The sequence below is a fragment of the Bacillus sp. JZ109 genome, from assembly GCF_053903135.1.
This window is the reverse complement of sequence record NZ_CP096388.1, coordinates 2,121,680-2,179,350: the sequence shown is the minus strand read 5'-3', so window position 1 is coordinate 2,179,350 and position 57,671 is coordinate 2,121,680. Positions and strand designations below refer to the sequence as shown.

Here is a 57,671-nt window from a genome sequence, read left to right as displayed (position 1 = left end):
TGGCTAGAATCAGCATGATAAACGTAAGAAAAGATAGATGATCCATGACAAGCCTCCAAGAAAAAGGATGATGTTATCATTCCCTAGTGTCATCGATCCATTCTTTGATACAAAAAGAAGCAGACAGAGAATGCCTCTGTCCGCGAATCTGTTCTATTGTTTGTGCGGGATTGCTTTATTTGAAGTGATCTTTTCTAAAATGTCAAGGATGATGTCAGCATTCTTTTCAGCATATGTTCCTTCCAGCATGTCTTTATGAGCGCCAAAACCCGTGTACTCGCTGTAGTTTCCACAGGCGCCTTCCCATTTCGTTAAGCCTGTATTCTCGCTGGTTTCGATTTGAATTCCAGCTTCGATGAAATGAATGCTTGCTTTGATGTGCCCTTCATTCAGCAATTGTGCCCAATATTCTTGATAGTTTCTTTTTTTCTTCATCACCTTTTCTCTGACTGCTTCAGGCAGATATGCTGCAGATTCGTCATTCCCGGTATCAATAGGCAAAGGCTGTTCTTTTAGATAAGCGTCCACGATAATGAAGTCGCTGACTTCTAATCCTTTGCGCTCCATAGCTTGTGCCACTTCAAAAGCCAGGTTTCCGCCTGCAGAGTAGCCTAATAAAACGTATGGGCCCTCAGGCTGTATGTTCGTCATGCAATTAACATATTGTTCAATACGGGTGTCTTGTTCAATAAAGTGAAACCCGTATACGGCTGCCTTCTCATTCAGCAATAAAGCAAGGTCTTTGAAATAAATGCCAAATCCAGATATCGGCGGGAAGCAGAAAAGATTTTGCGCGCCGTGCTGGTTCAGTTTGATCACATGCTGTTCATCTGCCGCTCTCAGCTGTTTAGAATAAAGTTTTTCGGCAAGCTGAGCGATTGTCGGATGTTCGAATAAGAAATCAATCGGTATGTCAATGTTCTGCTGATGTTTTAGTGTATGTATGACTTGCAGTGCTTTTAGTGAATGTCCGCCAATAGCAAAGAAGTCATCATCAATACTGATTGTGTTAACACCGAGGACTTGCTTCCAAATGTTCGCTAATTCTTCTTCGACCAAGTTTCTTGGCAATATGATGTTCTGTCGTTTGGCAGGCTTATTTTCTGGAATAGGCAGCGCGCTGCGGTCTATTTTTCCGTTTCCGGTAAGCGGCATCCGCTCCACACGCACCCAGTGCTGCGGGATCATATAGTCTGGAAGCACACGCGCCAAATCGGCGCGAAAATCCGTATCTGTTTTTTTGTGATCACCGACGTAATGAGTGTACAGCTGCGCCTCTCCATCTTTTTCTCTCAATGTCACTGCTGCTTCTTGAACGCCTTCCATTTCTAACAGGCGCGCTTCTATTTCCGCAGGCTCAATTCGTTTTCCGCGGATTTTCATTTGCCTGTCAATTCTGCTGATGTATTCTAAGTTTCCATCAGGCAGCCAGCGCGCCAAATCACCGGTACGGTATATTCTTTCTCCAGGCAAGAAAGGATGAGGAGAAAACACAGCATTTGTCAGGTCATCTTTGTTCAAATAGCCTTTAGCGACCCCATCACCGCCAACACAAAGCTCGCCGGGAACGCCTATTGGCAAAAGACGTCCTTTTGTATCTAAGATGTAAGCGGTGCTATTGCTGATTGGTTTTCCAATCGGAATCGGCCCCGCATAGTCTCTCTTCATTTCAAAAAAGGTTGAAAAAGTCGTGTTTTCCGTAGGCCCGTAAATATTATGAAGCGCGAGATCTGGACAGGCGTGCCTGACAGCATTCATCAGGGCAGGAGAGAGTGCTTCTCCTCCGACATATAACGTATGGAGTCCGCGAAACATGTCAGCTCGTACCTGTGCCAGCTGATTAAAAAGAGCCGTCGTTAAAAATAGCACTGTGATGCCATTTTCAAGCAAATACGCTCCAAACCGATCAGGTGTCAGCATTGTCGATTTATCAATGATATGAAGGCTTGCGCCATTTAAAAGCGCCCCGAACATTTCAAAGGTGACGGCGTCAAAGCTGATAGATCCAGTCATAATAAACCCGTCATCACCGGACGCAGACGTGTAATTGCTGTTGCTGATAAGGGACACGACATTGCGATTCGTGATCATGACCCCTTTCGGCCGGCCTGTTGATCCTGAGGTATACATGATATATGCAAGATCATCTGGACTGGAGATGGTGTTAATAGGAAAATGGTTCTCTCCCATCAATGCCTGCGCATCTGCAATCATACATGTTCCTGAGAACGCAGCATTTTGCTCCAGCCCCTTTTGAACAATCAGCATTTTTGCTTGCGTTTCCTCAAGCATAAAGCTGACTCGTTCAGGCGGAAGCTCCTTATCAAGCGGGAGGTATGCTCCCCCTGCTTTTAATACGGCGAGCACACTGATCATGAATTCGGGAGAATGTGCAGCCAATATTCCGGCTGTCTCGTTTTTCCGAAATCCCTTTTGAATTAACTCTCTGGCGAGCGCATTAGAGCGTTTATCAAGCTCTTTATACGAAATAGACATATTGCCATACACAAGTGCGGTATGGTCTGGCGTCTTTTCTGCTTGTTTGCGAAATAAATCGATAATTGTATGATTCTTTGGATACTCCGTTTTTGTATTGTTGAACTGTGTGACAATCTGCTCTTTTTCTGTTGCATCAAGAAAAGAAAAATCAGCAATTGGCATATGAGGGTGCTGTGCAGCTGTGCTAAGCGCTTGCGTAAATTGCCTCTTGATACAGCTGATCCAGGCAGCATCGTAAACGAATGCATTATAGCTGAACTTGACGACAAGCTCTTCGCCGGGAGCAACGACAAGATTAAAGTTATATCCTGATTGCTCGGATACTTGAACTTGATCGATTTGCAGCGGTGAATCGGTTTGATCAGCGGAATCGGCGATTTTCTGCTGTAACGGATAGTTTTCAAAGACGATAATGTGATCAATCAGTTCCTGTTTTAATGCGGTGTTTGCCTGAATATCAAATAAAGGCTGGCAGGTAAACGGCTCAGCTTCCAGCATTTCTTTCTGGCATCGTATGAGCAGTTCTTGAAACGTTTCGTCTTGATGTGTTTTAATTCGAATCGGTATGGTATTGATAAACAACCCTATCATTTGCTCCACGCCCGGGATTTCTGACGGTCTTCCTGATACAACTGCGCCAAACACAACGTCGTCTGTGCGGTTATATTGCTGCAGCATCACACCCCAGACCGCCTGAATTAGGGTAGCGAGCGTGACGCCGTGTTGTTTTGCAGTCTCTTTCAGCTTGTCTGTCAGTGGTTTATTTAATGAAAATATCAAATCTTCACGGTGATAACCTTCTTTTGTTTCTTTATCAGACACACGAGGCAGAGGTGATGGAGTGCTGTAGTTTTTTAAATAGGTATCCCAGTAGGCTGCTGCTTTTTCTTTGTCTCGGTTTGTCAGCCAGGAAATATAGGTGCTGTACGGACGGACAGGGTCTAATGAAAGCGGTTTTCCTGCATGAATTGATTGATAAATTTGCATAAATTCCTGCATAACAATACCTAGGCACCATCCGTCCATTAAAATATGATGGTGACTCCAGATACAGACATGCTCATCTTTAGCTGTTTTGAATAGAGAAATCCGCATCAGCATGTCTTTTTGCAGATCAAAGCCTTTTTGCTTGTCCTTCTCCTTAAAGCGTTCAATATACTCATTCTGGTCGTTTGTTGGCAGATGAGAAATGTCTTGTCTGTACAAATGGAATTCACGTTCTGTCATCACGACTTGCCGAGGTCCCGACAAATGCGGGACGTGCGGCAAAAACACAGTTCTGAAAATATCATGGCGGTCGATAATGGCTTGAATGCTGCGCTGAAACCATTCATAGCTGAGGCTTCCTTTAATGGTGAAGAGCGACTGCTCAACGTATGCCCCCTCCTCTTTACGGAGGAAGGAATGAAACAGCATTCCCTCCTGCATATGACTCAGAGGATAAATGTTCTTGATTTTTTTGATGTTATCCATAGTGTCTGCACCTTTCTTCACGGTTTCATTAGTGAAAACTGAGCATATCAGCAATCTCTTGCAGGGCGTCCTCGGTTAGTTCTTGATCATCATAATCGCTGATCGTCTTTTCTGTTTCTCTTTTGTTCTGGCAGTGTTCGATCAGCTGTAATAAAAATTGACGGCATGTTTCGCTAAGCTGTTCGATGGTTTTGCGCTGAAAGCGGGCATTGTCATAAGTCATATTGACAGTCAATTTTCCTTCTGCAGCGATTGCGCTGATATCCAGCGACTGTTCACGGTTCCATGTTGTGCTGATATCACCTCCGGCACCAAGCGGAGAGAATGAGAAGGCGTCCTCCTCAGGTACTTCAGCTGAGCGGCCGCTTTCAAATTGACCAAGATAATTAAAGCTGATTTCTGGTGCACCTGTGAAATTGATGTCTTTTTTGCCAGGCGGCGTCAAATATTTGATGACACCGTAGCCGAATCCTTTGTCAGGTACACGTCTCAGTGTATCTTTTGTTGTTTTTAGCACATGAACCATGTATTCTTCCGAATCTAGCAAGTCTGCGTTCAATTTAACCAATAACGGATAAATGGCGGTAAACCATCCAACCGTCCGGCTCACATCTATTCCTTCTAATACATCCTCTCGCCCGTGGCCCTCTAATGATAGTTTGAAGGCGGATTGATTGGTCCAATGGCGCAGCGCAAGAATGACAGAAGCGAGCAGCATGTCCTGCGTATCAGTGTTATATGCGCTGTTGGCGTCTTTTAAGAGTGCTGCTGTCTCTTTCTCGTTTAAGGTAAACGAAATCGTGGACCGTTGTCCCTCGTCTGCTCTAGTGCCATCGATGTGATCAAAAGGCAATGCCTCTGTTTGATACTCTTCGGCTTCGCGCCAATACTTGAGCTGTTTCATTAGCTGCTGGCTTTCAGCGTAGTCAGAGAGCTTTTTCGTATACGCTTTAAATGAGCTTGTTTTAGGAGGCAGCTGAATCTCTTCCCCGCCTGCAGCTTGGCGATACCCTAAAGCCAAATCTTCAAGCAGAACCCGCCATGAGATGCCGTCAACGACGAGGTGATGAGCCGATAAAAATAAGAAATCACCGTCAATTGTGTGGAAAAGACCGGCTTGCAGCAGCGGACCATTCTTCAAATCCATTTTCTGCTGAATATCAAGTACATGACGTTTGATAATAGGCTCATACGTGCTATTTCCATCAGTGCCGTCCGGAGCTGATAAATCAATCATCTGAAGGCCGTACAACGCGTCGTCCGAATGACTGAGCGGCCGATTATATTGATCCCACTTTCCTTGTTCATTCTGTGTAAACACCATTCGCAGCGCATCATGATGACACGTTATTGCTTTTAACGTTTTGCGCAGTGCGTCTTCTTGTACAGAGGTGCTTCGATACAGCATTACGGACTGATTAAAATGGTGTTTTTCTTTTATATCTTGAGAAAGAAACCATTTTTGAACAGGCGACCATTGTACGTCTCCCTCAACCGGAGCTTGGCTGGAACTTGTATCTGAATCACGGATATAAGCTGCCAATTCTTGAATGGTCGGATGGCTAAACAAATCTTTCACTGCCATTTGCTTGCCTATCCGGTGAAGCCGCGCAGATACCTGTAACGCTTTGATTGAATCTCCGCCAAGTTCAAAGAACGAATCAGCTGTTCCGATCTTTTCTGCCCCCAGTACTTCTTTCCATATATCTGCCAGTATTTGTTCCATTTTGCTGGCTGGCGGGAGGAATGGACGTTCACCTTCGTGGTTGTATACAGGTTTTGGAAGTGCTCCGCGATCCAGCTTGCCGTTTGGTGACAATGGAAGTGAGTCCAGTTTTTCAATAAACGCAGGGTGCATAAACACCGGCAGCTTGTTTTGTAATTCTGAGCGTACAGCATTTGTGCTCAACTCTGGTTTTGCCACCACATAAGCACTTAATTCGGTTTGTCCTGACGCTGTTACATGAGCAACTACTGCGGCGTCTTTTACACCATTTATACACCGGATGACCGATTCAATTTCTTTCGTTTCTACACGGTATCCTCTGATTTTGACTTGATCATCGATTCTTCCGAGATATTCGAGTGTACCGTCGGCCATCCATCTGGCGGCGTCTCCTGTTCGGTACATTCGTGTTTCGGGTTTAAGTGGATTCTGCGTGAATGCTCTCTCTGTCAGTTCTGGAAGATTGACGTACCCTCTTGCAAGCCCTGTTCCTGCTATACAAAGCTCTCCCGCAACACCGATTGGCTGAAGCTGATGATTGCTATTTAAAATCAGCACTTGAGTCCCGTCAATCGGCTGGCCGATGCTTACGTATGCCTGCTTTTCCATATGTCTCATGACGGTAGTCGCCACGCTGTTTTCTGTCGGTCCATATTCGTTGGCGAGTTCGGTATGCGGACATATAGCTAAGCTGCGGTCGATCAATTCGCGGTCAGCCGCTTCTCCCGCCAGTGTGACGACTCTAAGCGTCTTTACATCTTCCGGCTGCACTACGTCCAAAAGCGCTCGATATAAAACAGGCACAATAATCATATGTGTAATCCGTTGACGAGACAGCTGATGCTTAATGGCCAGAATATCCTTCGCTTCCTCTTCATGAAGCAAAACGGCTTTTGCACCTGACAAAAGCGGTGTAAACATACTAGTTATAAAGCCGTCAAATGAGAAAGAAAAGAGCTGCAGAATGGTATCTGTCTCGTTGAATGCATAAGCGTTTCGCCGCCACTGAAGAGTGTTGGCAATACCTTTATGCTCGACCATTACCCCTTTTGGACGGCCCGTCGTTCCAGAGGTATAAATGATATAAGCCAAATGATGGGCAGACGACATTTGCGGCAGCGGCGATTTGTCGTCTGCCTCTACACTTTCTATCGTTAAGATCTCTCCTTCAAAGTCAGCAAGTGCTTCCCGATCCTCTTCATTTATTGTCATCAGCAGTTTCGTTCCGCTGTCGCTAAGGATATAGCGTTTCCGTTCTGTCGGGTATTCAGGATCGATGGGAACGTAACAGCCTCCGGCTTTCCACACACCAAGTATGGATGCTATCATACTGAACGAACGATGCATCATGATGCCTACTGGTGTGTCCGGCTTAACACCTCGGCTGCGCAATGCACGTGCGATTCCATTGGACCACTCGTCAAGCTCCTCATAAGTGAGTGTTTTGTCTCCGCTGACAAGTGCAGAAGCTTTTGGTGTTCGTGCAGCTTGCTGCTCAAACAGTTGACTGATTGTTTGAACTCCGTATTGATTCGCTTGCCCGGTGTTAAACTCATTAAGCAGCTGGTGCCGCTCTTCTTGGGTCAGGATGTCGATATGGTTGAGTGTCACCTCCGGGTTTTTGCCGATGATGCTAAGTACATTTGTTAAATGCGATGCCCAGCGTTCAATGGTGGTTTTCTCGAACAATGCGGTTGAATATTCAAAAAGGAAATGAATGTTTCCGTCGCCTTCAGATGCCTGTAGTGTCAAATCAAATTTAGAAACGAGATGAGAAACTTGTGCCGGCTTCATTTGCAAATCATGAAGATGCAATGGCTCGTAATCATTATTTTGAACAACTAACATCGCATCAAACACTGGATTCCGGCTCATATCTCGTGTCAATTCAAGCTTATCGACAAGCTCTTCGAACGGGTAATCTTGGTGCTCAAAGGCTTCCAATGCTGTCTCACGCACTTCCTGCAAATACTGTACGAATGGCTTCCCGCCCTCCGGGCGCGTCCGAAGCGCCAGCGTGTTCACAAACATGCCGAGTATCGGCTCAAGATCCTTGTGCGGCCGGCCGGCAATTGGCGAGCCGACGATGATATCTTCCTGTCCGCTTAAGCGTGACAAGAACGCGGTGTAAGCCGCAAGGAGCACCATGTACAGTGTGCTTCCGTTTTCTCGTGCCAGCTTGTGAAGGCCTGATGCAACCTCTTGATCCAGCGTAAATGAGACCTTGTCACCCGCGAAGCTTCGTACAGGCGGGCGGGCATGATCAGCCGGAAGATCCAGCACAGGCAGCTCGCCCTCGAGCTGCTTCAGCCAGTACGCCTCCTGCGTTGTGTACGCGTCTCCTGTTTTGAATCCTTCTTGCCATACGGCATAATCTTTATATTGAATGCGCAGCGCCGGAAGCTTCCGATTATTGTACAGCTCGCCGAATTCCCGAATCAGAATGTTGACGGAAACACCGTCTGAAATGATGTGATGCATATCCACCAGCAACAGGTGCCGCTCATCTGATACCTTTACGATTTGGGCACGGAACAGCGGCGCTTGGCTGAGATCAAACGGTTTGATAAAGGCGGCTGCGGCCTCCTGTTCGGTTCGTTCGCCGAGAACTGTAGTCTGTAACGTAAACGGCACCTCGTCATGGATGCGCTGCACCGGATCGCCTCCTGCGTCCTGTTCGAAGGAGGTACGAAGCGACTCGTGGCGCTTGATCAGCTCTTTGAAAGCTCTGTCCATCCTTTCAGGGTTGAGCTTCCCTTCGAGCTCTAACACAGCCGGCATATTGTAGCCTGTCCCTCCGTCCTCCAGCTGCTGAAGGACATAAATCCGTTTTTGGGCAGAGGAAACCGGATAGGTTTCCTGTTTTTCAGCGGGCTTAATCGCTTCATATGGACTGTCCGTTCCTTCACGGATAACGGTAGCCAGTCCTTCTACCGTCGGATGGCCAAACACATCTTTTAGCGGCACCTGTACATCGAATTCTTTGGCAATCCGTGAGACAAGCGCCGTTGCTTTTAAGGAATGTCCGCCGCGGTCAAAAAAGTTGTCGTGAATCCCGACAGGGCCATTTTTCAGCACGTCCTCCCACAGCTGAGAAAGCTTCATCTCAGTCACGTTTCTCGGCGCTGTGTAGGTCTCCGCATCTGCCGCTCCGCCAGGAGCTGGCAGGGCGTTTCGGTCGAGCTTTCCGCTTGGCGTAACAGGCCACTGTTCCATCTCTATCATATAGGCTGGGATCATGTAGCCCGGCAACAGTCTCTCAAGCTGCGCTCGGACTTCGTTTCTTTGGAGCCCTTCTACATAAGCGCATAATTCCGGCTCGCCGCTGTCTGTCCGTACGGTAACGGCCGCCTCTCTTACATCTTCTATACTTCTTAGTGCCGCTTCAATTTCTCCCGGCTCAATCCGGTAGCCGCGGATTTTCACCTGATCATCCAACCGTCCCAGGAATTCAACATTCCCGTCAGGGAGCCAGCGCGCCACATCCCCTGTTTTGTACATGCGTTCACCCGGGTAAAACGGATCCTCAAGAAAACGCTCCTCCGTTAATGACGGCCGATTCAAATAGCCTCTGGCAACACCGGCTCCGGCAATGTATAGTTCGCCGATACATCCGGCAGGCAGCATCCGCTGCTTTTGATTGAGGATATACAATCTGACATGATGAACAGGTTTTCCAATTGGAATACGTTCAAGTTTTTCATGCAGCGGACAATCAAAGAATGAAGCTTCTACAGTTGCCTCCGTTGGTCCGTAGGAATTGGTTAAAGCAACATTTGGAAGCAACTCGCAAAATCGGGAGACGAGATGGGTTCCCAGCTGCTCTCCCCCGGAAAACACCCGCTTGAGTCCCTTTGTTTTAATCGGTACAGGGCGATATTTTATATGTTCTAAAAATACATGAAGCATTGAAGGCACAAAATGCATAGCTGTGATCTTTTGTTCTTCTATAGCCTGCGCGATCACTTCAGGTTCTTTTTCGCCTCCCTGAGGAAGCAGATAAACAGAAGCACCGGCATAAGACCACCAAAACAGCTCCCATATTGAAGCATCGAATGAATAGGATGTTTTGTGCATAATCATGTCTGAATGCTTTAGCTGATAGCGGGACTGTAGGGAATTCAAAAAATTCACCGCTGATCGATGTTCAATTTCAACACCCTTAGGCATCCCGGTAGAGCCGGATGTATAGATGACATAGGCTAAAGATTGCGGGAGAACGTTCACATTCGGATTGGACAAACGATGTGCCAGTCCGCTATTTGTCTGATTGAGATAGACAATCTCTCCTGTAAATGCCGGAATATGAAGGCTGGCAGACTGAAGCAGGAGAATGTTTGTACCGCTGTCCTCCAGCAGAAAGCTGATTCGTTCTTCCGGATAATCCGGGTCGATGGGCAGATAAGCGCCGCCAGCTTTAAGAATGCCATAAATGCCAAGCAGCATTTCAGGTGAACGCTTTCCTATAATGGCAACAGTCGTTTCGGGTTTTACCCCCCGTCCGATCAGCTCCCAGGCGATACGGTTAGCCTGTTCGTTCAATTCTTTATAGGTCATCACTCCATTTTCGAAGATAACGGCCGCCTGATCAGGCGTTTTTGCTGCCTGCTGTTCGAGTGCATAGTGGAGCGTTTGATTCATTGAATAGTCCGTCTCCTCAAACAGATGGCATGATTCAATGAAATCTCGCTCTTCTTCTTTTGTTAAGATTGGAATATTGTCCAATTCTGTTTCAGGACTGGCAGCTGTATGTTCCACAAGCGTGGTGAAAAGGCTGGCCCACCTTTGGATGGTTTCTTTCTCAAACAAAGCTGTACTGTATTCAAACTGACAGAAAAGCTCGGAATCATGTTCTGTAACGTATAGGGAAATATCAAATTTTGATATTGGGTGCACCAAGTCGTTCCACTGAAGCTGTACATCATTCATTTTTAGCTTTTGCTGTTCCATATTCTGAAGGACTAGCGTTGTGTCAAACAAAGGATTCCGGCTCATTTCCCGCTGCACACCGAGTTTGTCCACAAGCTCTTCAAACGGGTAATCCTGATGCTCATACGCTTCTAGTGCCGTCTGTCTGACTTCTTTCAGAAATTCCTCAAACGTCTTATTACCCGCCGGGCGTGTGCGGAGAGCCAGTGTATTGACGAACATCCCAAGAACAGCTTCAAGGTCGGCATGGGGCCGTCCGGCGATAGGTGAACCAATCACGATATCATCCTGACCGCTTAACCGAGACAAAAAGGCTGAATACAAAGCGAGAAGCGTCATATAAAGCGTGCTTCTGTTTTTATGGGCGAGCCGCTTTATGCGGGCCGTGATCTCTTTGTCCAATTGAAAGGTTACTTTTCCGCCTATGAATTGCCGTTCTGCCGGACGTCGTTTATCTGTTGGAAGCTCCAGTATAGGAAGATCCCCGCTAAACTGCTGCTGCCAGTAAGTCTCCTGCTTTTGGTACGAGTCTCCCTTTTTAAATTTCTGCTGCCATACGGCGTAATCTTTATATTGGATCCGCAATGGCTTAAGCTGCCGGTTTGCATAAAGATCGGTAAATTCTCGGATTAGGAGCTGAACGGATACGCCATCTGAAATGATATGGTGCATATCCACCAGCAATACATGCTTCTCGTTTGACACTTCTATAAGGCCTGCTCTAAATAATGGCGCCTGGCTGAGATCAAAGGGACGGACAAATCCCTCGATAGTGGTCTCTTTACTTAACGTAAACGGCACTTCGGTGTGGATACGCTGAACTGGCTCGTCATCAGCTCCGGATACAAAGGAAGTTCGAAGCGGCTCATGCCGGCTGATCAGTTCTTTACATACAGCAGACAGTTTGGCGACATCCAGTGCACCTTCCAGTTCTAAGACCGCAGGCATGTTATAGGCGACACCCTCATCAAGCTGTTGAAGCACATAGATTCGTTTTTGGGCCGAAGATACAGGATATGTATCCCTTTTTTCTGCTGGTTCAATTGCTGCATACGGATTTTGTTCTGCCTCTCGAATGATTAAAGCTAATCCTTCAACAGTCGGATGAGCAAAGATGTCCTTAAGTGAAACTTGCACATGGAATTCCTTTGCGATCCGTGACATAAGCACTGTTGCTTTTAACGAGTGGCCGCCATTGTCAAAAAAGTTGTCTTGGATGCCTATATGCCCATTCTTTAGCACATCTTCAAATAGTTGCGAAAGCTTTGCCTCTATCAGATTTCGAGGGGCAGTATATGGGTTTCCGCTGATTGAAGCATCTGGCTCCGGAAGTGCTGCGCGATCTACTTTTCCGTTTGGGGTAAGAGGTATGCTGTCAACCCATACCCATTTCGCCGGAATCATGTATTCTGGGAGCTCACTAGCCATATAACTGCGTAAATCTATTGCATTCAGCTTTTGTACACTGCAATAGTAAGCGCATAATTCATGTTCACCGTTTTGATTTTGCCAGATGAGAATGGCAGCCTCACTAATGTCCGGATGATTCATTAGCGTGACTTCGATTTCTTGCGGCTCAATTCGATAACCTCTGATTTTCACTTGATTGTCTGCTCGTCCGATATATTCGATGTTGCCGTCTTCAAGCCGTCTGGCCAAATCACCTGTCCGGTACATAATCACACCAGACCTGAATGGGTCGGATGAAAATTTGTCGCTTGTCAGTTTATCGTGATTGACATATCCTCTGGCAACACTTGCGCCGGAAATATAGAGTTCGCCTGGTACGCCGCATGGCTGAAGCTGTTTTTGATGATTCAAAATATATAGATCAGTACAGCCTATCGGTTTACCGATTGGCGGAAGCTCAGGAATAGGGTCTCCAGGATGAATGGTATACGTAGATACCACATGAGTTTCTGAAGGTCCGTAATGATTGTGCAGGTGTATGCCGCGTTCACGCAACACATTTTGGAAAAGGTCTGAAATCATTAATTGTTCCCCGGCTGCGATCAGGTGTTTGACGCCATCAGGAAACGAGTTCGCAAGTTCTCGCTCGCTGAAAATCATTTTGATAAAAGCAGTTGGGAGAAACACAATATTCGTCTGATGCTTGTTTATAAATGTAAACAGCTGAGGCACATCTCTTTTTATGTCTTCTGGAACGATGTGGAGTGTGCCGCCTTTCAGAAGCGCAGAAAATATTTCTTGATAGCAGACGTCGAAGGAAGGTGTCGCAAATTGCAGAACATCTGCTTCAAAGTCAATGCCGGAGTGAGTATATTCGAATTTCAGCAAGTTAGCCATGTTTCGATGCTCAAATTGAACACCCTTTGGTTTACCTGTTGTGCCTGATGTATAAATCATATACAGCAGATCGTCAGCATCGTTGACTGACTTTATGTTACTGCCGTCTACTTTGCTTTCGATTTCTTCTGGATGAGTGATAATGTAATTGTCTTCTAACGATGAGGAAAGATGCGCTTGTGAAACAACATGCGAACAGCCGCAATCATGCAGAATATAACGGATTCTGTCAGCCGGGTAATGCGGATCAACGGGAACAATGGCGCCGCCTGCCTTTAAGATTCCAAGAACGCCGCTGATAAACGCCGCAGAGCGATCCATCATAATCGCAACGGGTTCCTGTCTCACAACGCCTTTCATTCGTAAATGCCGTGCCAATCTGTTAGCCGCTTTATTCAGTTCTCTGTATGTTAATGAGTAGGCTTGATCAATTACAGCATGAGCATCTGGTGTCTTTTCCGCTTGCTTTTCAAACATGGCATGGATGGTTTCGTAAACTGGTGTTCGATCTGTGATTTCTCCAATCAGCTGCCGCTTTTCAGTATCTGTCGTGATATCGATTTCTTCAGGTGGAAGATTCGGATTATTTAAGATTTGTGATACAGCATTCAGAAGATGCTCTTTGACAGAGAGCACAAAAGACCGATCGTGCTGCTCCGCATCATAGTTCATTTTGATATGAATTTCTTCCCCTGGCGCCACCATAAGATAAAAGCTGTAGTTGGTTTCATCTGCGACAGTGAAATTATGAATCTGAAAAAGATCAGTAGCATGTTCCTGTTTGTTCAGCATTTGAATCTCTTGCTGCACCGGATAGTTTTCAAATACGAGAATATGATCAATCAGCCCTTGCTTAACAGCTGAGCGGGATTGAATCTCATATAAAGGGTGGTAGCTGTACGCTTCAGCGGCAAGACGGTCTTTTTGCATATCTTTTATAAGTTGAAGAAATGGCGTTTTTGCCCCCTGCACCCGAACCGGCATCGTATTAATGAAAAGACCTACCATATGTTCAATGCCTTCGATTTCTGCGGGTCTTCCTGAAATAACAGAACCGAATACGGCGTCATCGTTATTATTATATTTTTGCAGCAGAATGCCCCAAATAGTATGAAAAATCGTACTGAGTGTCACTTCTTCTCTTGCAGCAAGCTCTGAAAGTCTGCTGCTTTCTTCCTTAGAGAATGAAAATGTAACGTGTTCCTGCCTGCTTCTTCCCTTTGTTTTTTTCTTCTGCTTCGGAAGCACGGTTTGCTGTTCGTGGCCGGAAAGATAATGGTCCCAATAAGAAACCGCCTGCTCTTTGTCTTGCTCCATCAGCCATTTGATATACTTTCCGTATGGCTGGACCGGCTCCAATGTTATAGGGGATGCATTTACATAAGATGCGTAAATATGCAGAAACTCCTTTAGCACAATGCTGAGGCACCAACCGTCCATCATGATATGATGAAAGGTCCAAATGCAGGAGTACTGGCTCTCTCCTGTTTGAATAAGAGCGATGCGCATGAGCACATCCTTTTGCAAATGAAACCCCCGGTCCCGGTCCTTTTCTTTCCATTGCTCGATAAACTGTGATTGCTCCGCCTCGTTTAAATGAGTAATGTTTTCTTCCAGGACGATGACATTTCGTTCTCTCAGAACAACCTGCTGGGGGGAGGAAACATTTTGGCTGATAAAAATCGTTCTGAAAATATCATGTCTTTCTACAAGAGCGTTGATGCTGTTTTGAAAAAACTGCGGGTTGACTTTTCCTTCTATTGTAAAAGAAGCTTGCTCAACATATGCCTGTGAATCTTTTTGCAGGAGGGAATGGAAAAGCATCCCTTCCTGCATGTAAGACAGCGGATAAATATCCTGAATTGAATTCGCTTTTGTCATGTTCATGTCTCCTGTCACGATTTTCTACAATTCTTCCACCAAGCTGGATATGCTGTCCAAGTCCTCTGCCGTTAATGATTGACTGCTGAAATCGCTCAGTGTCTTTTCAGCTTTCTGTTGACCGGCGCAGTGTTTCATAATGTCCAGCAAAAAGTGTTCAATCCTGTTAATAAGCTGCTCCATTGTGTTTCTATGAAAGCGGGCTGGCGGATAACTAAGATTGAAATGGAGCTTTTTGTCTGCTGCCATTGCACTCATCTCAATGATTTGCTCACGCTTCCATGTATGAGTGATATCCTTTCCGCTTCCAAGGCTTGATGGACGGAAGGTGTCCTGTCTTTCGATGTCGTTGAACTGGCCCAAATAGTTAAAGCTGATTTCAGGTGTTTTTGAAAACGTAATGCTTTTATTTTCAGGATGTGTAAGGTATTTCAGCATACCGTAACCTACCCCTTTGTTTGGTATCCGGCCCAGTGTATCTTTAACGGTTTTTACTGCGGTTCCGAGCTCATCCCTATGATTTTCAAAGCTTATGAGGGCCGGGTACATGGATGTAAACCAGCCGACCGTCCTGCTGATATCTAACTCTGGCAGAATGTGTTCTCTCCCGTGTCCTTCCATAGCGATACGGAGCTTGCTTCCGCCTGTCCATTCACAAATCGCCAAGGATGCTGCGGTTAACAGAATATCTTGTGTATCTGTGCCATAGGCGTAATTGACGTTTTGCAGCAAGACGGCGGTGTCTGCTTCAGTCAGTGAAAAGCTTAATGAGTCCCTTTTGCTGGAGTCGATGTTCACATGATGCGGTATTTCATATGGCAGTTCTGCGGCTTGCTGTTCTTCTACACTTCGCCAATACGCCTCTTCGCGAATCAGCTTACTGCTTTGGGCATATTCCTGTATGCGTCTTGCGTATTCCTGGTAGGAATCCGTTTTAGGTGGAAGCTGGATCGTCTGGCCTGCAGCAGCTTGTTGATATCCGGCTGACAAATCCTCCAGCAAAATCCGCCATGAGACACCATCAACGACAAGGTGATGGATCGCAAGGAACAAGTAATCTCCGGTCAGTGTTTTAAACAAAGCGGCGTGCAACAATGGTCCTTCCTGCAAATTGATGCTTTGCTGAAGATCTGCAACTTCTTGTTTGATTTTCGTCTCCCAGCCGCTTTCTGACTGTGAAAGATCAGAGATTCTTAAGCTGTATAGCTGTGACTCATGAATGCCTTGGTTGATTTGAATCCATCGCCTATCATCGTTGCGATAAACCATCCGAAGCGCATCATGATGCTCCGCCAGTTTTTTCAAGGCTGGTCTAATGGCGTTTTCAGACAAACGTCCAGAATGGAATAGCATGACAGACTGATTGAAATGGTGTCTTTCTTCAATATCTTGTGAAAAAAACCATTGCTGAACAGGCGTCCAAGGAACGTCACCCTGAACGGGTCCTTGCTCTATGATTCTCTCTGACTTACGGATAAATGGTGATAAGTCCTTTATCTTTGGATGACGGAATAAATCACTTACCTGCAAGCTTAGTCCATAGCGCCCAAGGCGTGCAGAAACTTGAAGGGCTTTGATTGAATCTCCACCCAATTCAAAAAACGAATCCTCTATTCCGATCCTCTGGATGTCGAGAACTTCCTGCCAGATCAACACAAGTTGGTCTTCAAGGTCATTTCGAGGTGGAGCGTACGTTTGTTTAGATGTGAAATTTGGTTCAGGAAGTGCTTTTCGGTTCAATTTGCCGTTTGATGTGAGCGGGAGAGTCTCCATTTCAATAATGTACGCCGGGATCATATAGTTTGGCAGCGAACGCGCGAGAAGTGAACGTACTTGTTCAGCATTCGTGCCTGCTTTTACGCTGATATAGCCAAACAGCTCTTTGCTCCCGGTCTGGGCTGTACGTGCTAACACTGCGGCTTCTTTGACCCCGTCTATTTGACGAAGTGCTGATTCGATTTCACCCAGCTCCACCCGATAGCCTCTGACTTTTACTTGATCATCAATACGCCCAACGTACTCAATTGTGCCATCAGGAAGCCAGCGCGCCAGATCACCTGTGCGATACAGTCGATCGCCAGATGCAAATGGATGTGGGACAAATTTCTCTTTCGTTAGATCAGGACGGCCCAAATATCCTCTGGCGACGCCATCTCCGCCGACACAAAGTTCACCGACAGCTCCGACCGGCTGCAGCACTCCCCATTGATTTAAGATAAAAGCGGTGGAATTACCAACCGGCCGCCCGATCGGAATGGAAAGTTCATATGTTTTTTGAATGTGAAGGCATGTCGAAAAAGTTGTATTTTCGGTAGGGCCATATCCATTCCATATCGATACTTCAGGGCAGACATTTCTGATTCGATTGACGTGGCTCGGCGACAAAGCTTCTCCGCCAATAATCAAATGTTTCAGCTGTGAAAATGTTTGTTCATTTTGCTCTGTCAAATGATTGAATAGAGAAGATGTCAGCCAAATCGTTGTGATTCCTTGATGTTCTATGTACCTCTTAAGCTGATGGGAATCGAGAAATGTTTGTTGATCGGACAGATGCAAAGCGGCACCATTTAGCAGCGGTCCGAAAATTTCAAATGACCCAACGTCGAAACCGATTGATGATGTCATCAGAAGGCGGTCTTCAGGTGTAAATGTAATATAATTGCTGTTTTTAACAAGACGAATTACACTTCGCTGCTCAATCATGACACCCTTTGGTTTACCGGTTGATCCAGAGGTATAAATGATATATGCGAGTGAATGTGGCCCTGCTGAAGAATCAACGTTCTTCGTTTTTCCTTGCTTTTGAATATCTTCGATTATGATTTGTTCACATTCAATGTCTAATAGTTGTTTTTCTGTTTTTTCAGATTGAAGGAGTAATGCCGCCCCGCTGTCTGACAGCATATAAGCTATTCGTTCAACAGGCAGATCAGAAGCAATAGGCAGATAGGCTCCCCCGGCTTTCAGAATGCCCAGCATTCCTGCAATGAGTTCTGGTGTTCTGCCTGTCAACAAGGCTACAACACTATCAGGCCCTACGCCCTTAATCTGTAGAACTGAGGCAATTTGATTTGCCCAGCTGTTCAGGTCCTCGTAAGTAAATACTTGGGTGTCGCTGACAATTGCGACAGCATTAGGCGTTTGTTCAGCCTGCATTTCAAAGAGTCTGCTGATGGTTTCATTTCTTGGATAATTTATTTTTGTACGATTGAGCTCGTGGATAAGGTAATGGGTCTCATCCTCATTCAGGATATTTATTGTTCCGAGAGCGGCTTTGTTGTCTTTGATGATGGAGAGTAACATATTGATGAAGTATTGAAGCCACTTTTCTATCGTTTTTTTCTTATATAAGTCAGTACTAAACTCCATTTGGAACGTCAGCAAACCGTGGGGCTGTTCCTGGGCATATAGGGTTAAATCAAATTTGGACGTTTGATGCCCATTGTTTGCTGCAGGTTTGAGACAAAGTTCATCCAGCTCCAACGATTCCTGATCCATGTTTTGAAGAACAAACATTACGTCAAACAGCGGATTTCTGCTCATATCCCGTGTCAATTCAAGCTTATCAACAAGCTCTTCGAACGGGTAATCCTGGTGCTCAAAGGCTTCCAATGCTGTCTCACGCACTTCCTGCAAATACTGTACGAATGGCTTCCCGCCCTCCGGGCGTGTCCGAAGCGCCAGCGTGTTCACAAACATGCCGAGTATCGGCTCAAGATCCTTGTGCGGCCGGCCGGCAATTGGCGAGCCGACGATGATATCTTCCTGTCCGCTTAAGCGTGACAAGAACACGGTGTAAGCTGCAAGGAGCACCATGTACAGTGTGCTTCCGTTTTCTCGTGCCAGCTTGTAAAGGCCTGATGCAACCTCTTGATCCAGCGTAAATGAGACCTTGTCACCAGCGAAGCTTCGCACCGGCGGGCGGGCATGATCAGCCGGAAGATCCAGCACAGGCAGCTCGCCCTCGAGCTGCTTCAGCCAGTACGCCTCTTGCGTTTTGTACGCGTCTCCTGTTTTGAATCCTTCTTGCCATACGGCATAATCTTTATATTGAATGCGCAGTGCCGGAAGCTTCCGATTATTGTACAGCTCGCCGAATTCCCGAATCAGAATGTTGACGGAAACACCGTCTGAAATGATGTGATGTATATCCACCAGCAACAGGTGCCGCTCATCTGATACCTTTACGATTTGGGCACGGAACAGCGGCGCTTGGCTGAGATCAAACGGTTTGATAAATGCGGCTGCGGCCTCCTGTTCGGTTCGTGCGCCGAGAACTGTAGTCTGTAACGTAAACGGCGCCTCGTCATGGATGCGCTGCACCGGATCGCCTCCTGCGTCCTGTTCGAAGGAGGTCCGAAGCGACTCGTGGCGCTTGATCAGCTCTTTGAAAGCTCTGTCCATCCTTTCAGGGTTGAGCTTCCCTTCGAGCTCTAACACAGCCGGCATATTGTAGCCTGTCCCTCCGTCCTCCAGCTGCTGAAGGACATAAATCCGTTTTTGGGCAGAGGAAACCGGATAGGTTTCCTGTTTTTCAGCGGGCTTAATCGCTTCATATGGACTGTCCGTTCCTTCACGGATAACGGTAGCCAGTCCTTCTACCGTCGGATGGGCAAACACATCTTTTAGCGGCACCTGTACATCGAATTCTTTGGTGATCCGTGAGACAAGCGCTGTTGCTTTTAAGGAATGTCCCCCGCGGTCAAAAAAGTTGTCGTGAATCCCGACAGGGCCATTTTTCAGCACGTCCTCCCACAGCTGAGAAAGCTTCATCTCAGTCACGTTTCTCGGCGCTGTGTAGGTCTCCGCATCTGCCGCTCCGTCAGGAGCTGGCAGGGCGTTTCGGTCGAGCTTTCCGCTTGGCGTAACCGGCCACTGTTCCATCTCTATCATATAGGCTGGGACCATGTAGCCCGGCAACAGTCTCTCAAGCTGTGCCCGCACTTCGTTTCTTTGGAGCCCTTCTACATAAGCGCATAATTCCGGCTCGCCGCTGTCTGTCCGTACGGTAACGGCCGCCTCCCTTACGCCTTCTATGCTTCTTAGTGCCGCTTCAATCTCTCCCGGCTCAATCCGGTAGCCGCGGATTTTCACCTGATCATCCGTGCGCCCGAGGAATTCAATATTCCCGTCAGGGAGCCAGCGCGCCACATCCCCGGTTTTGTACATGCGTTCACCCGGGTAAAACGGGTCCTTAAGAAAACGCTCCTCCGTTAATGCCGGCCGATTCAAATAACCTCTGGCAACACCCGCTCCGGCAATGTACAGTTCGCCGGCGACACCAGAAGGCTGTACGGCTAAATGTGGATCTAAAACATACAAACGCGCACCGGGTACGGGCTTCCCGATCGGAATCCGCAAGCGGTCCCTGTCCCGTTCTGGGTCCAACACGTAAAATGCCGCGTCTACCGTTGCTTCTGTCGGCCCGTAACCATGGATTAATGATACCTGTGGCAAGATAGAAGCAAAACGGGCTGCCGTACGCGGCGCAAGCGGTTCACCTCCGGCGAATACACGCTTTAGGTTTGTCCCGTCACCGAGCGCTAACATTTCCGCTTGATCTAGAAAGCTGTTCAGCATAGCCGGAATAAAATGAGCCGTTGTCACGTTTTCCTGATGAATGGCTTTTACGATCAATGCCGGATCTTTCTCCCAGCCGGGCGGAAGCAGATAAGCCGAAGCGCCGGAAAGCGACCACCAAAACAGCTGCCAGACAGACGCATCAAAGGAAAAAGAGGTTTTCACCATGACAATGTCATCTTCCGAAAGCGGAAACTGGTGCTGCATGCCGGTCAGAAAAGAAACAGCCTGACGGTGCTCAACGGCCACTCCTTTCGGCTGACCGGTAGAGCCCGATGTATAGATGACATAGGCGAGAGAACCGCCGTCAGCAGGAGTAAACAGATGGTTTTCTGCTTTTTCGCTCGCAAGAGATGTCATGTCCACTTCAAGCGTCTCTCCGGAAAAGTTCGGTACGGAGCATCCCGGCTGCGTCAGCAAGAGCGATGCCCCGCTGTCTTTCAGCATGTAGCTCAGCCGCTCCTTTGGATACGCAGGATCAAGCGGCAAATACGCCCCGCCGGCCTTCAAGACAGCAAGGACAGCGATCAGCATGTCAGGTGAGCGTTCAGACAGGATACCGACGATACTTTCGTTTGAGACGCCGCGTGCCGCAAGGTGCGCAGCCAGCCGGCTGGCGTACATATCAAGCTCAGCGTATGTCAGCGAACCGCCTGAAAAGCGAATCGCTGGCCGCTCCGGTGTGACTGCCGCCTGTCGTTCAAACAGCCCATGCAAGGTTGGGGCTTCAGGTGAAACAGATACTGTCCTGTTATTTTGAGAAACGATTTTCCGTGTTTTGTCCTCATCTAGCAATGTCATCTTTGACACAGGAAGAGATGGATCAGAGATGACGTCAGAGATCATGTGCTGTAAATAATCTTTTATTTCGGACATCATATTTGGTTGATAAGTGCCTGTATGAAAATGAATCCGAACGTACAAAGTACGCCCTGGGATCACTTTGACACTGCATCTATAATTAGTTACCTCTTCCATCTCAAAATCTTTCACGGAGAAATCAAATGATCCAGCTTGATTCAGCTCTTCAATCTCTTGTTGAGTAGGTGTATTTTCAAAGACGATAATATGATCAATCAGCTCTTGTTTAAGAGCGCTCTGCGCCTGAATGTCATATAAAGGGAAGTAACTATACGCTTCTGCTTCAGTCATGTCCTTTTGCATTCCGCTGACTAGGTCAGAAAAAGACAGAAAATCACTTTGGACTCGAATAGGAATGGTATTGATAAAAAGTCCGACCATGTTTTCCACATCTTTTAGCTCAGAAGGTCTGCCTGATATAACTGATCCGAATACAGCATCGTCGCGACGATTGAACTTTTGGAGCATGATTCCCCATAAAGCTTGGAAAACAGTGTTAAGTGTCGCACCACATGCTGCAGCGATTTTCTGTAATTCGGAGGTTTCTTTTTCAGGAATGGTAAACGTGATCTGCTGTAATGTCCCATCCGACATTTGATCTGTTCTTTTAGGCAGAGGTGAAGCTTTTTCGAAATGCTGAAGCCTCTTTTTCCAATACTCAGCTGCTTCTTCCCGGTCTTGCTGCATCAGCCATTTAATATACGTCCCGTACGGCTGTACGGGAGGCAAATCAGGAAACTGCCCTTTTCCAAGCGCTTGATAAATATGGAGAAAGTCTTTAATGACGATGCCTAAACACCAGCCATCCATTAAAATATGATGGTGGCTCCAGATACAGACATAATGATCAGGCGCCCATTTTAAAATAGATATTCTCATCAGTACATCCGTTTGGAGATCAAAGCCTTTTGATTTGTCCTGTTCTTTGAATGCCTCTGTACAATGTTCTTTATCTTTTTCATTGAGATGAGAAATATCTTCAACATGAACATGGCAATGACGTTGCTTGAGCACGACTTGACGAGGTTTGGCTACATTTTTATAGATGAATGCTGTTCGAAAGATATCGTACCTGTCAAAAACAGCATCCATACTTTTCTGGAAACGCTCCAAGTCAAGCTGTCCATTGATCGTAAAAGAAGCCTGTTCAAAATAAGCTCTCGACTGCTCATCATACAATGAGTGAAAAAGCATCCCTTCCTGCATAAATGACAAAGGGTATATATCCTGTATTTCAGGTTGCTGCGGCATCAGTGAATCTCCTCTCCTATAGTTTGTTGACGGCTCCCATGATCTCACTCAATTCATCAAGCGTTAAGTCTTCATCAGTGAAATCAGATGCGCTCCACTCTCGGTTTTCTTTGCCGGTACAATGCTCAATGATGTTTTCCAGAGTCTGTTTAAAATGCCTGGAAAATGTTTGGATTGTTTTTTCCTCAAATTGAACCCTGTTATAGATGATGTGCATGTTCAGGCACCCCGAAGAAACGGCGCCGCTGATATCCAGTGCATAAGGACGCTCCCAGTTCGGGCTGATCTCATTTCCTGGCTTGATGTCAGACACCTCAAAGGCATTTGATTGAATATCCTGATCAAACTGGCCTAAATAATTAAAGCTGATTTCTGGGCTGTTTTTCTGAGAGCCCCATCTTTTGCTGATATATTTCAGCACGCCGTAGCCCGCGCCTTTATGCGGTATACGGTGCAGCATATCTTTTGTCTGTTTAATAAGGTGGCCCAGCCGCTCTTCTTTGTCCTTATGATCGGAATCTCTCATATCAAGCCACACAGGATAAATAGAGGTGAACCAGCCAACAGTTCTGCTAATATCGATGTCCTCAAGATATGATTCCCTTCCGTGGCCCTCCATGCTGATTTTAAATTGGTTATTTCCCGTCCATTTCTGCAAAGCAAGACCTAAAGCTGTCAGAAGGATATCATTCATCTCCGTACTGTAAGCTTTATGTGCAGCCGTTAGTAGTAATTCTGTGTGATGGCGAGATAGCTCAAAATCAATCACTTCTGTATCTTTGAATGTGTTAGATGCTGCGTCATTGTCTTTTGGAATAGGCTGGATGTGACGGCTCTCGCACTCATCCCAGTACGCTGCTTCGCGCTGCACCTGGCGGCTTTTAGAGTAGTCAACTATTCTTTGTGAATACGTTAAATATGAATCTGTTTTTTGCGGCAGTTTAATAGATTCTCCTGAGACTGCCTGTTTGTAAGCAGCTGAAAAATCCTCGAACAAAATGCGCCAGGAAACCGCATCAACAACTAAGTGATGAATCGTCAGAAATAAATGGTCACCATTCTCGGTTCTAAACAATCCAGCGTGAAGTAAGGGGCCGGTTTCCAAACGAATATGTTCTTGCATCCGGCTGGCTGCTTCCTCAATCGTGTACCGTGCTTCTGTTAGGCTATCCTTTACATCAAACAGTTCAAGTGCATATAGCTCCTCATCTGAAAGATCTATCCCTCTGTTTATCTGCACCTGCCTGCCATCTTCATGCCGGCATACGATTCTCAGTGCATCATGATGAGTCACAAGGCTTTTTAGTACTTTTCTAAGCGCAGCCTCATCAAATCGTTCAGCCCGGTAGATCATAACGGACTGGTTAAAATGATGGCTTTCCAGAGATTGCGAGAAAAACCACTGCTGGATAGGTGTCCAAGTAATCTCGCCTTCGACCGGGCCTTGGTCAATGGCGCGTACGTCTTTTCGAACCCGGGCGGACAGTTCACCAAGAGTCTGATGTTCAAACATCTCACGTACTGTCGTTTCAAATCCGCGCTGCTTCAGTCTGGCACAAACCTGCAGCGCTTTAATAGAGTCTCCGCCAAGCTCAAAGAAATTGGCGCTTACACCCAGCTCATCTACATTAAGAAGCTCCTCCCAAATTTCAGCCATCACCGTTTCAATCTCATTTCTAGGACTGATATCATCAGCTGTATAAGCGTGTTTTTCAGGCTCTGGCAGGGCTTTCTGATCGAGCTTTCCATTAACAGTCACCGGGATGCTGTCAATTTGTATCATACGGGCAGGCAGCATAAAGTCAGGTAAGGCGTTTTTTAGGTAAGTTCGGATGTCTGATATATTCGCAGCCTGTTGATCTTTTATCACCATATATGCATATATAGCTGTTTGCCCTTGCTCGTCTGCTCTGGTAATGACAGCCGCCTCTTTAATCATTGGATACTGAAGAAGTGCCGCTTGGATTTCGCCTAACTCAATACGGTGCCCTCTGACTTTCACCTGCTCATCAATGCGGCCTAAGTATTCCAGCTCGCCATTTGACAGGCGCTTAGCAAGATCTCCTGTTCGGTATAATCTGTCTCCCGGAAGATAAGGATTGGATACAAAACGGTCAGCGGTCAGCTCATCTCTGTTGAGATATCCCCGTGCCACACCTTCGCCGCCTATATACAGCTCCCCTGGAACTCCGATCGGCTGCAGATTCATATGAGCATCCATCACATAAGCCTGCAGAGTTGAAAGCGGCCGTCCGATATTGCTTTTATTTTTTGCAATGTCTGCTGCGGACAATTTTTTGAATGTTACATGGACCGTTGTTTCTGTAATACCGTACATATTAATCAAATCAATATGAGGATATTTTTTATTCCAGCTTTGAAGCAATCCGGGCTGTAAGGCTTCGCCGCCAAAAATCACATAGCGGATGCTTAAATGATCTGTATGATTTTGATCTTCAAGCATCAAGCCGTAAAAAGCAGTCGGGGTCTGATTGAGTACAGTTACGCGCTCTTTTTTTAACAATAAACGGAATGCATGGGGGTCACGGGCTGTTTCTTTAGAGACCACGACTAATGTACCTCCGTTCAATAGTGCACCGAACATCTCCCATACAGAGAAATCAAAGCAATAAGAATGAAATAACGTCCAGACGTCTTCATGGTTAAATTCAAAAGGCAGGTTTTGATGCTTCAAGAGACTGATCACATTGCGGTGCTCGACAATGACGCCCTTTGGCTGGCCAGTCGTTCCAGATGTGTATATCACGTATGCGGGCTGATCCGTTACTATTTCTTGAATGTTTACATCAGCCGGAATTGAGTCGTTTTCACATTCATCGATATACAAAATATGCCCGGTGTAGTCTGCAGGTTTGTTTTGACCGCGCTCTGTCAGCAGCCGTTTTGCTCCGCTGTCATTGAGCATAAAGCTAATACGCTCCTTGGGATATTCAGGATCAATCGGCAAATAGGCCCCTCCAGCTTTTAAAATCGATAAAATGCCAATGATCATATCAGGTGACCGATCGAGCATCAGACCGACGATATCCCCAGTTCTCACCCCTTGTTTGATCAGCATAGCAGCTGCCCGCTCGGCTTTTTCATTCAGGTCTCGATACGTAAGCTGAGAATGGCCGCACACTACTGCGATATGCTCCGGATATTTAGCGGCTTGCTTTTCAAATAAGCTTACTATGTTTTCATTTCTCGGATAAGCCGCATACTGTCCCATTTTTTCAAGGAGCAACCTACGCTCTGCAGCAGGAAGCAATTGCATGTCCGAAATTCTCATCTCGGTATCCGCCGTTACCCCTTTCACCAATTCAATAAAATAGGATGCCCACTGCGTAATGGTTTCTTCTTCAAAAAGAGCAGTGCTGTATTCAAAACGGCAGCGTATTCCACTCGGATGCTCCTCAGCGTGTAATGTTAAATCGAATTTAGATATATCATGTTTAGGAGTGACAGACGAAATCGACAGACCAGGCACTTCGAACCGGAAATCTTCACTGCTTTGAAGCACAAGCATCGCATCGAACAGCGGGTTGCGATTTACCTCTCGATTTGTATCGAGCTTATCTGCCAGCTCCTCAAAAGGATAATCCTGATGCTCGTAAGCGGTCAGAGCCAGGTGGCGAATGTCCTGCAAATAGGAGCTGAACGTTTTGTGGCCCTCGGGCTTGCTGCGCATCGCCAATGTATTGACGAACATCCCGATGACGCGCTCCAGATCAGCGTGCGGTCTTCCGGCAGCAGGCGAACCGACAACAATATCCTCTTGCCCGCTTAGCTTAGATAACAAAATAGAATAGACAGCCAGAAGAATCATATACAATGTTGTTCCCGTTTCAGCCATTAAACGGTGCAGTTCATCAGCCGTGTCTTTATCAATGTTGACTTCAATTGTTCCACCGCTGAAATCAGGGAGACGCGGCCTTGTTTTATCAAGCGGTAATTCTAGTGTAGGAAGACTCCCGCCAAGCTGACCAAGCCAGTAGGCCTCCTGTTTTTTGTATAGCTCTTTCGGGTGCTTCTCTTGCTGCCAAACAGCAAAATCCTTATAATGCAGGTTTAAAGCTGGCAACTCTTTTCCGCAATATAAGTCAGTAAATTCTTGGACAAGAGTGCTCATCGAGACACCGTCGGCAATAATATGGTGCATATCGAGCAGCAAAAAGCCGCGGTGATTGCCGATTGTAATGACACATGCTCTAAAAAGCGGACCGGATGATAGATCAAACGGTTTGATAAAGGTCTCGATTGCAGACTCAAGCATTTGTTCTGATTCCATTTCAAGCTCTTTTAGATCAAAAGCTATCTCTGGATAAATGATCTGCACAGGCTCGTCTCTGTCAAGCACAAAAACAGTCCGTAATGCTTCATGCCGATTCACAAGTTCTGTGAGAACGCTTCTCAACCGCTGGCGATTCAGATTTCCGCGTAATTCAAGTACAGCTGGCATGTTATAACCTGTGCTGGCATCTGCCAGCTGATGAAGAGCATATAATCGTTTTTGCGAGAAAGACAGCGGATAGACATCTCTTTGATCCGCAGGTTCAATCTGTGTAAAAGCGTGTTCTTTTAAGCTCATCAATTTGACCGCCATGCTTTCAACCGTCGGATAAGAAAACACCTCACTGAGCGGCAGCTCGACATTAAGCTTTTTATGTATTCTTGATACCAGTGCGGCCGCTTTTAAGGACTGTCCGCCTAACTGAAAGAAATCATCACGAATGCCGATGTGCTGTTTATTCAGCACATCTTCCCAAATATGTGCGAGATCAGCTTCGATTAAGGTTCGGGGCGCCATATATGTGACACTCGTATTGTTTTCTGGTTCAGGAAGCGCAAACCTGTCAAGCTTGCCGCTGGATGTTAATGGCATCCGGCTGATGTTGATAATACTTGCTGGGATCATATAGGACGGCAATGTCCCGGCAAGATGCTGATACAAATCTGGGAGGCTGTTTCCCTTTTCTGGAACGATATAAGCAACAAGCTCCTTTTCCTCAGCAGAAACATCACGGGCCAGTACCGCGGCTTCCTTTACCCCCGGTGCTTGTCGAAGAACTGTTTCAATCTCTCTCAGTTCAATACGGTAACCCCTAATTTTTACTTGATCATCAAAACGTCCAATATATTCAATCGTTCCATCAGGCAAAAAGCGGCCTGCATCACCTGTTCGGTATAAACGCTCTCCTTCAAGGAATGGATGATCAGAGAATGCTTTCTGTGTCAGCTCTTGCTGTTTGTAGTATCCTCTCGCAAGACCCGCGCCGGAAATACACAGTTCACCTGAAGCGCCGATCGGCTGCATTTGATTTCCGTGCAAAACAAATACTTTTGTGTTTCTGATCGGGTGTCCAATCGTGATCCTCTCTTTTTCATTCAGATGCCGCAATATTGTTGTTGCCACACTGTTTTCTGTGGGCCCGTATTCATTTGCCAGTTCTGCAGAAGGACAAATCATTTGACTCAACTCAAGCAGATCAGGCGTGACCGCTTCACCCGCAAATGTCACAATACGAAGACTTTTTGCATCGTCAGCAGTCATCACTTCCAATAACACCCTGTACAGGGAAGGAACAATGATCATGTGGCTGACCTTATAACGGGCTATTTTTCGCTTAAGGGCCAGCACATCCTTCGCTTCGTCATCTGTTGTCAGCAGTACGCACGCACCGGATAAAAGCGGGGTAAATAAGCTCGTTACACAGCCGTCAAACACGTACGAAAACAAATGGAGGGATATATCCTGTTCGGTCATGCCATACTCTTCCCGTCTCCATTGCAATGTATTGGCAATACCGTGATGATCAACTAAAACCCCTTTAGGGCGCCCCGTCGTTCCCGACGTATAGATCAAGTAGGCTAGATCACCTGGCGGCATATTTGGAGCTTCTGTTTGGTAACTTTCTGTATGTTCTATCGTTATCGTATTTCCTTCATAGGACGGAGGGATCAAAGAAATAAGGTCTTCTTCTATCAGCAATTGAGCCGCTTGACTGTCCTTCAGCAGGAAAGAAAGACGTTCTGCTGGAAAATGTGGATCAAGCGGCATATAAGCGCCGCCTGCTTTCCAAATCCCAAGCAGAGCTGCAGGCATTTCCATTGACCGGCCCATCATTACAGCAACGATATCTCCAGATCCAACGCCTTTTTCTATCAGGGCGTGCGCAATCTGATTGGCTCTTATATTTAATTGGCGATAGGTCCAGCAATCGTCTCCCATTTTTAATGCTGCCGCTTCAGGTGTTTTGCGGGCTTGTTCCTCGAACAATTGGGGTATCGTTTTGTTCACATAAGGACGCTCAGTTTCGTTAAACGATTGGATAACCTGTTGCTCCTCCGGCGGCACGATATTGATGTCACTGACGGCAACATCGGGATTTGTCAAAATGCAATCCAGTGCTTGCTTTAGATGCCCCTGAATCCTCAGCATCTCCTCCCGCTCGTAAACGTCTGCGTTGTAGCTGAATTTGATATAAAATGATTCTCCCGGAACGATAACGATATTAAAGTCGTAATTGGTTTGTTCCGACATTGAAATGTCACTCAGCTTCAGAGCGCCTTCGTCATTTTCACTCTCCACGCTTAATGCCTGATGAAGCTGTACAGGGTAATTTTCAAAAACAAAAATATGATCGATCAACCCTTGCTTCAATGGACTATGGTTTTGAATTTCATAAAGCGGATAATACCCATGCTGTTCAGATGATAAAATATCCTCCTGCACGGCTTTGACCAGCGAAGAAAACGTTATGCCTTCCGCAGATCGGATTCGCACTGGAACAGTATTGATAAACAAGCCGACCATTGATTCAATCCCGTCAATCGCTGACGGGCGTCCCGAAATGACGGAGCCAAAAACGGCATCATCTGCAGCATTATATCGATGGAGCAGCACGCCCCAAATACTCATAAACAGCGTGTTTAATGTCACTCCCCAGTTTTGGGCAGCCTCTGTCAGTTTCTCAACCATATCCGGCGCTAATGAAAAGCTGACCTGGGCGGCTTTATAATCCCCCTCTGCCGTGCGGCGCCTTATTCGGGGAATAGAAGCAGTATTGCCGTACTCCTTCAAATATTCGCTCCAGTAGGCAGCAGTCTCTTCTTGATCTTGTTCTCCGAGCCATTCAATATAACGGCTGTACGGCACCGTGCTGCCAAGCTGTACAGGTGAGTTATTTTTGAGCGAATCATACATGCTGAAAAACTCTTTAAGAATAATGCCGAGACACCACCCATCCATGATGATATGGTGATGTGTCCAGACACATGTATATTGGCTGTCTCCTCTATCAAAAAGGGCAAGACGCATTAAAGGATCTTTTTGCAAATCAAATCCTTTTTCCCGATCCTTAGTCATAAAAGCATCAATCAGCGCCTGCTGTTCTTGATCAGCCAGGCGAGAAATATCTTCTCTATATACTGTCAATTCCCGGTTTGATAAGACTACCTGCTGCGGACCTGTAAGATCTGGTACTTCTTTAATGAAAATCGTTCTGAAAATATCATATCTAGAAACAAGAAGGTTTAAGCTCTTTTGAAACGAGTCGACGCATAGATTCCCTGTGATCGTAAACGAGGTCTGTTCGATATATGCTTTCGAGCTGAAATCCATTAATGAATGAAACAGCATTCCTTCCTGCATGTGCGATAACGGATAAATATCTTGAATTTGTGCCGATTGTGCCATCAATTCCACACACCTTTTCAAAAGTTAAAGATCTTTCACGAGATCTTCGATGCTAGATAATGCAGACAACGTTAATTCCTTATTGCTGAAATCGCTCAATGTTTTTTCGCGTGCTTTTTTCTGCGAACAATGCTCAATCGTCTCGATAAGATGCCTGTGAAAACGATCCATAAAGCACTCAATTGAGTGTTTGCTGAACACCTGGGTGTATACCGCTTTTACTTGAAGCCGTCCGTCCGTAATGAGAGCGTTGATGTCCAGCTCATACTCTCGTTCTCTCTCACCCGCTATTTCGTAACGGGGCTGGTAATATGATAATTCAAACGTATCAGCTTCCTTCTCTTCGCTAAATTGACCGAGATAATTAAAGCTGACCTCAGGCTCTTTATGCCGCAGTTCTCCTATGTGTGTTAACAATCCGTATCCAGTTCCTTTGTTCGGTACTCTTCTCAGCATATCTTTTGTCGTCTTAATTCGGTATGCGAGCTGATCCTCGAAAGGCTCGGGAATACCCATGTCTAGCAGAATAGGATAAATGGAAGTAAACCATCCAACTGTCCTTGAAATATCAATGTTTGGCACATGCCCTTCTCTGCCGTGTCCCTCAGTGCTGATCACGACTTGGTCATGCCCAGTCCATTCATAAAGCGCCATTCCTAAAGCTGTAAGCAAAAGTTCGTTGGCATCAGTACCATAGGCTTGCTGGGTTTCAAACAGCAATTTTTCAGTCCAGTCCCCGGATAGTACAAACGCTGCTGCGTCGCTGTTCTTTTGGAGTCTGTCCGGCACATTTTCTATGTCCTTAGGAAGAAAAGCAGTGTGAGCGTCTAAAATCGTTTGCCAATACGGTTTCTCTGAAAGCAATTGTTTACTTTCAGCTATTTGGGTAAGACCATCGGCGTAGGATAAATAAGAATCCGTTTTTGGCGGTAATTGGATTTCTTTCTTTTCTAAAGCCTGTTGATATGCTGCAGCTAAATCTTCAAGCAGAATTCTCCAAGAAACGCCATCTATCACAAGATGATGAAGTGCAATCAGCAAATGATCCCCTTCTGCCGTTTTAAACAAACCTGCTTGCAGCAAAGGCCCTTTTTCTACATTCATTTTGCTTTGAATGACGGTTTCCTCAGCGGCAAGTTTTTCATCAAGATGAGCCCTTTCCAGCGATGCTTTTGTCCAATCTGAAATATAAAGGCCAAACAGTTCATGATCCTTGTGATTGATTCCACGATTAAACTGAATGACATGGCCGTTTTGGTCACGTTGGAAAATCATGCGAATGGCATCATGATGCTCGGTTATTTTACGCAGCGCTAGATGAAGCGCGTTAGCATTGAATCCTTTTTTACTGAAAAGCATGACGGACTGGTTGTAATGATAGTGAAAAGCATGTACCTGTCCGAAAAATCTTCGCTGAATCGGGGTGAGTTCAGCTTCACCTTCCGCAGGTCCCTGGTCCGCTTGAGATGCCAATGGTGTGATATGTCCGCATAGTTCCTGAATCGTTGAATAACGGAATAAGTCGCGTATTGTCATGCTCCAGCCTTCAGCTGCCAGACGTGCTGCCACTTGTAATGCTTTAATTGAGTCTCCGCCAAGCTCAAAAAAGGAATCGTGAATGCCGACTCGTGACATGCTCAGTACATCTTCCCATATATACGCCAACGTTTTTTGCATGTCGTTAACTGGTGCGGTATATGGACGCGATAACACATTATTTGGAGCCGGCAAGGCATTTCTGTCCAGCTTTCCGTTTAGGGTTAGCGGCATGTTTTCTAAAGGAATCAGATGTGCAGGAATCATATACGCTGGCAGCTCCTTTGTTAAAGCAGCACGGAGAGCATTCGCATTGACGTCTGAAGGCACAATATATGCTGCCAAACCAGCCTGTCCATTCTTATCATGCTGAACGGCAACAGCAGCTTCTCTGACAAGCCCCGTTTGAAGCAGAACACTTTCAATTTCTTCTGTTTCAATTCTGTATCCATTTATCTTCACTTGATAATCCATTCGGCCAAGAAGCCGGATCGTTCCGTTTGGAAGCCAGCATGCTCGATCACCGGTTCTGTACAGCCTTTCTCCAGAGACAAATGGATTTTCTGTAAATTTCATTTGCGTTAAGTCAGGTTTATGATGATAGCCTTTCGCAACACCTGCCCCGCCGATGCACAGCTCGCCGGCAACGCCGATCGGCTGAATTTGATCAGTCTGGCTGAGTACGTACATGCGTACATTCGGCAGCGGGCTGCCGATTGGTACGTTATCGCCCGTACACTCTCCACTCATACTTGTTTCATAAAAGCTCGAATCAATGGTTGCCTCTGTGACACCATAGCTATTGATGATGCGCATGCTTTGACCAAAGCGGTCTGTCAATGTTTTGAAATCTTGAGCTTTCACCATGTCGGAACCAAGAATCAGTATGTCTAAGTCAGGGAGCTTGAACTGGTTACGGTATACATACTCCATCACCGGGATAATGAGAGCCGGTGTCGACTCCATCACCGTAATTCTCTGAGAGTTCATGATCTTATATATTTCAGCAGGTTCCAGCCGTGTTTCATCTGGGCAAACGATTAGAGTCCCGCCGTTGGACAATGTTCTCGCCAAATCTCCTGAGAAGACATCGAATGAAAAGCTCGCGATTTGAAGCAGTCTGACAGGCTTCCGATCCAGTTCATAAATTTGACGCCAAGCAAGAGCAGCATGAGTAAAGTTCTGATGGGTGACAATAACACCTTTAGGCGCACCCGTCGTTCCTGACGTATAAATGATATATACCGCCTCTTCAGGAGCAGGAGATAAGTTAAGGTTGCAATTACTTTCTTCATAAGAGCTTTCATCGTCAAGGCAGATATGAGACATCTCAGATTCAGGCGAGTTCGAAATCAAATGCTTCAATTCCTGCTGTGAAAGTAGAATATCTGCTCCGCTATCACGAAGAATATATTCAATACGGGCTTTTGGATAATGTGAATCGATTGGGATATACACTCCGCCAGCTTTCATCACTGCCAGCACTCCAACAATTGCATCAATGGACCGCTTGGCTAAAACAGCCACAGTTGGCTTCGGTCCTTTTCTGTTTTGCAATGTTCGTGCCAGACGATTGGCTCTTTCATTTAGAAGGCGATAGCTAATCTCTGTTTCGTTATCAATAACAGCTATATGTTCTGGAATTTCTTCAGCTTTCGCTTCAAATATGCGATGAAAAGGAATATCTTTTTGAGCAAATTCAACTTGAGTTTTGTTAAATTCAAAGACTATTTTTTGTTTTTCTTTATCACTAAGTATGTTTATTTGTGCAAGGCTTGTTTCAGGAGTTGAAAGTGCCTCATGCAGAAATTCGATAAAATGATCAGCCCAGCGTTCAATCGTAGCTTTCAGGAATACTTCTGTACTAAATTCCATTTCGCAGCAAATAGATCCACTTATTTCCGTAGCTATTAATGTGATATCAAATAAGGAAATGTGATGTGCGAAATTGGCAGGCCGGACTTTTATTTCTCTCAGATCTATGTCTTGTTTTTCCACATTTTGAAGGATAAACATCGCATCAAACACTGGGTTCCGGCTCATATCCCGTGTCAATTCAAGCTTATCAACAAGCTCTTCGAACGGGTAATCCTGGTGCTCAAAGGCTTCCAATGCTGTCTCACGCACTTCCTGCAAATACTGTACGAATGGCTTCCCGCCCTCCGGGCGTGTCCGAAGCGCCAGCGTGTTCACAAACATGCCGAGTATCGGCTCAAGATCCTTGTGCGGACGGCCGGCAATTGGCGAGCCGACGATGATATCCTCCTGTCCGCTTAAGCGTGACAAGAACGCGGTGTAAGCTGCAAGGAGCACCATGTACAGTGTGCTTCCGTTTTCTCGTGCCAGCTTGTGAAGGCCTGATGCAACCTCTTGATCCAGCGTAAATGAGACCTTGTCACCAGCGAAGCTTCGCACCGGCGGGCGGGCATGATCAGCCGGAAGATCCAGCACAGGCAGCTCGCCCTCGAGCTGCTTCAGCCAGTACGCCTCTTGCGTTTTGTACGCGTCTCCTGTTTTGAATCCTTCTTGCCATACGGCATAATCTTTATATTGAATGCGCAGTGCCGGAAGCTTCCGATTATTGTACAGCTCGCCGAATTCCCGAATCAGAATGTTGACGGAAACACCGTCTGAAATGATGTGATGCATATCCACCAGCAACAGGTGCCGCTCATCTGATACCTTTACGATTTGGGCACGGAACAGCGGCGCTTGGCTGAGATCAAACGGTTTGATAAAGGCGGCTGCGGCCTCCTGTTCGGTTCGTGCGCCGAGAACTGTAGTCTGTAACGTAAACGGCGCCTCGTCATGGATGCGCTGCACCGGATCGCCTCCTGCGTCCTGTTCGAAGGAGGTACGAAGCGACTCGTGGCGCTTGATCAGCTCTTTGAAAGCTCTGTCCATCCTTTCAGGGTTGAGCTTCCCTTCGAGCTCTAACACAGCCGGCATATTGTAGCCTGTCCCTCCGTCCTCCAGCTGCTGAAGGACATAAATCCGCTTTTGGGCAGAGGAAACCGGATAGGTTTCCTGTTTTTCAGTGGGCTTAATCGCTTCATATGGACTGTCCGTTCCTTCACGGATAACGGTAGCCAGTCCTTCTACCGTCGGATGGGCAAACACATCTTTTAGCGGCACCTGTACATCGAATTCTTTGGCGATCCGTGAGACAAGCGCTGTTGCTTTTAAGGAATGCCCCCCGCGGTCAAAAAAGTTGTCGTGAATCCCGACAGGGCCATTTTTCAGCACGTCCTCCCACAGCTGAGAAAGCTTCATCTCAGTCACGTTTCTCGGCGCCGTGTAGGTCTCCGCATCTGCCGCTCCGCCAGGAGCTGGCAGGGCGTTTCGGTCGAGCTTTCCGCTTGGTGTAACCGGCCACTGTTCCATTTCTATCATATAGGCTGGGACCATGTAGCCCGGCAACAGGCTCTCAAGCTGCGCTCGGACTTCGTTTCTTTGGAGCCCTTCTACATAAGCGCATAATTCCGGCTCGCCGCTGTCTGTCCGTACGGTAACGGCCGCCTCTCTTACACCTTCTATACTTCTTAGTGCCGCTTCAATTTCTCCCGGTTCAATCCGGTAGCCGCGAATTTTCACCTGATCATCCAACCGTCCCAGGAATTCAATATTCCCGTCAGGGAGCCAGCGCGCCACATCTCCTGTTTTGTACATGCGTTCACCCGGGTAAAACGGGTCTTCTAGAAAACGCTCCTCCGTTAATGCCGGCCGATTCAAATAACCTCTGGCAACACCCGCTCCGGCAATGTATAGTTCGCCGGCGACACCGGAAGGCTGTACGGCTAAATGCGGATCTAAAACATACAAACGCGCACCAGGTACGGGCTTCCCAATCGGAATCCTCAAACGGTCTCTGTCCCGTTCTGGATCCAATACGTAAAATGCCGCGTCTACCGTTGCTTCTGTCGGCCCGTAGCCATGGATTAATGATACCTGCGGCAATACAGAAGCAAAACGGGCTGCCGTACGCGGCGCAAGCGGTTCACCTCCGGCGAATACACGCTTTAGGTTTGTCCCGTCACCAAGCGCTAACATTTCTGCTTGATCCAGAAAGCTATTCAGCATAGCCGGAATAAAATGAGCCGTTGTCACTTTTTCCTGAGTAATGGCTTTTACGATCAATGCGGAGTCTTTTTCCCAGCCGGGCGGAAGCAGATACGCCGAAGCACCGGAAAGAGCCCACCAAAACAGCTGCCACACAGACGCATCAAAGGAAAAAGAGGTTTTCACCATGACAATGTCATCTTCTGAAAGCGGAAACTGGTGCTGCATGCCGGTCAGAAAGGAAACAGCCTGACGGTGCTCAACGGCCACTCCTTTCGGCTGCCCGGTAGAGCCCGATGTATAGATGACATAGGCGAGAGAACCGCCGTCAGCAGGAGTAAACAGATGGTTTTCTGCTTTTTCGCTCGCAAGAGATGTCATGTCCACTTCAAGCGTCTCTCCGGAAAAGTTCGGTGCGGAGCATCCCGGCTGTGTCAGCAAGAGCGATGCCCCGCTGTCTTTCAGCATGTAGCTCAGCCGCTCCTTTGGATACGCAGGATCAAGCGGCAAATACGCCCCTCCGGCCTTCAATACAGCAAGGACAGCGATCAGCATGTCAGGTGAGCGTTCAGACAGGACACCGACGATACTTTCGTTTGTGACGCCGCGTGCCGCAAGGTGCGCAGCCAGCCGGCTGGCGTACATATCAAGCTCAGCGTATGTCAGCGAACCGCCTGAAAAGCGAATGGCCAGCCGCTCCGGTGTGAAAGCTGCCTGTCGCTCAAACAGCCCATGCAGGGTGAAAGCTTTAGGCGAAACAGCTTCCGTCTTGTTAAACTCATACAACAATTTTTGCTTTTCTCTTGTATTCGTCATATCTAATTCTCTTATAAAGCTGTGCGGATGTTGAAGGGCGTTTTCCAGTATGGTAAGCAGATGAGATTGTATTCGTTTAATACCCTCAAGAGAAAACAAGGTATTTTGATAGTCGAAATTTAATTGAATGGTTCCATTGTCTATCCGTTCTTGTATTTGAACTGAAAGCTCGTTCGCGGTGTATCCGCTGAAATAAAGCGCTGTTTCATAGTCAAAATCATCTGCATTATGCCACTGAAGTGGCTGATACTGCATAGATATACCGATAAGGTTGTGTAAATCCTTCTGTTCATTTCTTAATTCATTTACAAGCAAATTATAAGGAAACCGTTGATGACGCATAACAGAAAGCTGTTCCCTGCCTATTGTGCGGACAAAGGAAAGAAAATCTGTGTCAGGATCAACCGTTATTCTGATTGGAAGAGAACTAACGAACATGCCGAGCATTTCTTTTTCAGCCTTTGACCCTCTGTTGCCATAGTAGGTGCCAATGGCAAGATCTTTTTTAGAAGTGATTCGGCTAATGCATATGTAAAATGAAGCCATAAATAAGGAAATGATATTGATCTTGTGTTCTTCGCAGAAGTTTCGAATCGTTTGCTCTAGATCAGGTGAAAGAATGATGGTGTCTCTGGATGCAGATGTGCTCTGTTTTTGTAAGGACGTCTGGTCGGCTAACGAGTGGTATTCCAACGGGTGCTCAAAGGTTTGTGTCCAAAATAAACGGTCCTTTGCAAACCGCGGAGATTGTAGATATTGACTCTCTTTTTCGATGTAACTCAAGTAAGAAGGTTCCGGCTGATCAGGTAAAGGATCTTTCTTTTTCATTTTTTGATAAAGATCTATAATTTGATTTCCCATCACATTTAAAGAGATTCCATCCATTATGATATGATGGAATTTCGCAAATAGCCAAACTTCATGAGAGTCAATTCTAAGGAGGTAAAATTGATAAAGAGGCGAGTTGAACAGTTTAAATGGAATGCTCGCTTGATCCTGAATCCATTGCTCTATTTCTATCATTTCAACATTTGAAAAATCAATTATTCTAAGTGGATAATATTTATATTCAGTAAGGTGCAATCGCGGCTCAAGCTCTTCTCCTTCTAACAGCTGAAATCTAATGGCGTCGTTGCGGGAGATGGAATGATTCAGCGCTCCCTCGAGAGTATGAAGCTCAATATTGCCTTTGAATTTCACACAGGCTGTGAGATTGCAAATGCTGGTATCTGGCTCCAGCAGTTCAGTAAACCACACTCTCCTTTGGGCATGGGTTAAAGAATAAGTATGTTCGCTCAACGGATTCCCTCCAGTTCTCATAATAAGAGGATAAGAAAAAGTAGAAAAAAGCAGAAAAATGTCAATAAAAGAAATTATATGACTATATAATCCATATATGCACTATATTAACGGATATTTTTTAAAGTACAATAAAAAACATTAAATTTTTATAACATTTTTTTGAATATAGTATTATTTCTTTATTTTTCGTTTCTTTTTTTATCAAATTTCCGGATATAAAGTGATAAAAGTATTGTTTTACATAAGGTCTTATACACTACTTTTTAATCGGACTAATTTTCTTTTGTGCATCATTCTTCTAATTGTTGGAAGGTTCGACAAAGCGTTATTACAGACATAAAAAAACCTGTTTTCTCTTGGAAAACAGGTCTGCCGCTATTATTGATTTGCCAAAATGACAGCGATTTGATCCTCAATATCTTTTCCATCCTCTTCATCAATCAATCCATTTAGAAGAATAGAGAAAACAAGTTTTTTTCCGCTCTTTGTTTCTGCGTACCCCGATAGAGAGCTTACCGTACTGAGCGATCCGGTTTTTGCTCTTACTTTTCCTTGTGCAGGAGTGTCTTTCATGCGGTTTCTCAGCGTTCCGCCCACCATTCTGTCAGGATTGCCCGCAACAGGTAAAGAATTTAGATAAGCCGAGAACCAACTCTGATCCTGAATGTCATATAACAGCTGTGAAAGTTGATCTGAGGATACAGCATCAATATGTGAGATTCCTGATCCGTCTCTTAAGACGAGTGATTTAGAATCAACACCAAATTCCGGAAGCGTACTGTTTAACACTTCGAGCCCCTTTTCCCAGCTCCCTTCTCCTTTTTTCACTTTCCCCATCTCTTTTACGAGCACTTCGGCATGTCCGTTATTACTTAATTTCATGAACGGCACAAAAAGTTTCGATAAAGGCATTGAGCGATGAGAGAGCAGCACATCTGAAGAACTAGGTGCTTCACCCGTCTTGATGTTCCCTTTCACAGTAATTCCTTGTTTTTTTAGTGACTGCTTAAATAAATCTAAGGCATATCCGGCAGGCTCCCAGACAGAAATCCATTCCTTTGTCTTGTTTGCGTCAACCGGTACGCTCCCTTCAATTGTAATCGTGTTTGTTCCATGCTCTCTTTCGATTGTGAGGTCTTTCTCTGAACCGGCAGCAGTCGTTTCAGCACCGTTCTTTATCGTTATATAATCGGTTTTCGGAGAGACAGACACGGCAGGCTCTTCCCCTTCTTTTTGATTTGGGGTGACCTCAACAATCACAGTGCCTGCATCATAGTCTTCATTCGGAGACGCTGTTAGAGCGGAGATTGGCGCGCCATAATATGTGTATTCATCGCTCCAAGGCATATCAGGTGATAATCGCATGTCATCATGCCACGTATCATCACCGATCAGATTGCCTTTAATTACTTTTACGCCGGAATGTTTCAATTTCTCAGCCATTTTGTCAAAATCAGATGGTAAAAGTGTCGGATCGCCTTTCCCTTTCAAATAAAGGTTACCATTCAGCTTTTTCCCTTTCAGTGTTCCATCCGTCCGGACCTCGGTTGTAAAAGAATAGTTCTCGCCAAGGACAGAAAGTGCCGCGGCCGCTGTCAAAAGCTTTAGAGAAGAGGCAGGCCTCATTCGGGTGTCTCCTGAATGTTCATATAGAACAGCACCTGTTTCCGCAGAGCGAACGGTGATGCCGGCCATTGCGCCTTCGAGGGCAGGATGATCAGCTAAAATCTTATCGATCTGCTCGGAAAGTGCATCTTGTTTTTCAGCGGCAAGCGCAGCCTGATGCATATAAGGCACCGAAGCAACAACGAAAAGCAGTAAAACAGCAACATAAAGCTTTATGCTTTTTTTCATTCATTTCCCCGCCTCTCTGCGCTTCATCATTGGCTATTGATGATTCAGTTCAATGGTGATACTGCTTTTAGCTGTCGTTTCTTCTCCCGGCTCCAGCACTTGTAAACCAGTGAGTGACGAAGGTAAATCAAGATTCACAGCGTTTGTCACCCATGTGTAAGGTTCAGGGCATAAATACCCTTGTTTTCCGTCCGCATTGTATACAACCCAATGTTTAAATTGTTCATCTGCCTTATAAATAATGCTGATATGTGCATGCTGATGATAAATGACTGCCTGGTTTTCTCCGCCCCTCTTCTGATAGGAAGATAAAAAGACATCATCCAGCTGCTTGTGGCGCAAATCCATTCCTTCATGCAAAGCTTCTTTATTCGGTACATCCATCAGTTTCCCGGTCGGCAGCAGGCGTTCATCCAACTCCCATTGCTGATCTGCTGTCAGGGAGAATAACGAGCTTTCTGCCGGAAACACAAATGTAGTATGATACCCAATTCCCCAAGGAAACGCTTCCTTTCCTTTGTTCATGACCGTCGCATGTTTAAATAGGGTATTCCCCTTGATCGTGTATGTCATCCGAACGACGGCATGATGAGGAAATTGATTCTGCACATGGGGAAGCTCAGAAAGATCAATTTCTGTTTCAACAATCACTCCTTCATCAGTTTGCTTCGTGGTCACGACATTCCACTTTTCATGGTAAAGAAACCCATGAAGATGGTTGTGTTTATCCTTCTCGTTGATATCAAAATGATACGTTCTGCCCCGGAAACTGAATGTACCGTCACTTATGCGGTTAGGCGGGAACAGGATTGGAATGCCATACAATGTTGGTGTGTCGTGAAAACTTTCTGCTGTTTCCGGTTCACGCAAAAGCTGGACATTTGTTGTTTTGTCCACGAGAGAAATGACGTTGCTCCCCCACTCAGGGACAACAATCATTTCTAGATGTTCGTTGCCCGCTTTGATGGCCGGCGTTCCCAAATACGTGATTTTCTCAATAAAGTTTGCCATGTTTACTCAACCTCTCCTTGATTCATTGCTAGTATAAGAATTCAATGTACTGTACCATATTTCCTCCATTTTATATTTTCCTCGATCAAATAAAAAAACACCGTTCAAACTTATGAACGGTGTGATTCGGAGGCTATTGGATGAGACGTGTGATTTGTTTCTTTTTCCAGACGAATTGATAATACCCATAAATCAACAGCAAGCTGACGGCAAACGCAGCTGGATAACCAACCCAGACGCCGAGTATTTCAAGCTTTGTATAGTGAGAAAGGACGAAAGCGACAGGCACCTCTACTCCCCAGATTGCAAAAATACTGATGACGGTCGGCCATAAAACTGTTCCGCTTGCCCGCATCGTTGCAGAAATAATTTGGGCATTTCCAAACAGCAAATAGCTCCACAATGTAATCATCAAAAGACGGTGTGCAATGTAAAGCGTCTCTTGCTCGGTTAAAAATAACGATAAAATCTGATGTGAAAAAACATAGATCAGAATGATCAGTACGCCGCCAATGATATAATTCAGCCAAATCCCCACGCGAATGACCTGCTTTAAGCGGTCAAACTCGTTTGCCCCAATCGATTGCGCAGCGAAAATAGAAACCGCAATACCAAGGCTGACGGCCGGCATCTGTACATAGCTGGCCACCTGGTTGACCACTCCGTATGCAGCTGTTGCATTAGAGCCGTAATGATTGACGAATGAAATAACCGCTATCTCTGATAATGAGACAAGAATCATATTGATGCTTGCTGGGACCCCAAGACGCAGCAGGAGAACCAGCAGTTCCTTATCCATTTTCAAATAACGACGCACTGTTTTATCAAATTGCAGCGGGTGTTTTCGCTTTCGTAAATACACCATTAACACGAGAAAAGTCGCAATCGTGGAAATGACAGTTGCATATGCCGAGCCGTATATGCCCAGTTTCGGAAAACCAAACATGCCAAGGATTAAAACAGGCAAAAGCGCGATGTTGATGACCGTGCTCACAATCAGCGTATAAAACGGTGTCTTAGAATCCCCTGTTCCGCGCAAAAAGGTAGTATATGCAAAATATAAAAACATAAACGGCATAGCATAAAATAAAATACGTGCATAGTTAGCGCTGACATGAATGACATTTTCAGGCGTGCCCATTAAACGAAGGATATCCAGGGTGAAAATACTGCCGATGACGGCTAACACAACGCCTAATAAAAATGTAAACGTGAGCGTCGTCCCGACAACAGCCTTTAGCCGTTCCTCATTTTTCGCTCCGTAAGCTTGTCCGATCAGAATCGAACTACCTGAACCGATCCCAATCGTAAATGAGATTAAAAGAAAAAATAACGGGAAAAAGGATGATACAGCTGCCACTGCATCAACACCAAGCCATCTGCCTACAGCCATCATCCCGACTAGCTGGCCGACTGATTGCAGCACATTGCTCAGCAGAAGCGGCACTAAAAAGAGTGACATCGACCGCCAAACTGATGGTTTGCTTTTCTTTTGAGTTACAAGAGGTTCTTGTGATGTTTCCATATTAAAGGACTCCTTTATTTGAAATCGTTTTTAAACATGCCCTCATTTTTTGACAAAAACAGGATATGTAACATGTTATTATTCATCACTGCACATATGAAACCCTTCCCGATTCTTCTAATTTTACACATCTTTTTAGCTTATAAAGAATAAACTAGCAAGTAATGGCATATTTTTTGTGAGTAAAAGAATAAAAAATAATTTATGCAAAAGTATTGTAATCTATCCGTAATTATTGTAACATTTGTAACATAAGAGAAAGAGATTTTGAAGGAGAGAGCGATAATGAAAAAATGTCTTCTATTTCTAACAACCATTGCACTTATTCTGTCATTAAGCACAAATGCATTTGCGAAAAATACATCAGGCGATTTATCACAAAAACAAGCATTACAGTTGGCATTATCTGCTAGAGAACATTTTTGGAACACCATGAGCGGACACAATCCGAAGGTGAAAAAAGCAGTTTGCCCATCAGGCACATTCGAGTATCAAAATCTTCAATATGTATACATGTGCAGTGATCTAGGCACTAAAGCAAAAGCGGTGAATTATTTAACTCCTATTTTTACAAAAACAGCAATCGAAAAAGGCTTTAAAGATTATCATTTCACTGTTTCAAAAGGAAAACTTGCTGTTCCAATCGGTGACGGAGACAATCTTTTGAATTGGAAAAAATCAACTGCTAAACTGATCTCTAAAAAAGGCAGCACAATCACATACGAATTTACCGTCCCTACATTAGACGGATCCCCTTCTGCAAAACGGAAAGTGACATTTGTGAAAGAAAATAAAAAATGGAAAGTCAATCAATTTGACGCAGTTATATAAGAAAAACGCCCGGGATAAGCGGGCGTTTTTTATTTGGTCTGCATAAAGAAAGACAACAGGCGAAAAGTGCCTGTTGTCTTTTTGTGAATATAACGCTCTAGGAGAGATTCGAACTCCCGACCTGCAGTTTAGGAAACTGCTGCACTATCCGCTGTGCTACTAGAGCTTTTGGTATTTATATAGTAGCTCTGATGATCAATATTTTCAAGCGATTTGTATTAAAGCCCTCCAAAAACCTTATACGCGGCTCTTGTTGTATCTTCATCAATACCAATATACCGCATTGTAATTGATGGTGATGAATGATTCAGTATTCTCTGCAGCTCGGCGATGTCTTTCGTTCGCTGATAAAAATGATAGCCAAACGTTTTCCGGAGTGTATGCGTCCCTATCTCCTCAAGTCCGCACGCCGCAGCGGCCTCTCTTAAAATTCTGTAGGCCTGAATGCGGGAAATCGGCTTCCTGGTCCGCACTGATTTAAAAAGATATTCGTTTTCCTTCATGTCTTTCGTATACTCGTATATTTCCTGTTTCAGCGATTCTAAAATAAGAATCTTTCTTTTCTTTTTCGTTTTGCTTTCAGTCGCCCATAAATGATCTTTATTTTGAACGTCCTTCACTTGCAGCGGCAGAATATCAGAAATGCGGAGCGCGCTGTTGATGCCGAAAATAAACAGAAAATAATCCCGCTTGTTTTTGTTAAGCAAATACTGTTTGACTTCTTGGATTTTCTCTAGACTGCGAATCGGCTGTACAATATGCATCAAAAAACTCCTTAAAAACCGTTATGTAACGTTTTGAGGTCTATGTTACTATTATAGCTGAAAAACGTTGAATGTCAAAGTGCGGCGGCGTTTATGTAACATAATATACATAGTGTTACATAAGCTTTTAAAAAAGCTTCTTCCAACCTTCACCCTATAAAATAAGCTTTAAAGCCTCTTATAAAGCTTTTAACCTCTTGGATACTTATCCCCCTGCTAATCATCAAAAAACCTCTTAAAACGAAATCTGACACTCCCAATTTTCTGGAGCTTCCGCAAAAATATACAAAAAAAGACACAATTTCAAATTGTGTCCTAATCCTCATCCTTTACATCAATATCTTCCGGGATCGGTTCATTTAATATTTCCTGCACCAGTGCTTTGTAATTCTCCAGCTGTTCGAGATGCGTTTTGAACTGTTCCTTATAAATCAAAAATTGCTCCCCGTCATGAACGGCTCTGATTTTCCCTTCGAGCACCAAGCTTTTAATATAATCCTCTGAAAGATTTGTATATTCTGCTGTTTCTTCAATCGTTAAATACATATAGCAGTCCCTTCTTAATCCGTATGCTGATTCTAATATAGCACATGGCTCATATCAATATAATCAATTTTGCACAGAAAAACCGCTTTATGTACTATATAATATACCATTTGTCACTTGTGAAAACGCTGTAATTTTTTTACGCTAAGATTGTAACAATACAGCTTCATATAGGAGGGAGAACATGAAAAGAACGTGGAACGTCTGTTTAACAGCTCTGCTTAGTGTTCTGTTAGTCGCTGGAAGTGTCCCTTTTCACGCGGAAGCTAAAAAACCGCCCAAAAGCTACGATGAGTACAAACAAGTAGATGTTGGAAAAGACGGCATGGTTGCGACCGCACATCCTCTTGCTTCTGAAATCGGTGCTGATGTGCTGAAAAAAGGAGGAAATGCTATTGACGCAGCGGTTGCCATTCAATTTGCACTCAATGTAACAGAGCCGATGATGTCAGGTATTGGCGGCGGCGGTTTTATGATGGTGTATGACGGAAAAACGAAGGATACAACGATAATCGACAGCCGTGAGCGTGCTCCAGAAGGCGCAACTCCTGATATGTTTCTGGACGAAAACGGCAAAGCAATTCCTTTCTCTGAACGTGTAACAAAAGGTACTGCCGTTGGTGTTCCAGGCACTCTGAAAGGGCTGGAAGAAGCCTTGGATAAATGGGGAACCCGTTCAATGAAGCAATTAATTACCCCTTCTATTAAACTCGCTGAAAAAGGCTTTCCGATTGATTCGGTGTTGGCAGAGGCCATTTCTGATTATCAGGAAAAGCTTTCACGGACTGCCGCAAAAGATGTATTTTTACCAAATGGCGAACCGCTTAAAGAAGGAGATACCCTTATTCAAAAGGATTTGGCTAAAACATTTAAGCTTATTCGCTCCAAAGGCACTGACGCTTTTTATAAAGGAAAATTCGCCAAGACGCTTTCTGACACTGTCCAGGATTTCGGCGGATCAATGACAGAAAAAGATTTAGAAAATTACGACATTACAATTGATGAACCGATTTGGGGAGACTATCAAGGCTATCAAATCGCTACTACTCCTCCTCCAAGCTCCGGCGGTATTTTCTTATTGCAAATGCTAAAAATCCTTGATGATTTTAACCTTTCACAATACGATGTCCGCTCATGGGAAAAATATCAGCTGCTTGCTGAAACGATGCATTTGTCATATGCCGACCGTGCGTCTTACGCAGGTGATCCCGAATTTGTAAATGTTCCTCTCAAAGGCCTGCTTCACCCCGATTATATCAAAGAACGCCAGCAATTAATCAACCTAGATCAAGTGAATAAAAAACCGAAAGCCGGTGACCCTTGGAAATACCAAGAAGGATCAGCAAACTATAAACAAGTTGAACAGCCGAAAGACAAAGTAGAAGGCCAAACAACCCACTTTACAGTTGCTGATCGATGGGGAAATGTTGTTTCTTACACAACAACAATCGAACAGCTATTCGGAACGGGTATTATGGTCCCTGATTACGGTGTTATTTTAAACAATGAATTAACGGATTTTGATGCGATACCAGGCGGAGCTAACGAAGTACAGCCAAACAAACGGCCTTTAAGCAGCATGACCCCGACGATTTTATTTAAGGATGACAAGCCTGTCCTCACGGTTGGATCTCCTGGCGGGGCCACAATTATTTCATCCGTTTTGCAAACCATTCTCTACCATATAGAATACGGTATGGAATTAAAAGCGGCTGTTGAAGAGCCGAGAATTTATACAAACAGCATGAGCTCTTATCGTTACGAAGACGGAGTTCCTAAAGATGTCCTCAGCAAGCTAAACGGGATGGGCCACAAATTCGGCACAAGTCCGGTGGATATCGGAAACGTGCAAAGCATATCGATCGACCATGAAAACGGAACCTTTAAAGGTGTAGCTGATTCAAGCAGAAACGGCGCGGCGATCGGCATTAATTTAAAACGTAAATAAATTAAAAAACTGTACTCGCTTCAAATGAGTACAGTTTTTTCATGCAGATCTTTAATAACAACGGGCATTGGTAATGCTCTGTATCCCTGATTGCAATCCAAAATGACAGAATGATGACTGCTTCTTTGACAAAATCTTTATTCTGCTAATGCACGTCTATCTTCATCTTTTCATTTCGTTTATCTCATCAAGAAATGTCTGAAACGCACTCGTAATAAAAAAGTCTTTCCTGTATATAAAGACGATCTCTAAGTCTTGATATGCTGGTGGCAATTGATGAATCCATACATTTGTACGATGCTCGGAGCAGTCAACAGAGGACTTTGGGAGCAGCGCCGTACCCATCCCGGCGGAAACACCTTTTATAATAGCCTCCAATGTGCCAAACTTTATGATTTTTTGATTGTCTATGCCTGCTTCCTCTAGTAATCTTTTGACCCTGTCACGATGAGAACAGCCAGCCCCAAAAAAGAGCATCGGCTGCTGAAGCATGTCTTCTGCCGTCCCTTCTCGTGATGAAATCAAAACTAATTCATCATGGGAAACATGGAGTTGTCTAACTGCAGCGTGTTCAACCGGCCCATATACAAAAGCGCCATCAACTTTATGATCAAGAACCTGTTGAATCAAATGATGCGTATCCGCTGTGTTCACTGATAAATCCACTTCAGGAAAACGCCTGAGGAAGGATGCTGCATGCTCAGGCAGATGCGTTACCGCCGTCGTTTCCAGTGATCCGATCCGCAAAGGCCCTTTTGGTTGCCTGCTCATACGGGTCGATTTTTCAGCTTTGTCTAACAGCGATAATACTTGATCTGCATATTGTAAAAGATTTTCTCCTGCAGCAGTCAGCTTCATCCCCCGATTCGTTCGATGAAAAAGCCTGATATTCAAATCTTCCTCAAGGTTATGCACTCTGGCTGTCACATTCGACTGAACATAATTCAGCATTTGGGCTGCTTTCGTTATGCTTCCTTCGCGAGCAACAGCCTGAAAAATCTTTAAATCTCCGCTTTCCACGCGCTCTCACCTGCTTGCTATGATGAAAAGTGATATTGGCTATCATATTTGTTCATTTTACTCGAAGAAAACCGCTATGTAAAATATGTAAAGATATGAAAATACAATTCAATGTGGAGGCAGACAGCATGAAAGCTGTAATTCACAACGGAAAAGCCGGTCTTCTGGGGTTATCAGTTCAGGACGTTCCATCAACAAAGCCTGGATACGGAGAGGTAAAGGTTAAATTGAAATCTGCGGGTCTGAATCATCGTGACTTGTTTCTTATGAAAAACAAATCTGAACAAGATCCTCACGTGATCCTCGGTTCTGACGGCGCGGGTATCATTGAAGAGATTGGTGAAGGCGTGAAAAATGTTACTGTTCAGACAGAAGTAGTCATTTTCCCGACATTGAACTGGGATTTGACAGAGAATGTTCCACCTGTACCTGAGATTCTGGGAGGTCCTTCAGACGGAACACTTGCTGAATATGTGATCATTCCTTCACAAAATGCAATCAAAAAACCTGCTTATTTATCATGGGAAGAAGCGGGCGTTTTACCTTTATCCGCTTTAACTGCATATCGGGCCTTGTTTACAAAGGGGCAATTAAAAAAAGGCGAGCAACTATTGATACCCGGCATCGGAAGCGGGGTTGCAACCTACGCTTTATTGATGGCTAAAGCGATTGGGGCAACAGTAAGCGTGACCTCCCGCAGTGAGGAGAAAAGAAAAAGGGCGCTGCAATTAGGTGCTGATTACACATTTGACAGCTACAGCAATTGGGATGATCAGTTGCAGGGAAAAAAGATAGATGTTGTTCTTGACAGCATAGGACCTGCCCTCTTTTCGGAATACTTCCGCCATGTAAAACCAAATGGCCGTATTGTCAGCTTTGGGGCAAGCTCAGGGGATAATCTCAGTTTTCCGGTGCGTTCTTTATTCTTTCCTCAGGTCAATGTTTTGGGAACCTCGATGGGAAGCGGTGAGGAATTTCAAGCTATGCTCGCTTTCATTGACAAACATAAGCTGCGGCCTGTAATTGACCGGATATATCCTTTAGAAAAAGCATGTGAAGCATATAAAAGAATGCAGGAAGGCAGACAGTTTGGAAACATCGGGATCGTAATGGAATAAAAAAAGAAACCGGCTGGCAGCCAGACCGGTTTCTCTTATATGATAATCCCCTTTATTTACGGAAGAACTGAACTCCCCATCAAATATCGATCCACTTCCCGCGCCACTTCACGGCCTTCATTAATCGCCCATACGATTAAGCTTTGGCCTCTTCTTGCATCCCCTGCGGCGAATACACCATCGATATTTGTTTGATAATCCCCATATGCTGCACTGATTTTGTTATTTACTGAATCAACACCGAACTGTTTCAACAGCGGCTGTTCTGTGCCTTCAAAGCCGATAGCGATAAAGACAAGCTGAGCAGGCCATACTTTTTCCGTTCCAGGCAGCTCGCGGAACTCGTATTTACCATGCTCATTTTTCACTTTTTCCATTTGGATGGTATGAAGCTCTTTCAGCTTTCCGTTTTTATCCGCGACCATTTTTGTCGTTTGAATGGAGTATTCTCTCGGATCTCTTCCGAATTTTGCTTCTGCTTCCTCGTATGCATATTCAAGCGTAAAGACGTGTGGCTGTTCAGGCCACATATTGTCATTCGTGCGGGCTGGCGGAAGTTTCGGGTGTTTGCCGAATTGGTGCACACTTTTGGCTTTTTGACGCAGAGCGGTAGCCACACAGTCAGCTCCTGTATCTCCGCCTCCGATTACGATGACATCTTTCCCTTTGGCATCAATGAATTGCTTGTCTTTAAAATTAGAATCTAAATAGCTTTTTGTTGCAAGTGTGAGGTAGTCCATCGCGTAATGGACTCCTTTTGAGTCGCGTCCTTCAATTAAGAGGTCCCGCTGTTTTTGAGCGCCTGTGCATAAGATCACAGCATCAAATTGCTCCTTTAGCTCATCAGCTGTAATGTCAACACCGATTTCTGTATTCGTTACAAAATCAATTCCCTCTTGCGTCAGCAATTTAATTCGGCGTTCTACAATGCCCTTCTCAAGCTTCATGTTTGGAATGCCGTATGTTAAAAGGCCGCCCGCTCTGTCTGCTCGTTCAAAAACAGTGACGGAATGTCCCGCTTGATTCAGCTGGTCAGCACTCGCCAGTCCGGCTGGGCCTGACCCGACAATGGCCACTTTTTTGCCTGTTCGTTTTTTAGGAATTCTAGGTTGAATCCAGCCGTTCTCAAATCCTTTGTCGATAATGGTTCGCTCGATATTTTTAATTGAAACGGCCGGGTCTGAAATCGCTAAAGTGCATGATCCTTCACAAGGAGCGGGACATACCCGCCCTGTGAATTCAGGAAAGTTGTTTGTTTTCAACAGGCGTTCCAATGCTTCCTTCCATCTGCCCCGGTAGACAAGATCATTCCATTCAGGAATTAAGTTGTAAATCGGACAGCCGGATGTAAATCCGTTAATGTCCGCACCGATCTGGCAAAACGGTGTACCGCAATCCATGCACCGCGCCCCCTGCCGTTTCGATGCTTCTTCTGAAAAAGGAGCAGAATATTCTTTCCAATCCTTTAAGCGAGTGAGAGGGTCCCGCTCCGCAGGTTTTTCTCGTTTGATCTCCATAAATCCAGTTGGTTTCCCCATGTTCCTCTCCCCTTCCTTACTGTACTACCGCTTGTTTTTGTCCCGATGCTGCTGTATTCTGCTTTGGCTTCGTGTTGGCCTCAAAAGCGAACATGATGGCTTCTTCATCTGATAAACCTGCAGCTTTTTGCTCTTCGATGCTTGCGAGCATTTGTTTATAGTTTTTTGGAATGACTTTGACGAATTTTTTCACACTGTCTTCCCATTGATCTAGCAGATCTTCTGCTTTTTGGCTGTTTGTATACGCAGTATGTCTTTCAAGCATTGCTTTGATTTGCTGGATTTCTTTCTCATCCTCTAATGATTCAAATAAAATCATCTCAAGGTTGCATTTGCGTTTAAACGCTTTGACATCTTCGGCCAGTACATAAGCGATTCCGCCGGACATACCTGCCGCAAAGTTTTTGCCTACATCACCGAGAACGACAACGCTGCCGCCAGTCATGTATTCACAGCCGTGGTCGCCAATACCTTCTACAACTACGTTCACACCGCTGTTTCGAACGGCAAAGCGTTCACCAGCACGTCCGTTAATATATGCTTCTCCGCTTGTCGCACCGTAAAAAGCCACGTTGCCGATAATGACATTGTCATCCGAAGCAGAGTTGAATCCTTCTGGTGACTTGACGATGATTTTTCCGCCAGAAAGCCCTTTTCCGACGTAATCATTTGAGTCTCCGTCCAAATAAAGCGTCATCCCTTTAGGAACGAAAGCTCCAAAGCTTTGGCCGGCTGATCCGGTAAATTGCAGCTTGATTGTATCTTCAGGAAGCCCTTCTTCTCCGTAGCGCTTTGAGATTTCACTGCCGGTTATCGTTCCGGCTACACGATTTGTATTATTGATTTCAATCGAAATATCAGCTTCTTTTCCAGATTCGATGGCTTCTTGTACAGCCGGGAGAATTGTTGTGATATCAAGCGATTGATCAATTTTATGATTTTGCGGAGATTGGAATGTCCGCACTCCTTCAGGCTGATAAAGAAGTGTAGACAAATCAAGCTGGCCTGCTTTCCAGTGCCCCTTCGCCCGTTCACTTACATGAAGTACATCAGTGCGGCCGATCATTTCATCAAATGTCTTGAAGCCTAACGCAGCCATGTACTCACGAACTTCTTCGGCAATGAACAGCATATAGTTCACAATATGGTCAGGATCTCCCATGAACTTTTTGCGAAGCTCTGGATTTTGTGTCGCTACACCGACAGGGCATGTATCCAAATGGCAGGCACGCATCATGACACAGCCGAGTACAACTAACGGAGCCGTTGCGAAACCAAATTCTTCGGCGCCGAGCAAGGCAGCCATCACAACGTCGCGGCCCGTCATGAGCTTTCCGTCTGTTTCTAATACAACACGGTCACGAAGTCCGTTCAGCATTAGTGTTTGATGTGCTTCTGCAAGGCCAAGCTCCCACGGAAGCCCTGTATGTTTAATACTGGTTTTCGGAGAAGCGCCTGTACCTCCGTCATAGCCGCTGATCACAATGACATCTGCAGTCGCTTTGGCAACACCTGCAGCGATTGTTCCTACACCTGCTTTTGACACCAGCTTTACGCTGATTCTTGCGTCACGGTTGGCATTTTTCAAATCGTGGATCAGCTGGGCTAAATCCTCAATCGAATAAATGTCATGGTGTGGCGGAGGTGAGATTAATCCGACACCTGGCGTTGACCCGCGGACATCGGCAACCCATGGATATACCTTGTTGCCAGGAAGCTGCCCGCCTTCACCCGGCTTAGCACCTTGAGCCATTTTAATCTGCAGCTCATCAGCATTGACAAGGTAATGGCTTTTGACACCAAACCGTCCGGATGCAATTTGTTTGATCGCACTTCTTCTATCATCGCCGTTCTCATCTGGAACAAAGCGTTTGGGATCTTCTCCGCCTTCACCGCTGTTGCTTTTTCCTCCAAGACGGTTCATTGCGATTGCTAAAGCTTCGTGCGCTTCCTTACTCAAGGACCCGAATGACATCGCACCCGTTTTAAAACGTTTGACAATCGATTCAGCGGATTCAACCTCCTCCAACTCCAAAGGCTTGCGGTTTCCGTCAAATGCGAACAAGTTCCGCAAAAATCCGATGCGTTCTTCATCAGCCGCTTTTGTATACTGTTTAAACAGACTGTAATCATTTCTGCGGCACGCCCATTGCAAAGTATGAATCGTTTTCGGATTAAAGGCATGATGCTCTCCGCCATTTCTCCATTGGAAGTCACTTCCCGGTTCAAGCGTTTTGCTGTAATCATCCTGATACGCTTCCCGGTGGCGGCGCTGTGCCTCTTCTGCAATTGTTTGTAAATCGATGCCGCCTAGCTGTGATGCAGTACCTGTGAAATAGCGGTCGATCACATCGCGGCTGATTCCTACCGCTTCAAAGATTTGGGCGCCTCTGTAGCTTTGCACAGTTGAAATTCCCATCTTGGACATCACTTTTACGACGCCCTCAGTAATGCTTTTTCCATATTTGCTGACCGCTTCTTCATAGCTGATATCCAAACGGCCTTCATCAATTTCCTGCTTGTAGGTCGCATAAGCGAGATAAGGGTTAATCGCATCTGCGCCATAACCGATTAACGCTGCAAAGTGATGCACTTCACGTGCTTCTCCCGATTCCACAATAATGCTGACCTTCGTACGCAGCCCTTTGCGGATTAAGTGCTGGTGCAGCGCGCTTACTGCCAGAAGCGGCGGAATTGGTGTCAGTCGTTCGTTCATCTTTTTGTCTGATAAAATTAACAAACTTACGCCTTGGCTGATGGCTTTCTCTGCTTGTGTGAACATGTCCTTTAATCCGCGTTCAAGATCCTCTGAAAACAGCACATCAATTTTTTGGCTTTTTAAATCAGGATGAACAATCGTTTTCAATGCGTAAAACTGTTCATTGGATAAAACAGGTGTATACAGTTTAATCCGGCGAACATTTCGTTCACTTGGATGAAGAAGATCGCCTTCCGCACCGAGCCAAGTCATCGTTGAAGTGACAAGCTGCTCACGAATCGCGTCGATTGGCGGGTTCGTTACTTGTGCAAACAGCTGTTTAAAGTAGTTAAACAGTGATTGCGCTCGGTCAGAAAGTACAGCAAGCGGCGCGTCATTCCCCATTGAACCAAGGGGATCTTTGCCTTCTTTAATAACGGGAATTAGATATTTTTGGATATCCTCATATGTGTATCCGAATGCCTTCTGGCGAGTAAGAAGATCACTAAATTGTTCTTCTTCTCTTGACTCCGGATCAGGATTTACTTGTACAAGCTCTTCTTCAAGCCATTTTTGGTACGGATACTCAGTTGCAATTTGTGTTTTGACTTCCTCATCGGAGATAATACGGCCTTCTTCCAGGTCGATTAAAAGCATTTTCCCAGGCTCAAGGCGGTTTTTATATAAAACGTTCTCCTGTTCAACTTCAATAACGCCTACTTCAGATGAGAAAATAATATAATCATCTTTTGTGACATAATAACGGGCCGGACGGAGACCATTCCGGTCAAGGATCGCCCCGATTTGTTTACCGTCAGTAAATGAAATGGCTGTCGGTCCGTCCCAAGGCTCCATCAGGGAGCTATGGTACTCGTAGAACGCCCTTTTTTCCTTGGACATATGCGTATTTTCCGTCCAAGGCTCTGGAATGAGCATCATTGCCGTATGTGCCGGTTTGCGTCCAGCCATCACAAAAAACTCAAATGCGTTATCCAAAATGGAAGAGTCACTGCCATCAGCATTGAGAATCGGCAAAATCTTGTTTAAGTCCTCACCGAAGCTTTCAGAAACAAATTGCTGCTCACGTGCTCTCATCCAGTTGATATTTCCGCGAAGGGTGTTAATTTCACCGTTGTGAACCAAATAGCGGTTAGGATGCGCTCTTTCCCATGTAGGGAATGTGTTGGTACTGAAGCGTGAATGAACGAGCGCAAAAGCAGAAACGAATGCTTCGTCTTGCAGATCAGAATAAAATGCATCAACCTGTTCAGGTGTTAAAAGGCCTTTGTAAACAATGGTCTGGCTTGAAAGACTGGCAAAATAAAAATCAAGACCTTCCGTTACTCCCCAATTTTCAGCCTGTTTACGAATGACATACAATTTTCGTTCAAAAGATAAATTGTCCTTTAGATCAGAATTTGCGCCGATAAATACCTGACGGACAAACGGACAGCTTTTTTGCGCCACTGTTCCGATTTTTCCGACATTTACAGGTACAGTTCTCCATCCAAGAACGACTTGGCCTTCTTGTTCAATCAGTGCATTGATTTGCTTTTCAATTTTTTTTCTTTCATCTTCTTTCTGTGAGAAAAAGACCATTCCTACCCCGTAACGTTCTTTTTCTGGCAGATTGATGTCTTTGCACTCTTTTCTAAAGAAAGCATCAGGGATTTGAACCAGTAAGCCGGCTCCGTCTCCTGTATCCGGATCACTGCCTTGCCCTCCTCTATGGTCTAGCTGGCAAAGCATCTTAAGTCCTTGTTTGACAATGTCGTGAGTCTGCTTGCCCTTTAAGTGTGCATATAGGCCGATTCCGCATGCATCATGTTCAAATTCAGGACGGTAGAGACCTTGAGCTTTTGGCATTTGATTGTACGTCATAATTCCTCTCCCCCGATCAATTTCCGATAATACCGGTCATAAAATCTAACAACTCTATAATCATTGTAGGTTTTCAAAACGATATAAACAATATATAATTTAGATCAAAAGAATCTCAAAATGAGATAGATGGATGTGAGACAAACATGGAGCTGCGCCAACTGCGTTATTTCATGGAGGTGGCTGAAAGAGAACACGTTTCAGAAGCCGCTGATCATTTGCATGTGGCCCAATCAGCAATCAGCAGACAAATTGCCAATCTTGAAGAAGAATTAAATGTGACCTTATTTGAGCGTGAAGGGAGAAATATCAAACTCACGCCAATCGGAAAAGAATTTTTGATTCATGTGAAAACGGCGATGAAAGCCATTGATTATGCGAAAGAGCAAATTGATGAGTATCTTGACCCGCATCGCGGAACGGTAAAGATCGGCTTTCCTACAAGCCTCGCCAGCCAGCTTTTGCCGACTGTCATTTCAGCGTTTAAAGAAGAATATCCGCACGTCGAATTTTTGCTGCGCCAAGGCTCCTATAAGTTTCTGATTGAAGCTGTCAGAAACCGCGATATTGATCTGGCCTTATTAGGACCGGTGCCGACGAATTTCTCTGACATAACGGGAAAAATATTATTTACTGAAAAAATTTACGCGCTTGTTCCATTAAATCATCCGCTTGCTAAACAAAAAACGGTTCATTTAATCGATTTGCGCAACGACCAATTTGTATTGTTCCCGGAAGGATTTGTACTTAGAGAGATGGCAATCGATACTTGCAAACAAGCAGGCTTTGCTCCTCTCGTTTCCACGGAGGGTGAGGATTTGGATGCTATCAAAGGGTTAGTGTCCGCAGGAATGGGCGTTACCCTTCTGCCTGAAAGTACTTTTGCTGAAACAACACCTCGTTTTACTGTGAAAATTCCAATTGAGTTCCCTCAAGTAAAACGGACTGTCGGAATCATTAAACCGAAAAATAGAGAGCTTGCGCCTTCTGCGAATGATTTTTATGAGTTTGTCATTCAATTTTTCTCTAAGCTGGAGCAGTATCAATAAAAAAATGAACCCGAGCTTCTATATAGAAGCTTCGGGTTTTTTTCTGCAAATTAATTTACAGGTAAAGAAAAATCCACATGGCAAACAAAGGCTTCTTGATCAATTAGAGCTCTGTTTGTCAGTTCCTTTTTCTTTTCCGGTTCTTGAAGCTGTACAGAAGAGTAATTGACGATTCCAAGGCCGATTTCCGTCCCTTTTGAATCCATCAGCCGAACAACTGAACCGCTTTTGAATTTCCCTTTAATCTTCTCTACACCGTCCAGGTATAAACTCGATTGGCCGTTTGTTATTTTTCGTGAACAGTCATCTGATAAAAACATTTCACCTTCCGGACCGGAATTAAAAGCGATCCATTTCTCCTTTTGATTCAACGGAAGCGTTCCTTCTGCTTCAAAATAGGTGCCTTCCGCCTGTTCATGAACGGCGTGATATAAAATATCGCCAGCATCTGCCTGACCAAGGAAACCTTTAATGCCAGACGCCATTACGATTTTAAACGCATCAAGCTTAGAGCGCATGCCGCCGGTGCCAACGATGCTTCCAGTGTCACCTGCGCATGCTTCGATGTCAGGTGTTATTTCACTCACCCGCTGTATCCTTTTCGCTTCTGGATTTGTGCGCGGATTGCCGTCATATAATCCGTCTATATCTGATAAAATCACAAGCATATCTGCATCAATCAATCCTGCGACTTTTGCCGCGAGTGTATCATTGTCGCCAAACTTGAGCCGATTGACGGTAACTGTATCATTTTCGTTTATGATCGGGATGATGCCGCGCTCGAGCAGTACATTCATTGTATTCCTGACATTGTTGTATCGATATTCATCAGAAAAATCGCTTCTCGTAATTAAAATTTGGGATGCGACATAGCCGTGTGCCAAAAACAGCTTTGAATAAGCCTCCATCAGCAATCCCTGGCCGATTGAAGCTGATGCTTGTTTTTCTGGAAGCTTCTCGGGCCTTTGGATAAATCCGAGCTTGCGATATCCCGCCGCCACTGCGCCTGAGGAAACCAAAATCACTTCATAACCGGCGTCTTTGAGTTTGACGACCTGGTCGACCAACGCTTCTAATTTTCGAATGCTGATTTCTCCATGAAGGCTTGTTAATGAACTGCTTCCAATCTTCACAACGACTCTTTTCATGCTTGTATCAGGCGTCACTTTATCACTCCTGATAGCGGCGCTGCAGTTTTTTCGATATCTTCGCTGATTTCCTTTGAACGCTTAGCAGCATGCTTTATTGCTTGAGAAATCGCTTCTCCGCCGCCGCTCTTTTTCAAGGCTTGCAGCCCCGCTGCTGTCGTTCCGTTCGGTGACGTGATATTATCTCTTAAGATCTCAGGATGTTCTCCTGTTTCCATGAGCATTTTTGCGGCACCTAAAAGTGTCTGTGCGCCGATGCTTCGAGATAACTGTTTATCGAGGCCCGCTTCCTCGCCTGTCTTTTCAATGAATTCCATTAAATAATAAAAATACGCGGGTCCGCTGCCTGCAATTCCGGTGAATATATCCATTTGATTTTCTTGGATTGTATAGACTTCGCCCATGCATCCGAGCAATGCTTCGGCCAGCTTCTTCAGGTCTTCCGACACATATTTGCCAAGGGCAATAGCTGTTGCAGAAGCGCCAATCATACTGGAAGTGTTGGGCATCACTCTGACAACCGGCTGTTCATTAAGCAATGATTGTTCAATAAAAGAGGTAGTTATGCCGGCAAGGACCGACAATATTAATTGATGGGGTTGAATACGTGATTTTAGTGATGACAGAGCGTTTTCGGCATCTTTTGGCTTCATTGCCAAAATGAGCACATCCATGTCTTCAATACATAGCTGGTTCGGCAAGGCGCCTTTAATGCCATATTGAAGTTCAAGTTCAGTTAATCGCTCTGTATTGCTGCGGTTTGTAACGCAGATGTTTTGTTTCGGGATTTTGTTGGCACGAACGATACCTGATATCATTCC

General features: G+C 45.2%; 20 protein-coding genes and 1 tRNA gene (2 of these 21 running past the window's edge). 4 read left to right on the top strand and 17 right to left on the bottom strand.

What is annotated here, in order from left to right:
- From M1D94_RS11495 to M1D94_RS11455, 9 genes are all read right to left on the bottom strand, one after another.
- Nucleotides 1-46: the 5' end (the start) of a DUF1360 domain-containing protein gene (locus M1D94_RS11495; protein ID WP_160243729.1), read on the bottom strand. It extends 347 nt beyond the left edge of the window; the window shows 46 of its 393 coding nt (coding positions 1-46); it begins with the start codon at nucleotides 44-46; the stop codon falls past the left edge of the window.
- Nucleotides 47-153: 107 nt separating this feature from the next.
- Entirely contained in the window at nucleotides 154-3,993 is a 3,840-nt protein-coding gene (gene ppsE, locus M1D94_RS11490) for a plipastatin non-ribosomal peptide synthetase PpsE (protein ID WP_282627616.1), read from the bottom strand.
- 7 nt (nucleotides 3,994-4,000) lie between these two features.
- The gene (gene ppsD / locus M1D94_RS11485) at nucleotides 4,001-14,815 is read right to left on the bottom strand and encodes a plipastatin non-ribosomal peptide synthetase PpsD (RefSeq protein WP_424935096.1); all 10,815 of its coding nucleotides are present in this window, start codon (nucleotides 14,813-14,815) and stop codon (nucleotides 4,001-4,003) included.
- A 24-nt stretch (nucleotides 14,816-14,839) separates the two neighbouring features.
- Nucleotides 14,840-22,507 (bottom strand): plipastatin non-ribosomal peptide synthetase PpsC, encoded by a 7,668-nt coding sequence (gene ppsC / locus M1D94_RS11480; RefSeq protein WP_424935095.1) that lies wholly within the window; start codon nucleotides 22,505-22,507, stop codon nucleotides 14,840-14,842.
- Nucleotides 22,508-22,523: 16 nt separating this feature from the next.
- On the bottom strand, nucleotides 22,524-30,206 hold the full coding sequence (gene ppsB, locus M1D94_RS11475) for a plipastatin non-ribosomal peptide synthetase PpsB (RefSeq protein ID WP_456270251.1): 7,683 nt from the start codon (nucleotides 30,204-30,206) through the stop codon (nucleotides 22,524-22,526).
- A gap of 24 nt (nucleotides 30,207-30,230) precedes the next feature.
- Entirely contained in the window at nucleotides 30,231-37,916 is a 7,686-nt protein-coding gene (ppsA, locus tag M1D94_RS11470; RefSeq protein ID WP_456270250.1) for a plipastatin non-ribosomal peptide synthetase PpsA, read from the bottom strand.
- A gap of 381 nt (nucleotides 37,917-38,297) precedes the next feature.
- Complete coding sequence (gene dacB / locus M1D94_RS11465) at nucleotides 38,298-39,773, bottom strand: D-alanyl-D-alanine carboxypeptidase/D-alanyl-D-alanine endopeptidase (RefSeq protein ID WP_038830001.1); 1,476 nt, start codon at nucleotides 39,771-39,773, stop codon at nucleotides 38,298-38,300.
- Nucleotides 39,774-39,806: 33 nt separating this feature from the next.
- Nucleotides 39,807-40,784, bottom strand: a complete 978-nt coding sequence (gene galM / locus M1D94_RS11460; protein ID WP_038830000.1) for an aldose 1-epimerase — start codon at nucleotides 40,782-40,784, stop codon at nucleotides 39,807-39,809.
- Between the two features lie 133 nt (nucleotides 40,785-40,917).
- Nucleotides 40,918-42,309: an MATE family efflux transporter gene (locus M1D94_RS11455; RefSeq protein WP_004399508.1), complete on the bottom strand. Its 1,392-nt coding sequence runs from the start codon at nucleotides 42,307-42,309 to the stop codon at nucleotides 40,918-40,920.
- Between the two features lie 285 nt (nucleotides 42,310-42,594).
- Between M1D94_RS11455 and iseA the strand changes: the two genes are divergently transcribed.
- Complete coding sequence (iseA, locus tag M1D94_RS11450; RefSeq protein WP_004399558.1) at nucleotides 42,595-43,140, top strand: DL-endopeptidase inhibitor IseA; 546 nt, start codon at nucleotides 42,595-42,597, stop codon at nucleotides 43,138-43,140.
- Nucleotides 43,141-43,233: 93 nt separating this feature from the next.
- On the opposite strand, the gene M1D94_RS11445 is transcribed toward iseA, so the two are convergent.
- The 3 genes from M1D94_RS11445 to M1D94_RS11435 form a co-directional block, all read right to left on the bottom strand.
- Nucleotides 43,234-43,306 (bottom strand) — tRNA-Arg (locus M1D94_RS11445).
- Nucleotides 43,307-43,358: 52 nt separating this feature from the next.
- Complete coding sequence (locus tag M1D94_RS11440; RefSeq protein ID WP_003231473.1) at nucleotides 43,359-43,904, bottom strand: site-specific integrase; 546 nt, start codon at nucleotides 43,902-43,904, stop codon at nucleotides 43,359-43,361.
- 315 nt (nucleotides 43,905-44,219) lie between these two features.
- Nucleotides 44,220-44,450: an excisionase family DNA-binding protein gene (locus tag M1D94_RS11435; protein WP_003231472.1), complete on the bottom strand. Its 231-nt coding sequence runs from the start codon at nucleotides 44,448-44,450 to the stop codon at nucleotides 44,220-44,222.
- A gap of 184 nt (nucleotides 44,451-44,634) precedes the next feature.
- Between M1D94_RS11435 and ggt the strand changes: the two genes are divergently transcribed.
- A complete protein-coding gene (ggt, locus tag M1D94_RS11430) occupies nucleotides 44,635-46,398 on the top strand; it encodes a gamma-glutamyltransferase (RefSeq protein WP_072175711.1) in 1,764 nt (587 codons plus the stop codon).
- Between the two features lie 162 nt (nucleotides 46,399-46,560).
- Here ggt and yofA read toward each other — a convergent pair whose 3' ends face one another.
- Nucleotides 46,561-47,418: a LysR family transcriptional regulator YofA gene (yofA, locus tag M1D94_RS11425; RefSeq protein WP_032721968.1), complete on the bottom strand. Its 858-nt coding sequence runs from the start codon at nucleotides 47,416-47,418 to the stop codon at nucleotides 46,561-46,563.
- Between the two features lie 128 nt (nucleotides 47,419-47,546).
- Here yofA and M1D94_RS11420 point away from each other — a divergent pair, with 128 nt between their 5' ends.
- Nucleotides 47,547-48,536, top strand: a complete 990-nt coding sequence (locus tag M1D94_RS11420) for a zinc-binding dehydrogenase (RefSeq protein WP_103804368.1) — start codon at nucleotides 47,547-47,549, stop codon at nucleotides 48,534-48,536.
- 56 nt (nucleotides 48,537-48,592) lie between these two features.
- Here the strand turns inward: M1D94_RS11420 and gltD are convergent, their stop codons facing one another.
- Both gltD and gltB read right to left on the bottom strand, forming a co-directional pair.
- On the bottom strand, nucleotides 48,593-50,074 hold the full coding sequence (gene gltD, locus M1D94_RS11415; RefSeq protein ID WP_014476983.1) for a glutamate synthase small subunit: 1,482 nt from the start codon (nucleotides 50,072-50,074) through the stop codon (nucleotides 48,593-48,595).
- Between the two features lie 16 nt (nucleotides 50,075-50,090).
- Complete coding sequence (gltB, locus tag M1D94_RS11410) at nucleotides 50,091-54,653, bottom strand: glutamate synthase large subunit (protein ID WP_321541085.1); 4,563 nt, start codon at nucleotides 54,651-54,653, stop codon at nucleotides 50,091-50,093.
- A gap of 146 nt (nucleotides 54,654-54,799) precedes the next feature.
- On the opposite strand from gltB, the gene gltC reads away from it, so the two are divergent.
- On the top strand, nucleotides 54,800-55,702 hold the full coding sequence (gene gltC / locus M1D94_RS11405; RefSeq protein WP_004399246.1) for a glutamate biosynthesis transcriptional regulator GltC: 903 nt from the start codon (nucleotides 54,800-54,802) through the stop codon (nucleotides 55,700-55,702).
- A 50-nt stretch (nucleotides 55,703-55,752) separates the two neighbouring features.
- Here the strand turns inward: gltC and proB are convergent, their stop codons facing one another.
- Nucleotides 55,753-56,868, bottom strand: coding sequence for a glutamate 5-kinase (proB, locus tag M1D94_RS11400; protein WP_032725868.1), 1,116 nt, complete (start codon nucleotides 56,866-56,868; stop codon nucleotides 55,753-55,755).
- Nucleotides 56,865-57,671: the 3' portion of a pyrroline-5-carboxylate reductase gene (proC, locus tag M1D94_RS11395; protein ID WP_010886524.1), read on the bottom strand. It continues 87 nt past the right edge of the window; the window shows 807 of its 894 coding nt (coding positions 88-894); the start codon falls outside the window, past its right edge; it ends in the stop codon at nucleotides 56,865-56,867. Before proC ends, proB begins: the two co-directional genes overlap by 4 nt.

What these genes read in the sequence shown, in the direction of transcription:
- M1D94_RS11455 (WP_004399508.1), bottom strand. Translation starts at nt 42,309, where the DNA reads ATGGAAACATCACAAGAACCTCTTGTAACTCAAAAGAAAAGCAAACCA.
- ppsD (WP_424935096.1), bottom strand. Translation starts at nt 14,815, where the DNA reads ATGACAAAAGCGAATTCAATTCAGGATATTTATCCGCTGTCTTACATG.
- iseA (WP_004399558.1), top strand. Translation starts at nt 42,595, where the DNA reads ATGAAAAAATGTCTTCTATTTCTAACAACCATTGCACTTATTCTGTCA.
- ppsB (WP_456270251.1), bottom strand. Translation starts at nt 30,206, where the DNA reads ATGGCACAATCGGCACAAATTCAAGATATTTATCCGTTATCGCACATG.
- gltB (WP_321541085.1), bottom strand. Translation starts at nt 54,653, where the DNA reads ATGACGTACAATCAAATGCCAAAAGCTCAAGGTCTCTACCGTCCTGAA.
- M1D94_RS11440 (WP_003231473.1), bottom strand. Translation starts at nt 43,904, where the DNA reads ATGCATATTGTACAGCCGATTCGCAGTCTAGAGAAAATCCAAGAAGTC.
- galM (WP_038830000.1), bottom strand. Translation starts at nt 40,784, where the DNA reads ATGGCAAACTTTATTGAGAAAATCACGTATTTGGGAACGCCGGCCATC.
- M1D94_RS11435 (WP_003231472.1), bottom strand. Translation starts at nt 44,450, where the DNA reads ATGTATTTAACGATTGAAGAAACAGCAGAATATACAAATCTTTCAGAG.
- M1D94_RS11420 (WP_103804368.1), top strand. Translation starts at nt 47,547, where the DNA reads ATGAAAGCTGTAATTCACAACGGAAAAGCCGGTCTTCTGGGGTTATCA.
- ppsC (WP_424935095.1), bottom strand. Translation starts at nt 22,507, where the DNA reads ATGCCGCAGCAACCTGAAATACAGGATATATACCCTTTGTCATTTATG.
- dacB (WP_038830001.1), bottom strand. Translation starts at nt 39,773, where the DNA reads ATGAAAAAAAGCATAAAGCTTTATGTTGCTGTTTTACTGCTTTTCGTT.
- ggt (WP_072175711.1), top strand. Translation starts at nt 44,635, where the DNA reads ATGAAAAGAACGTGGAACGTCTGTTTAACAGCTCTGCTTAGTGTTCTG.
- gltC (WP_004399246.1), top strand. Translation starts at nt 54,800, where the DNA reads ATGGAGCTGCGCCAACTGCGTTATTTCATGGAGGTGGCTGAAAGAGAA.
- gltD (WP_014476983.1), bottom strand. Translation starts at nt 50,074, where the DNA reads ATGGGGAAACCAACTGGATTTATGGAGATCAAACGAGAAAAACCTGCG.